At 59.1% G+C, this 57,671-nt stretch carries 54 protein-coding genes and 1 pseudogene (1 of these 55 running past the window's edge); 22 read left to right on the forward strand and 33 right to left on the reverse strand.

Features of this window, described 5'->3' with window-relative positions:
* The 4 genes and pseudogenes from AC1DTN_RS31245 to AC1DTN_RS31260 form a co-directional block, all read right to left on the reverse strand.
* A pseudogene (locus AC1DTN_RS31245) lies at positions 1-348 on the reverse strand (exopolysaccharide biosynthesis protein); the annotation flags it as partial.
* Positions 345-1,481 (reverse strand): glycosyltransferase family 4 protein, encoded by a 1,137-nt coding sequence (locus AC1DTN_RS31250; protein ID WP_442207500.1) that lies wholly within the window; start codon positions 1,479-1,481, stop codon positions 345-347. The pseudogene AC1DTN_RS31245 and the gene AC1DTN_RS31250, both read right to left, overlap by 4 nt.
* Positions 1,481-2,581, reverse strand: coding sequence for a glycosyltransferase family 4 protein (locus AC1DTN_RS31255; RefSeq protein WP_477924077.1), 1,101 nt, complete (start codon positions 2,579-2,581; stop codon positions 1,481-1,483). The genes AC1DTN_RS31250 and AC1DTN_RS31255 overlap by 1 nt, the downstream gene beginning before the upstream one ends.
* Complete coding sequence (locus tag AC1DTN_RS31260) at positions 2,578-3,528, reverse strand: glycosyltransferase family 2 protein (protein ID WP_113321740.1); 951 nt, start codon at positions 3,526-3,528, stop codon at positions 2,578-2,580. The genes AC1DTN_RS31255 and AC1DTN_RS31260 overlap by 4 nt, the downstream gene beginning before the upstream one ends.
* Before the next feature lie 532 nt (positions 3,529-4,060).
* On the opposite strand from AC1DTN_RS31260, the gene AC1DTN_RS31265 reads away from it, so the two are divergent.
* Complete coding sequence (locus tag AC1DTN_RS31265) at positions 4,061-4,240, forward strand: hypothetical protein (protein ID WP_113321739.1); 180 nt, start codon at positions 4,061-4,063, stop codon at positions 4,238-4,240.
* 13 nt (positions 4,241-4,253) lie between these two features.
* On the opposite strand, the gene AC1DTN_RS31270 is transcribed toward AC1DTN_RS31265, so the two are convergent.
* The gene (locus AC1DTN_RS31270; RefSeq protein WP_439018033.1) at positions 4,254-5,084 is read right to left on the reverse strand and encodes a phytanoyl-CoA dioxygenase family protein; all 831 of its coding nucleotides are present in this window, start codon (positions 5,082-5,084) and stop codon (positions 4,254-4,256) included.
* Between the two features lie 369 nt (positions 5,085-5,453).
* Here AC1DTN_RS31270 and AC1DTN_RS31275 point away from each other — a divergent pair, with 369 nt between their 5' ends.
* The 5 genes from AC1DTN_RS31275 to AC1DTN_RS31295 all read left to right on the forward strand — a co-directional run bounded on the left by AC1DTN_RS31275 (position 5,454) and on the right by AC1DTN_RS31295 (position 11,047).
* Complete coding sequence (locus AC1DTN_RS31275; protein WP_442207437.1) at positions 5,454-6,311, forward strand: WecB/TagA/CpsF family glycosyltransferase; 858 nt, start codon at positions 5,454-5,456, stop codon at positions 6,309-6,311.
* Positions 6,312-6,326: 15 nt separating this feature from the next.
* Positions 6,327-7,820 carry a sugar transferase gene (locus AC1DTN_RS31280; protein ID WP_442207438.1) on the forward strand — a complete coding sequence of 498 codons (1,494 nt, stop codon included), beginning with the start codon at positions 6,327-6,329 and terminating at the stop codon, positions 7,818-7,820.
* Positions 7,821-7,865: 45 nt separating this feature from the next.
* Positions 7,866-8,918 (forward strand): UDP-glucuronic acid decarboxylase family protein, encoded by a 1,053-nt coding sequence (locus AC1DTN_RS31285; protein WP_442207439.1) that lies wholly within the window; start codon positions 7,866-7,868, stop codon positions 8,916-8,918.
* 59 nt (positions 8,919-8,977) lie between these two features.
* Positions 8,978-9,982 (forward strand): glycosyltransferase family 8 protein, encoded by a 1,005-nt coding sequence (locus AC1DTN_RS31290; protein WP_442207501.1) that lies wholly within the window; start codon positions 8,978-8,980, stop codon positions 9,980-9,982.
* Positions 9,983-10,054: 72 nt separating this feature from the next.
* Positions 10,055-11,047, forward strand: a complete 993-nt coding sequence (locus tag AC1DTN_RS31295; RefSeq protein ID WP_442207440.1) for a glycosyltransferase — start codon at positions 10,055-10,057, stop codon at positions 11,045-11,047.
* Between the two features lie 276 nt (positions 11,048-11,323).
* Here the strand turns inward: AC1DTN_RS31295 and AC1DTN_RS31300 are convergent, their stop codons facing one another.
* The gene (locus AC1DTN_RS31300; RefSeq protein WP_113321733.1) at positions 11,324-12,112 is read right to left on the reverse strand and encodes a response regulator transcription factor; all 789 of its coding nucleotides are present in this window, start codon (positions 12,110-12,112) and stop codon (positions 11,324-11,326) included.
* Positions 12,113-12,666: 554 nt separating this feature from the next.
* Between AC1DTN_RS31300 and AC1DTN_RS31305 the strand changes: the two genes are divergently transcribed.
* From AC1DTN_RS31305 to AC1DTN_RS31330, 6 genes are read left to right on the forward strand one after another with little or no spacing between them, the layout of a single operon-like run.
* A complete protein-coding gene (locus AC1DTN_RS31305) occupies positions 12,667-13,173 on the forward strand; it encodes an acyltransferase (protein ID WP_113321745.1) in 507 nt (168 codons plus the stop codon).
* Positions 13,170-14,207: a Gfo/Idh/MocA family protein gene (locus AC1DTN_RS31310; RefSeq protein WP_007813020.1), complete on the forward strand. Its 1,038-nt coding sequence runs from the start codon at positions 13,170-13,172 to the stop codon at positions 14,205-14,207. The genes AC1DTN_RS31305 and AC1DTN_RS31310 overlap by 4 nt, the downstream gene beginning before the upstream one ends.
* On the forward strand, positions 14,204-15,307 hold the full coding sequence (locus AC1DTN_RS31315) for a DegT/DnrJ/EryC1/StrS family aminotransferase (RefSeq protein ID WP_113321732.1): 1,104 nt from the start codon (positions 14,204-14,206) through the stop codon (positions 15,305-15,307). Before AC1DTN_RS31310 ends, AC1DTN_RS31315 begins: the two co-directional genes overlap by 4 nt.
* Positions 15,297-16,016 carry an acyltransferase gene (locus AC1DTN_RS31320; RefSeq protein WP_442207441.1) on the forward strand — a complete coding sequence of 240 codons (720 nt, stop codon included), beginning with the start codon at positions 15,297-15,299 and terminating at the stop codon, positions 16,014-16,016. Before AC1DTN_RS31315 ends, AC1DTN_RS31320 begins: the two co-directional genes overlap by 11 nt.
* A complete protein-coding gene (locus AC1DTN_RS31325; protein ID WP_442207442.1) occupies positions 16,013-16,987 on the forward strand; it encodes an NAD-dependent epimerase/dehydratase family protein in 975 nt (324 codons plus the stop codon). Before AC1DTN_RS31320 ends, AC1DTN_RS31325 begins: the two co-directional genes overlap by 4 nt.
* Positions 16,984-18,201 carry a DegT/DnrJ/EryC1/StrS family aminotransferase gene (locus AC1DTN_RS31330; RefSeq protein ID WP_442207443.1) on the forward strand — a complete coding sequence of 406 codons (1,218 nt, stop codon included), beginning with the start codon at positions 16,984-16,986 and terminating at the stop codon, positions 18,199-18,201. The genes AC1DTN_RS31325 and AC1DTN_RS31330 overlap by 4 nt, the downstream gene beginning before the upstream one ends.
* Before the next feature lie 70 nt (positions 18,202-18,271).
* Here AC1DTN_RS31330 and AC1DTN_RS31335 read toward each other — a convergent pair whose 3' ends face one another.
* The 5 genes from AC1DTN_RS31335 to AC1DTN_RS31355 form a co-directional block, all read right to left on the reverse strand.
* Positions 18,272-19,780, reverse strand: coding sequence for an O-antigen translocase (locus tag AC1DTN_RS31335; RefSeq protein WP_442207444.1), 1,509 nt, complete (start codon positions 19,778-19,780; stop codon positions 18,272-18,274).
* A 79-nt stretch (positions 19,781-19,859) separates the two neighbouring features.
* A complete protein-coding gene (locus AC1DTN_RS31340; protein WP_442207445.1) occupies positions 19,860-21,170 on the reverse strand; it encodes a polysaccharide biosynthesis/export family protein in 1,311 nt (436 codons plus the stop codon).
* Positions 21,171-21,459: 289 nt separating this feature from the next.
* Positions 21,460-21,996, reverse strand: a complete 537-nt coding sequence (locus AC1DTN_RS31345) for an OmpA family protein (protein ID WP_442207446.1) — start codon at positions 21,994-21,996, stop codon at positions 21,460-21,462.
* Positions 21,997-22,009: 13 nt separating this feature from the next.
* Positions 22,010-22,681 carry a L,D-transpeptidase gene (locus AC1DTN_RS31350; protein ID WP_442207502.1) on the reverse strand — a complete coding sequence of 224 codons (672 nt, stop codon included), beginning with the start codon at positions 22,679-22,681 and terminating at the stop codon, positions 22,010-22,012.
* 316 nt (positions 22,682-22,997) lie between these two features.
* Positions 22,998-23,171: a hypothetical protein gene (locus tag AC1DTN_RS31355; RefSeq protein ID WP_007813042.1), complete on the reverse strand. Its 174-nt coding sequence runs from the start codon at positions 23,169-23,171 to the stop codon at positions 22,998-23,000.
* A gap of 370 nt (positions 23,172-23,541) precedes the next feature.
* On the opposite strand from AC1DTN_RS31355, the gene AC1DTN_RS31360 reads away from it, so the two are divergent.
* From AC1DTN_RS31360 to AC1DTN_RS31390, 7 genes are all read left to right on the forward strand, one after another.
* Positions 23,542-25,266, forward strand: coding sequence for a peptidoglycan D,D-transpeptidase FtsI family protein (locus AC1DTN_RS31360; RefSeq protein WP_037070581.1), 1,725 nt, complete (start codon positions 23,542-23,544; stop codon positions 25,264-25,266).
* Positions 25,267-25,432: 166 nt separating this feature from the next.
* Positions 25,433-25,924 (forward strand): TetR/AcrR family transcriptional regulator, encoded by a 492-nt coding sequence (locus tag AC1DTN_RS31365; RefSeq protein ID WP_477924082.1) that lies wholly within the window; start codon positions 25,433-25,435, stop codon positions 25,922-25,924.
* Positions 25,925-26,184: 260 nt separating this feature from the next.
* The gene (locus AC1DTN_RS31370) at positions 26,185-27,027 is read left to right on the forward strand and encodes a metallophosphoesterase family protein (protein ID WP_442207448.1); all 843 of its coding nucleotides are present in this window, start codon (positions 26,185-26,187) and stop codon (positions 27,025-27,027) included.
* A 16-nt stretch (positions 27,028-27,043) separates the two neighbouring features.
* A complete protein-coding gene (locus AC1DTN_RS31375; protein WP_442207449.1) occupies positions 27,044-28,339 on the forward strand; it encodes an ABC transporter substrate-binding protein in 1,296 nt (431 codons plus the stop codon).
* Between the two features lie 81 nt (positions 28,340-28,420).
* Entirely contained in the window at positions 28,421-29,374 is a 954-nt protein-coding gene (locus AC1DTN_RS31380; RefSeq protein ID WP_442207450.1) for a carbohydrate ABC transporter permease, read from the forward strand.
* Positions 29,364-30,224 (forward strand): carbohydrate ABC transporter permease, encoded by an 861-nt coding sequence (locus AC1DTN_RS31385; protein WP_442207451.1) that lies wholly within the window; start codon positions 29,364-29,366, stop codon positions 30,222-30,224. Before AC1DTN_RS31380 ends, AC1DTN_RS31385 begins: the two co-directional genes overlap by 11 nt.
* A 2-nt stretch (positions 30,225-30,226) precedes the next feature.
* On the forward strand, positions 30,227-30,970 hold the full coding sequence (locus AC1DTN_RS31390) for a tyrosine-protein phosphatase (RefSeq protein WP_442207452.1): 744 nt from the start codon (positions 30,227-30,229) through the stop codon (positions 30,968-30,970).
* Positions 30,971-31,022: 52 nt separating this feature from the next.
* On the opposite strand, the gene AC1DTN_RS31395 is transcribed toward AC1DTN_RS31390, so the two are convergent.
* The 21 genes from AC1DTN_RS31395 to AC1DTN_RS31495 form a co-directional block, all read right to left on the reverse strand.
* On the reverse strand, positions 31,023-32,267 hold the full coding sequence (locus tag AC1DTN_RS31395) for an amidohydrolase family protein (RefSeq protein WP_442207453.1): 1,245 nt from the start codon (positions 32,265-32,267) through the stop codon (positions 31,023-31,025).
* Positions 32,264-33,838: a gamma-glutamyltransferase family protein gene (locus AC1DTN_RS31400; RefSeq protein WP_442207454.1), complete on the reverse strand. Its 1,575-nt coding sequence runs from the start codon at positions 33,836-33,838 to the stop codon at positions 32,264-32,266. The genes AC1DTN_RS31395 and AC1DTN_RS31400 overlap by 4 nt, the downstream gene beginning before the upstream one ends.
* Positions 33,838-35,037, reverse strand: a complete 1,200-nt coding sequence (locus AC1DTN_RS31405; RefSeq protein WP_442207455.1) for an amidohydrolase family protein — start codon at positions 35,035-35,037, stop codon at positions 33,838-33,840. The genes AC1DTN_RS31400 and AC1DTN_RS31405 overlap by 1 nt, the downstream gene beginning before the upstream one ends.
* 76 nt (positions 35,038-35,113) lie before the next feature.
* Complete coding sequence (locus tag AC1DTN_RS31410; protein WP_442207456.1) at positions 35,114-36,214, reverse strand: BMP family ABC transporter substrate-binding protein; 1,101 nt, start codon at positions 36,212-36,214, stop codon at positions 35,114-35,116.
* A 41-nt stretch (positions 36,215-36,255) separates the two neighbouring features.
* The gene (locus tag AC1DTN_RS31415) at positions 36,256-37,176 is read right to left on the reverse strand and encodes an ABC transporter permease (RefSeq protein WP_442207503.1); all 921 of its coding nucleotides are present in this window, start codon (positions 37,174-37,176) and stop codon (positions 36,256-36,258) included.
* Positions 37,176-38,252: an ABC transporter permease gene (locus AC1DTN_RS31420; RefSeq protein ID WP_442207457.1), complete on the reverse strand. Its 1,077-nt coding sequence runs from the start codon at positions 38,250-38,252 to the stop codon at positions 37,176-37,178. Before AC1DTN_RS31420 ends, AC1DTN_RS31415 begins: the two co-directional genes overlap by 1 nt.
* The gene (locus tag AC1DTN_RS31425; RefSeq protein WP_442207458.1) at positions 38,242-39,789 is read right to left on the reverse strand and encodes an ABC transporter ATP-binding protein; all 1,548 of its coding nucleotides are present in this window, start codon (positions 39,787-39,789) and stop codon (positions 38,242-38,244) included. Before AC1DTN_RS31425 ends, AC1DTN_RS31420 begins: the two co-directional genes overlap by 11 nt.
* A gap of 234 nt (positions 39,790-40,023) precedes the next feature.
* A complete protein-coding gene (locus tag AC1DTN_RS31430; RefSeq protein WP_310388994.1) occupies positions 40,024-40,722 on the reverse strand; it encodes a GntR family transcriptional regulator in 699 nt (232 codons plus the stop codon).
* Positions 40,723-40,884: 162 nt separating this feature from the next.
* A complete protein-coding gene (locus AC1DTN_RS31435) occupies positions 40,885-41,631 on the reverse strand; it encodes a histidine phosphatase family protein (RefSeq protein WP_442207459.1) in 747 nt (248 codons plus the stop codon).
* Positions 41,632-41,882: 251 nt separating this feature from the next.
* Positions 41,883-42,863, reverse strand: coding sequence for an ROK family protein (locus AC1DTN_RS31440; protein WP_442207460.1), 981 nt, complete (start codon positions 42,861-42,863; stop codon positions 41,883-41,885).
* Between the two features lie 14 nt (positions 42,864-42,877).
* Entirely contained in the window at positions 42,878-43,579 is a 702-nt protein-coding gene (locus tag AC1DTN_RS31445; protein WP_477924088.1) for a ribulose-phosphate 3-epimerase, read from the reverse strand.
* Positions 43,580-43,582: 3 nt separating this feature from the next.
* Positions 43,583-44,392 carry an alpha/beta fold hydrolase gene (locus tag AC1DTN_RS31450; protein ID WP_442207462.1) on the reverse strand — a complete coding sequence of 270 codons (810 nt, stop codon included), beginning with the start codon at positions 44,390-44,392 and terminating at the stop codon, positions 43,583-43,585.
* Positions 44,389-45,231: a sugar phosphate isomerase/epimerase family protein gene (locus AC1DTN_RS31455; RefSeq protein WP_442207463.1), complete on the reverse strand. Its 843-nt coding sequence runs from the start codon at positions 45,229-45,231 to the stop codon at positions 44,389-44,391. The genes AC1DTN_RS31450 and AC1DTN_RS31455 overlap by 4 nt, the downstream gene beginning before the upstream one ends.
* Complete coding sequence (locus tag AC1DTN_RS31460; protein WP_477924091.1) at positions 45,231-46,307, reverse strand: Gfo/Idh/MocA family protein; 1,077 nt, start codon at positions 46,305-46,307, stop codon at positions 45,231-45,233. Before AC1DTN_RS31460 ends, AC1DTN_RS31455 begins: the two co-directional genes overlap by 1 nt.
* Positions 46,308-46,405: 98 nt before the next feature.
* Positions 46,406-46,840: an RbsD/FucU family protein gene (locus tag AC1DTN_RS31465; RefSeq protein ID WP_442207465.1), complete on the reverse strand. Its 435-nt coding sequence runs from the start codon at positions 46,838-46,840 to the stop codon at positions 46,406-46,408.
* Positions 46,841-46,925: 85 nt separating this feature from the next.
* Entirely contained in the window at positions 46,926-48,083 is a 1,158-nt protein-coding gene (locus tag AC1DTN_RS31470; RefSeq protein ID WP_442207466.1) for an ROK family protein, read from the reverse strand.
* A 138-nt stretch (positions 48,084-48,221) separates the two neighbouring features.
* On the reverse strand, positions 48,222-48,992 hold the full coding sequence (locus AC1DTN_RS31475; protein WP_442207467.1) for an SDR family NAD(P)-dependent oxidoreductase: 771 nt from the start codon (positions 48,990-48,992) through the stop codon (positions 48,222-48,224).
* Between the two features lie 26 nt (positions 48,993-49,018).
* Positions 49,019-49,780, reverse strand: a complete 762-nt coding sequence (locus AC1DTN_RS31480; RefSeq protein WP_442207468.1) for an ATP-binding cassette domain-containing protein — start codon at positions 49,778-49,780, stop codon at positions 49,019-49,021.
* Positions 49,777-51,015 carry a sugar ABC transporter permease gene (locus AC1DTN_RS31485; protein ID WP_442207469.1) on the reverse strand — a complete coding sequence of 413 codons (1,239 nt, stop codon included), beginning with the start codon at positions 51,013-51,015 and terminating at the stop codon, positions 49,777-49,779. Before AC1DTN_RS31485 ends, AC1DTN_RS31480 begins: the two co-directional genes overlap by 4 nt.
* Before the next feature lie 23 nt (positions 51,016-51,038).
* A complete protein-coding gene (locus AC1DTN_RS31490) occupies positions 51,039-52,076 on the reverse strand; it encodes a substrate-binding domain-containing protein (protein ID WP_477924094.1) in 1,038 nt (345 codons plus the stop codon).
* A gap of 224 nt (positions 52,077-52,300) precedes the next feature.
* The gene (locus AC1DTN_RS31495) at positions 52,301-53,146 is read right to left on the reverse strand and encodes an SDR family oxidoreductase (RefSeq protein ID WP_442207471.1); all 846 of its coding nucleotides are present in this window, start codon (positions 53,144-53,146) and stop codon (positions 52,301-52,303) included.
* A gap of 260 nt (positions 53,147-53,406) precedes the next feature.
* Between AC1DTN_RS31495 and AC1DTN_RS31500 the strand changes: the two genes are divergently transcribed.
* Positions 53,407-54,267: an AraC family transcriptional regulator gene (locus tag AC1DTN_RS31500; RefSeq protein ID WP_477924097.1), complete on the forward strand. Its 861-nt coding sequence runs from the start codon at positions 53,407-53,409 to the stop codon at positions 54,265-54,267.
* A 57-nt stretch (positions 54,268-54,324) separates the two neighbouring features.
* On the opposite strand, the gene AC1DTN_RS31505 is transcribed toward AC1DTN_RS31500, so the two are convergent.
* A complete protein-coding gene (locus tag AC1DTN_RS31505; protein ID WP_442207473.1) occupies positions 54,325-55,254 on the reverse strand; it encodes an aldo/keto reductase in 930 nt (309 codons plus the stop codon).
* Between the two features lie 226 nt (positions 55,255-55,480).
* Between AC1DTN_RS31505 and AC1DTN_RS31510 the strand changes: the two genes are divergently transcribed.
* Positions 55,481-56,539: a substrate-binding domain-containing protein gene (locus AC1DTN_RS31510; protein WP_477924099.1), complete on the forward strand. Its 1,059-nt coding sequence runs from the start codon at positions 55,481-55,483 to the stop codon at positions 56,537-56,539.
* 207 nt (positions 56,540-56,746) lie between these two features.
* Positions 56,747-57,671 carry the 5' portion of a sugar phosphate isomerase/epimerase family protein gene (locus tag AC1DTN_RS31515; RefSeq protein ID WP_113321694.1) on the forward strand. It continues 5 nt past the right edge of the window, so only the first 925 of its 930 coding nucleotides appear in the window; its start codon is at positions 56,747-56,749; its stop codon lies beyond the right edge, outside the window.

Consider the following 57,671-nt stretch of genomic DNA (forward strand, 5'->3'; position numbering starts at 1 on the left):
AATGACCCGCTCCGCCACGCTTCTGGACAGAAGCCGCTCGGTCTCGGAGGTGACGTTCAGCGGCGCATTGTTGCCGGCATCGCCGGTGCTCAGCGCGGTTGCCAGGGGCTTGTGGATCATCAGCCGTGACCCGGCGTGATAGCTCGGCTTCAACCCCGATATCAGCACGATGGAAGCCGCCATCAGCACAACCATCAGCGCCACAATCATCACCATCCGGCGACGGAGCAAACGTAATCCCGATGTCAGATCGAACTCCTCCGATTTCATCTCCGTCTGAAACCGGGGTTCATAATGCACCGCCGGGAGCGGGACGTTGCGATCTGGCGGAAAAGTTGAAATTGTCATTGTGCGCTAACCCTTGCTTGAGGTTGCGCGGAGATGGTTTCGTAGAGTTTTTCCATCGACCGCATATATGCCTTCATGCTGAAATGGTTGAGATAATGGGCACGCGCCCTGGCCGACAGGTGGCTGCGGACATCTGGATCAGTAACCAGTCTCGCAAGGGCCGCGGCCAGAGCGTCCTTGTCTCCGACAGGGACGAAGACACCGTTTTCGCCGTCGGAGATGACCTCGTCGTGCGCTCCAACGCGGGTGGTGACAACAGCAAGCCCGTGGGAAAGTCCTTCGAGCACCGCCATTGCCAGGCCTTCAGCATGCGAGGGCAAGACCAGGATATCGGCGCGGGCGCACAGCGCGCGGGCCTCGTCGGCGCCAAGCCATCCTGGCATCTCCACCAGACCTGAAAGGCCCATGTCCGCAGCCTGGCGGCGATAATCCTCTACAGGCCCATCGCCGGCCAGCACGGCGCGCCACCGAAGGTCTTTCATGATCGGATGGCTCAGGGCGAGCAGAAGTTCCGGAACGCCTTTGCGTTCGCTCAGCCGACCAAGGAAAACGATCAACGGCGGTTCGCCGGCACGAACATTGTGCGCGCCGGGATCGGGAACGCAATTGCGAGCGATCACGAGGCGGTGCTCATCTACGCCCAGAAGTGTTGCGAGTACCGTGCGATCCCGCTGGCCCAGCGCCACGACGCAGTCGGCACGCTGAAACATCCGGCGTATGAGCGATTGCTGACGCGGCGAGCGTGCAGCAAAGTCGCTGGCATAGTCGTAGTCGTGCAGGTGCAATATGTGAAAGCACCCGAGCAAATGGGCAACCTCGGTCAGGATCAGTTTTCGGGAGGTGCTGCCGCGGCCCGCAATATGGATATGGTGAATGCGTGTTGGATCGACGATTCGATCCTTTGCCATTGTCAGGATGGCGCCGAGCAGGCGCAGCGACGACGTCGCCGCCGACCATCGAGGCCCTCTTGTGTCGGTGACAGCATGTTCTGCCCCGCCTTCTTTCGCCGTGCTGGTTATATAACCGACCAGCCTGCCAATGCCGCCGCCGTTCTCGCAGCCACCCGGAACATAGTGGCGGACGCTTGCCGTGTTTCGCATCGACAGCTGATGACCATCCGTGCGCACCTTCATCAGCATGATCCGACCACCTCGCGATRAACGGCTGCGGCCCGGGCGCCGACCTGTTCGGGCGAATTCGCTCCTGTGGCCCATTCGAGTGCGCTGGCGCCGAGATTGTTTCTAAGCTCGCTATTGTCAGCCAATATCCGGATGGCTTTTGCGAGCTCTTCCGCATTGCCCGGCGGGACCACCATTCCCAATCCGTTGGGCTGAACGGTCGCTCGCAATTCGCCCACGTCAGTCACGATAACGGGTTTGCCGAACGCCGCAGCAAGGTTGAGCACGCCGCTTTGGGATGCTTCGGTGTAGGGAAGGACGACAATATCAGCGTCCAGGAAAAGCTGGGCGACCTCCTCGTCTTCGATAAAGCGGTTGCGAATGTCGTAGCGGCCGGCTTCGCCCATCAGTCGCTTGAAGACCCAGGGGTCGTCGCCGCGACCTGCGACCGTAATGTGCAGATTGGGGAGCGCATCCTTGAGCATCGCCTCGGCGCGGATCAGATATTCCAGGCCCTTGTAAGCGAAAATCCGTCCAAAGAGCAGGACGCGCAAAGTTCCGTCAGTGGTACGTCGCGCCATCTTCTGCCGCCGCGCGAGTTCCGCATAGCGATGGATAGCGGGATGCGACAGGACATGGACGCAGTCCGGGGATTTTGAATATCGATCGAGGACCATCCGCTTCAGCCCCTCGCCATGCACGACGACATGCCCCGACTGCCTCACCATCAATTCCGGAGCCCAGCCGGGCAGCGTGCGCGTATCGGAATCGCCGGGATGCACCTCCACATCATGGACGGTGGTCACGAGCGGAATCGGGCGCCAGAACGGTGCGGCAAAGTTCAGCCACAGCGTGGAGTTGCTCAAGAGATGAATGAGGTTCGGCTGCTCGTGCCGGATGAGACGCGTGAGCTGATGCAGGAACCAGGGATTGGCAAGCGAGCGGTGCCGTGGCCAGTCCAGAAGGTGAAGATCGACGGCCGGATCGAACCAGGAAGCGAGATGCGCGTAGCGCCGGCGCGGGACGCCAAGGACGACCGGCATGTGTTGGGCAACGCCGCTCGCGAAGGCAATGGTGTAGTCTTCCAGTTCAGAAACCAGCAGCAGTGCCTTCATTTGGCTGCCTCCGACAAGCCCACGTCCCGACTGGGGCGAGGAAGGTGGTAGGCGCTACGCAACGCGTCGCGCGTCCGCCGCAGCAGGTTTGGTTCTCCAGCGAAAAGCAGCCCTTCGACAGCAAGCCTGAGCCGGGTGCGCGCATTGACGCCATCCAGCTCTGCTGCCGCCATCTGATAGGGATAGTGATCCGAGAGACGGAGCCTTGCCGGCAAGTCGTGGAATGAGAGAAACCGGTTCGTCGCTTCGACACTACGCTGCCAATGCGCCATTCGCCTTTTCAGCATGGAGACATCATCGACTGGCCGGTACCAGTTGTTGCTATGAATTCGGTAGAATCCAAGTGAGTCCGGCAAGGCGGCAACGTCGCCCAGAAATGGATAGATCCCCGTGAGCCATGCATCGGCGGATATGCGGAACTGTTCGGGAATAGGCCCTGCAGCATCCCACGCGCTGCGCCGTACGGAGATGGCCGATGTCATCGGGAAGGGCCACCAGCCGGCCGATTTGGTCAACTGCGGCGACAGGTCTCCCGAACACAGGGTTCGGGGGATCGGCTTGAGGGTCGGGGAGCCATCGATCGAAGTTGGCTGAAGTCGGTGGTAGACAAGCGATACTTCGGGATGCGAGCGAAAAGCCGCTTCCGTCGCCGACAGCTTGCCCGGTGCCCACCAGTCATCGGCATCCAGAAAACAGAGGATGCCGCCGCTGCTGAACTTTACGGCCGCGTTGATCGCGGCCGCCTGTCCCGAGTTCTCCTGAAAGATCACTTTCACCCGGCTGTCATAGGCTTCCAGAACGGAACGTGACTCGTCGCTGGACCCATCATCGACGACGATTATCTCGACGTCGGCAATCTCCTGGCTCAAGACGCTGTCGATCGCATGCCCGACAAAGCGACCGTAATTGTAATTGTTGATGAGAACGCTGATGCCCTGCCGCTCCATGACACCCTCTCAAGCGGCTTGCTGCGCTGCACCGCGGTGCAGCAACATGATCATGATCGTGTCCATTGGGAGCTCCATGATGGCGACATCCAGGGCATCCCTCCGCTTGGCCGGGATATCGCATGGAACTGGAAAGGTCGCCGCCAAAAATGCCGGGACGGGTGACGCTTCCATCATGTAATGTGCAGAACTAGGACCAGAACGCGAAACCATAGGAATCCCAACCTCTAAGCGTCAACTACGAACAATCAGCCTGCGCCGGAACCATTGCCTTACGTCATCAGAAACTACTGCCCAGCCATGTCCTTTGCGCTATGCATTCCTTTCCAAGCTACCGGTGAATGGACACCCGCAACATCTGCTCTTATTGGCAATCCCCTAGACCCTGGCCGCCACCCTTTGGGGGAGGCAACCGCTGAGGGCGTAAGTGCAACCCGCTCCCTGGATAGTGGGTGTATGCTTTAGGCGTAGATACCGCCGCTACCGGGTTAGTTCCTTGCGGATGCGGTCGGATTGTTGTGAGGCGGTTTTGATGTCGCCGACCTACGTTGCCGGCGGCGACGGTATCAGGATCGCAGTCAAGCTGATCGAGCGCGCCGCACTGTTCGGCACCGCCAGCGGCTCACCGCCCGACCGGAGTAGCCCTGCGCACCATTTTCGATGGTGCGCAGTCATGGCAGGCACGATTGTGTACATTGAGATCAGTGCCTGAAGGCCGGATGTGGTTAGGCAGGCGCCCCGATAATCGGTGGAACAACGTTGTTGACAGCGAGCTGTGACAGCACGTCCGCACTGAGCGTTCCCCGAACGCCGGGATGGCGATGGCGGCCTTCCTCGGCATAGGAGTATGTCTCCGCATCTGATGGACCGAATGTCATGAAAACCGCGACGCGGTCAGGCGTTCTGCTGAGCCGTCGAATGATTGATCGCGTCACGGTGAATGCCTTCTGAACGTCCAGGCGAAGCAGTGGCCCGATCCGCTCGAAGAATTTGCGTAGGCTCCTGTCAACCAGTGTGGGCATCTGCCCGGCATGTTCGATGCGCACGTCGAAGATAATCGCATCGCCCGCCCGTACCCCAAGGCCCTTCGCTGGCAGGCTCTGGACCAAACCCTTGAGATGGGATCTCGGTCGCACCTTCAATGTGGCGTTCGAGTTCTCGTTCTGGTCCTGCAGGTAGAATGCGATCTTGTAGACCCTGAAGCTCTCGTCCGAGAAAATACTTCCATCAACGCAGCGAGGATGGTGAGGGACGTCATTATGCCACGACGATGTCGTGTTGATCATGAGATCGCATTCGCCTGTAAGAACGACATCGAGCGGTTGCGTTATTTCCTTGAGGCGATTGAGGATCGTATCGGCGGTCATAAACCTGGCGACTTCGTCCACGGCATACATGGCGTGAAGCTGGAATTTGCCGCCGTACAGATACTTGCCGCCGGACCTCAGATATTGTTTGGCAACCCGCCTTAATCTTTCCACCTGCTCAGGCGCCAGGACATCCCTGATGACGATATAGCCATCAGAGGTCAAATCGTTCTGCAGCTGGTTGGTCATGCTGGGCGCCTTTGAAGGCTCTCTGGTCGGCACCCGGAATTCGTCTATTGAATTCACCCCTGTTGAATTCACCATTGTCTCTCTCCCCGGCTTTATCGCGCTCAAACCTCCCCAGCTTTGGCCGCGCTAAAGCGACTGTCTTCTGCGGCAGCGCGAAGGTCAAACCGCTCTTTTGGGGTAACGCTTATCAAAAAGAGCAATCAGGCATACCCCGGGGACACTGCCTTACTTCGAATATTGTAATTCATTTCTATACAGAACGCAGAAATGGGAAGTCTTTCTACGTCCAATAGCTGCAGCTGCAAGTATGGAGGCAACAGGCTTGCCAGCATATTCTAGCTACAGTTTCAGTTGGCAAAAGCGTAGGTCATGAGAAATTCACCAGCAGACAGAAACCAAACTTCAGTCCTTGATCCAAAGGGTTCCCTGAAGTGGACGAATGTCCTTGGTGTTCGAGTTTCCGCAGTCAATCTCAAAAGCGCGACCGGGCTTATCGAAAAGGCGATTGAAGACGGCAGGAGAGAATATGTGTGCGTTCGCGACGCGCACGGTGTCGTGCGGTGTCAAAAAGATCCCGAGCTTCGGTCCATCCATAACCGGGCGTTCCTCGTAACCCCCGACGGCATGCCGTTGGTATGGGCACTGAAACACGCTGGTCATGTGGAAAGCGACAGGGTCTACGGACCCGATCTCATGTTGTCCGTTTTCACTGCCGGCAGCTCCAAAGGCGTGCGCCACTTCCTTTATGGCGCGACAGCCGAAACGCTCGAGCAACTGCAAGCGCGCCTTCTGGCAAAATTTCCGCAAGCACGGATCGTTGGCTCCTATGCGCCGCCGTTCCGCCAACTGTCGGTGCAGGAGGAAACAGATATTGCCGACCGGCTCAATCGGTCGGGCGCCGATATTATCTGGGTCGGGTTGAGCACTCCCAAGCAGGAGCTCTGGATGGCGCGCATGCGCGACCGTCTGGAGGCACCGATGCTCATCGGTGTCGGCGCTGCCTTCGATTTCCACGCCGGCCTCAAGCGCCAAGCTCCAAGGATCATTCAAAGAAGCGGCTTCGAATGGGTGTTTCGTCTTCTATGCGAGCCGCGACGGCTGTGGCGGCGCTATGCGCTCGTCGTGCCGACCTTCATCTCACTGACTGCCTTCCAGAGACTGGGCCTTCGGAAGTTTCCGATCGAAGACGCCGTTTCTGGATTGGGTACGTCGGGACAGAGGCCGTAGAGGAGTAAAAGCATCATGTCCTCATTTGCGCCGTCAGCGATAACATCGGGTCCGTCGAAGACATCCGCCACAAATGACATGACGTCGCGGGCAATTCCGGCAGGTTCCGTGCCACCGATAGCAGCCAGGACCGCCGATCCCCTGGGGCAGTCCGAGCTGAATATGCCGATTGCGCTGCGGCGCCGGCTTCCTCGGCTTGCAACGTCGTCATTCCTGGTTGCCGGCGACATTGCAAGCTATCTGGTTGCCTATTTTACTCTCCTGTCCTTTCTTCCCAGTGGTTCGGAGAGCACGGTTTTGGAGCGTGCTTTCACCCTGGCAGCGCTGGCTGCGATCGTTCTTTATGCATCGGCCGGCCTCTATCCCGGATATCGGCTGCACGACCACGAACATCTGCGGCGGCGCACGATGGCTGCCGTCAAGGTGGCTGTCCTGGCGGCATTCGGAGCAATCATCCTACCGGAAGGGGAACGGCTGCTGCTTGCCATCATTGGCTTCCTCGGCCTCGGGCTGGTCGTTCAGCCATTCATGCATTGGTTCGCACGAGGCCTGTGCTGGAGACTTGGAATCTGGGGGGAGCGCGCGGTGATCATAGGGGGCCGCAATCTTCTCCCCACGCTCATGGCGCATTTCAAGGACCATTGGCAGTATGGCATCAGGCCGGAGCCCTTTTCCCCTGAGACGTCGGAAGCATCGCCCGATGGCGGGCCATCCATTGCCCTAATTGCGGGTGACGCGGGCTCGCTTGTACCCGATCTGGCGGCGATGCGCGGGAAGTTCGCCGAAGTCATTCTCCTGTCCGATACGCCGAGCCTCAAGATCAGCGGCTTGCGACCTGCGGATGTCGGCGGAGAGATCGGTATTCGCCTCACCACCGGTGGGAGTTCGGTCAACACGGACCTGGTTCGCCGGATCCTCGATCTCGCAATCGCCATCCCTGCCGCAATCGTGGTTGCGCCCTTCATCGCGGTTGCGGCCGCCGCAATCTACGCCATCGATCCCGGACCCGTCTTCTTCCGACATGCCAGGGAAGGTCTGTCCGGCAAGCCGGTGCACGTCCTGAAACTGAGGACGATGTACAGAGACGCGGAACAGCGCCTCGAGGCATTGTTCCGAGAGAACCCCGCCATGCGGGCCGAGTGGTTGGCCCACTTCAAGCTCAAGGACGATCCGCGCGTCCTGCCGGTTATCGGACATCTCCTGCGCACTTCAAGCTTCGACGAGCTCCCGCAATTGGCGAACATCATTGCAGGCGAGATGGCCATCGTCGGACCGCGTCCGTTTCCGGAATATCACCTCCTGGCCATGGACGGTGAATTTCGAAACAAACGCCGTTCAGTAACGCCGGGGCTCACGGGCCTTTGGCAGATATCCGAACGAAGCAATGCTGATATCGAGCTGCAGCAGCAACTCGACGAGTTCTACATCGACAACCGGTCCCTGTGGTTCGACTGCCAAATTCTTCTCAGCACAATCCCTGCGGTCTTCAAGCGCAGGGGAGCCTACTAACCATCCTCGTTTCTGCGGGGCAACCATCAACAACGGAGCACACCAATGCACGGACAAAAGCGAATTATGGTAACCGGCGGCACCGGCTTTCTGGGGTCATTCCTGTGCGAAAGGCTCTTGCGCGAAGGCAATGATGTCCTCGCCGTAGATAATTACTACACCGGCTCGCGCGACAACGTGCTGCATCTTCTCGACGACCCACGCTTCGAGATCCTTCGCCACGACATTACCTTCCCGCTTTATGTGGAGGTCGATGAGATCTACAATCTCGCCTGTCCGGCATCTCCGGTCCATTATCAGTTTGATCCCGTTCAGACGGTCAAAACCAATGTACACGGGGCCATCAATATGCTTGGCCTTGCCAAACGCACCAAGGCGAAGATCTTTCAGGCCTCGACGAGCGAAGTCTATGGTGATCCGGCAGTCCATCCTCAGCCCGAGGAATATCGAGGCAGCGTCAATCCCATAGGGCCGCGGGCATGTTATGACGAAGGCAAGCGGTGTGCCGAAACATTGTTCTTCGACTACCATCGTCAGTATGGCGTGGAAATCCGGGTGGCGCGGATCTTCAATACCTACGGGCCGCGCATGCAGACCAATGACGGCCGTGTTGTCTCCAATTTCATTGTTCAGGCGCTTCAAAACGAACCGATCACCATCTTCGGCAACGGCACGCAAACGCGTTCGTTCTGCTACGTGGACGATCTGATCGAGGGTTTCATCCGCCTGATGGGCGCGCCGGCCGGTGTCACAGGCCCGATCAATCTCGGCAATCCGGGAGAATTCCAGGTCCGGGAACTGGCCGAAATGGTCATCGAAATGACAGGATCGAAATCAAGCATCGTTTACAAGCCTCTGCCGGTCGACGATCCGACGCAGCGCAAGCCGGACATCAGCCGCGCAAAGCAGGACCTGGGCTGGCAGCCGACGGTGAATCTGCGTGAGGGGCTTGAGAAGACGATCACCTATTTCGAGTGGAAGCTTTCTGGCGGAACCAGGAGCATGCCTGGCGTCCGGCCCCCGCAACCGGCTTACACCCATCTGCCCACCCCGGCCGTCGGCCTTCCTGTTCAGGAAGCCGTGTCGATCGGGACGTGAACAGCAACGTCGATCATAARGCGAAGCTCGTTTTCTTTCGATGGGATGGTGCCGGAAACATGAATGTGCATAGCATACCAACAGGAGCCGCCCCTGTGGGCGCAAAACAGCGGTTAGGGCCTATCGTCTTTGCAGTCGATGCGGCCTACGCCGTTCCCTTGGCGACCGCCCTTAGATCGGTCGCCGAGAACAACGGAAGCGCATGGCCCCTGGATATCCATGTCATTCATGAAGGAATAGGCGAAGAAACCAAGCGACGGATCTTTGATTCTCTGCCCGCAAACTCTGCCGTCATCCAGTGGCATCCCATCGGTACCTTATCCTTCGCGAGCGGATTTTCCACTCGCCCCGGCGTCTCGAAGATGACCTTCGCAAGGATACTTCTGCCGCAGTTCCTCCCGGAGACTTGCAACCGGGCTCTGTATCTGGATGGTGACATCCTCGTGCTGACGGCGCTCGAACAGTTGTGGAATATCGATCTGGGCGAGGCAGTGATCGGGGCCGTACCGGATTACTGGCTGGACAATGTGGTGAGCAGCGGCCGGGGTGCTACAGGCGGCGCTCGAGTCGAGCGCTACTTCAACGCCGGCATTCTTCTTATCGACCTTGCAAGATGGCGAACCGAGCGAATATCGGAACGGTCTTTGGACTATCTCGATCGCTTTCCGACCACTGAATATTCAGATCAGGACGCTCTCAACGTCGCCTGCGACGGAAAGTGGAAAGTCCTGGACCGCGCCTGGAATTTTCAGTTCGAGCCTACGCAGGCGCTTGCTCGTATCACTCTCGAGCATAAGCCCGCGATCGTTCATTTCGTGACCAATGTGAAGCCCTGGAAATCAGGAAGCTTGAGCCCGAATGTCGCATTTTACGATACGTTTCGATCCCGGACCCGTTTTGCGCTCACGCGTCGGGAGCGCGTTCAGAGCGGCTTGAAGCGTGCAGGCTCCCGGCTGCTTGCCCGATCCGCCTTCTTGAGAGCTGCATGGTCCTGCACGAAATCGGCGATACGGGCGCACGCTTCAACGTTGGCGCGAGTGAAACGGCGAGTGAAGAACACATAAGAGCGAAAGCAAGCCGAATTCAGGGTGTCATGAAATGGCCCGAACGAAACGATTGCCTGCGGAGGAATAAGTTTGCAACGTGTTGATGTCGTAATTCCCTGCTACAACTACGCTCATTTCCTGCAGGAATGTGTTGAAAGCGTTCTTTCGCAAGCCAATGTCGATGTGCGCGTCCTAATTCTGGATGACGCCTCGCCAGACAACACGCCGGAGGTCGGAATGGCCTTGGCATCCCGGGACAAACGGGTGGCCTATAGGCGGCACACGGTAAACAAGCGCCACATTGCCACCTACAATGAGGGGATCGAGTGGGCCGGCGGCGACTTATTCCTGCTTCTTTCCGCAGATGATTATCTTTTGCCGGGCGCGCTGGGCCGCGCCGCGGAGCTTATGCACAATCATCCGGATGTAGGTTTCACGTTCGGGAACGCGCTCATCGCTGAGTCAGATGGCATCATAACCAAGCGGGTCGATCCTCTCGGAGACAATAATGTGCCTGCCATGCAGGTCTTGTCCGGTCCGCAGTTCATGCGGTTGAGCGGAGCAAGCAACCTAGTTCCGACTCCGACGGCCGTCGTGAGAACGACACTGCAAAAACAGGTCGGCGGCTACCATAAGGAGCTGCCGCATGCCGGTGATATGGAGATGTGGCTGCGGCTCGCATCACATGCCGGAGTGGGTTACATCAACGAAGACCAAGCAGTATATCGCAGACATGCTTCGAATATGTCGCTGCAATACTATGGACAAAGTATTCTTCCCGATCTCCGGCAGAGAAAACAGGCTTTCGATATTCTGTTTCGTCAGGGCGCAGATAGCCTCAAGAAAGACGAGAAACTAAGACGCTTTCTTGCCAAGGATCTCGGGAAAGAGGCGCTTCGACTGGCCGGCATGGCGTTCAATAATTTCGATGTTGCTACAGCCGTGGCTATTCAGCGCTTCGCTCTGGAGGTTTCCCCCGAAGTGCGAAATTCTTTGCCCTGGATCAAGTTGGTCTGCAAGCAAACCATCGGGCCCAAATACTGGTGTGCCTTGAATTCTATTGGGCGACGAGTTGCAGGATGAGTGGTTCATCTGGTTCATCCGCAGGGCACGGAAACAATAGCCGATGGTTGAGCGCTTGATCGCTGCTCATGCCAAGACGGGGATGTACGGCAGAATCGGAGATCTTCGACAGTTTCGAACGCGCTATGGCGACGTCAGATATTCGGGTAAGCGACAACGGGTCCGAGGTGCCGCGGCTTAAACAGAACCCCGGTGGCCTTTTGGTCTGCGCCACCGGGATAAGCTAGAGCAAGAACGTGCTTGCGGCATGTGAAAAGCTTTGATCGGACGACGGCGTCAGCACAGCGTCTTATTTGCGCTGAAGCCGGAAATACCACCCTGAAACAGATCATTTAGCTTGAACACAACTTCCGTTCTGTTCGTTGCTTTGACCTTTTTCATGATATTGCGAACATGTACCTTGACGGTGCTTTCTCGCAGATTGAGCTCATAGGCGATGATCTTGTTCGCCTTTCCGCGCCGAAGTGCCTCTACGACTTCGGCTTGACGATCCGTGAAGATCCCGGCCAGCGGACGAGCGGTGGTGTTGCTGGACTCCAGCAGGTGACGCATAGCGAATAGCGTGCTTGCAGGCACAAAAACGCCGCCCGCTACCGACAGCGCGATCAGCTCCATGCAGACGCTGATGCTGACCGAAGCGGGTATGTAGCCCTTGGCCCCGTATTCGATCGCCCTCACGATTTGGCCGAAATCGTCGCTGTCAGCCAATATGATGACTGGTATCGCCCCGAATTCCGCAGCAAGGCTCCTGATCTGCCCAGAAACAGAGGGCTCATCGATCTTCTTGCCGCCAATGTTCAGGAGGATTGCCGAAAGCGGCGGATATTCGTCGCATTTCTGCTTCCACTCCTCGACGCTTCCGAATGCCAGTATAAGTAAATCCGTCTTGTAGGCGGCCATGCACTGCGCGAGGCATTGCCGATCAAGTTCACGGTTGTCGAGGATAACCAAAGAGTGCTTTGGCCTCGACTGTAAGCTCAAACCAGTAGAACTATTCTCTACCTTAAGTGGAAGAGCTACATTTTCCTGCCTAAGGTCTAAATTTGGTACAAGCGCTGAATTCACTGCTTCATCCTCCCCAGCCGAGTTTCTCTACGCCTCAACAACAACCGAACACTCAAGCCCTTCAGATATGAGGGTTTGGCAGCACTAAAGTAGGAACTAAATACCACAGTTCCTTTTATCTTAAACTAGCTAATATAGGCTAAAGGAGCAGATTAGTTCCATCGTAAGGTGTAAAGAGGACGTAATTCTTGGTATAAACTCATGCGATACTAGGTCATTCGCGGAGGGGTTGATTACGTTGCTCCTCGGTTACGGACGAACTGCTAAACGCATGAAAATAATGCTCACCCCCGGCGCATGATCCGGGCCGGTCCGCGCTTGCTCCATCACCAATGTTGATCGTTGGCTATGAACTTTGGCGTACATCGTCATAGGTAGATACGTCTTTAGGTGAATAAGCTTAGACGTTTTGTTTCTTTACTCCGATGGCGAAAACAATTCTCTTTGAATGGAAAGAAATATTTATTTTTTCGAAATGAAACCTTGGGCGCAATCATATGGTTGACGGTTTCATTTAGAAATCCGGTTTGTAGAAGAGTAAGGGGTGCATGCGTATGATTGCATCAAACGTAAAGCTGGATGATAGCTGCGTCATCCATCATCGAGATCTTGTGAATCTCTATGGCTGCACGATCGGCGCGGGAACGCGCGTCGGCACTTTCGTCGAAATCCAGAAAAACGTCCTCGTCGGAAAAGACTGCAAAATCTCCAGCCATTCCTTCATCTGCGAAGGCGTGACGCTGGAAGACGGCGTTTTTATCGGCCACGGGGTGATGTTCACCAATGACACGTACCCGCGCGCCGTCAATGCGGATGGCAGTCTGCAGACCGAAGCAGACTGGGTTGTCATCCCCACGCTGGTCAAGCGCCACGCGTCAATCGGCAGCAATGCGACCATTCTGCCTGGCGTAACCATCGGAGAAGCCGCGCAGGTCGGCGCCGGGGCAGTTGTAACAAAAGATGTGCCTGCGGGCGCCATTGTCGCCGGTGTTCCGGCCAGGATTACCGGTCGCGTTCATGACCGGGCAGCTGACATGCAAGCGTTGGGAGGAATGCGATGATCGGTATTGCTGTTGTTGGATATGGGTATTGGGGCCCGAACCTGGTTCGCAACATCTCGGAAGCGGCCGGTGCGCAACTCATTTCAGTCTGTGATCTCAATGTCGAACGGTTGGCGGCTGTCAAAAGCCGCTACCCCGCAGTGACGATTACTGATGATTTTGAGGAAGTCCTGCGCGATCCGAGAGTGGATGCCATCGCTATCGCGACGCCGGTCTTCACCCATTTCAAGCTCGCAATGCAGGCTATGATGGCCGGAAAGCATGTCTTCGTCGAAAAGCCGATGGCTTCGACGACGGAGGAAGCCTCGCGGATGGTCGAAGAGGCCACACGCCGACGCCTCGTGCTGGCGGTCGATCATACCTTCGTCCACACAGGTGCCGTTCGCAAGATGCGCGAACTGGTCGAGAGCGGCTTGGGCGACATGTATTATTACGACTCGGTTCGGGTCAATCTGGGGCTTTTCCAGCATGATGTCAGCGTCATCTGGGATCTCGCGGTGCACGATCTCTCCATCCTGGACCATGTCGTACAGGAAAGGCCGGTGGCTGTTTCAGCGACAGGCATGAGCCATGTACTCGGCGAGCCGGAGAACATCGCCTATCTGACGCTCTTCTTCGAAAGCAAGCTCATCGCTCACATCCACGTCAATTGGCTGGCACCCGTCAAGGTGCGCCGCACGCTGATCGGCGGCAGCAACAAGATGGTCGTCTACGACGATCTGGAGCCCAGCGAAAAAATCAAAGTCTACGACAAGGGCATCACGCTGAACCCGAATTCTCAGGCCTATGGCGAGAAGGTGCATCAGATGATGGTCGGCTACCGCAGTGGTGACATGTGGGCGCCCAAGCTCGACATGACCGAGGCATTGAAACGCGAACTGGATCAGTTCGTTGAGTGCATCGAGCAGAATTCGCGGCCCATCACGGACGGCCATGCCGGCCTGCGCGTCGTTCGCATTCTTGAAGCCGCAAGTCGGTCGCTCGCTCAGCGCGGCCGTATCATCGAGCTCGAAGAGGCGAGGCGCATTGCATGATCCCCTTTCTGGACCTGAAAGCACAATATCAATCCATCAAGAGCGAAATCGACGCCGCCGTGCTCGGCGTCCTGGCCTCGGGACAATACATACTGGGCGAGGAGGTCATCCGTCTTGAGCAGGAATTCGCAGATTATTGCAACGTCAAGCATGCGATCGCAGTCAATACCGGGACGAGTGCTTTGCATCTGTCCCTTCTTGCGGCGGGTGTCGGCCCTGGCGATGAAGTCATCACCGTGCCATTCACCTTTGTCGCGACGGTGTCGGCGATCTGCTACACAGGTGCACGACCTGTCTTCGTCGATGTTGAGCCCGTAACGCTCACAATGGATGCGGCCCAGCTCGAGACGAAGATTACGTCCCGGACCAAAGCCATTATTCCCGTCCACCTCTACGGCCAGATGGCCGATATGGACGCGATCAAGGCGATCGCCGACCATTACCGGATACCGGTCATCGAGGATGCCTGCCAGGCACATGGAGCTTGCTACAAGGGCGCGCGCGCCGGCAGCATCGGCACATCCGGCTGCTTCAGCTTCTATCCGGGCAAAAACCTTGGCGCCTGCGGCGAGGGAGGTATCGTCGTAACGAACAACGACGATCACGCCAAGACGATGCGCATGCTGCGTGACTGGGGTCAGGAGCAGCGCTATCACCATCTGTTGAAGGGCTTCAATTATCGCATGGATGCCATTCAAGGCGCTATCCTGCGTATCAAGCTCCGGCATCTCGAAGCCTGGACCGAGGCGCGTCGAACGCATGGTCGCCGCTACTCCTCGCTGCTTGCGGGATCGGCGCATTTAAAGACGCCTGTCGAGGTCGCGGAGCGGCGCCACGTCTACCACGTTTATGCCATCAGAAGCCGTGATCGCGATGCGCTTCAGCGCGTGCTCGCTGCAGAAGGCATTCAGTCCGGGCTGCACTATCCGATCCCCGTTCATCTGCAGAAGGCCCATACCGACCTTGGTTACCAAGCCGGTGATTTCCCGGTCTCGGAAGCCGCGGCACGAGAAGTCCTCTCGCTGCCGATCTATCCCGAGATGCCCGCGTGGCACGTCGATCAGGTGGCCGCTGCGCTGGAGTACGCCTATGTCAGCTAGTTGTGCAGGCGAGACCAGGGTCGTGCAGGCGGTCCATGGCCGCCACGAAAGGCCGGCGGACCCTGCCTACCAGGCTGGGTTAGCCGAAGAACTCAGGCAATCATACGGGCGCGCTGGCCTGATCGAGCTCTACGGTCGCTTCGCCAGCGGTGACGGTGTCGTCGACACCCTGATGCGGAAAGCCATCTGGCAAGCGATTGCGCGCAGCTGCGGCACTGGATTGCAGGTCGCAGGCGGTGCCGGTTTCAAACATCCGGAGACCTTCGAAATCGGCAATGGCGTGTTCATCGGTGCCCAGGCCTATATCCAGGGGCGCTTCGACGGCACTTGCGTGATCGGCGACAATGTCTGGATCGGCCCGATGGCCTATTTCGACGCACGCGATCTGGTGATTGAGGATTGTGTCGGCTGGGGGCCTGGCGCCAAGGTGCTTGGTTCGACCCATACGGCACTGCCGGTGGATGTGCCAATCATCCGCACGGATCTCGAAATCAAGCCGGTCCGCATCGGCGCATGGGCCGATATCGGTACGAATGCCACAATTCTTCCCGGCGTCAGCATCGGGAAGGGGGCAATCGTCGGAGCAGGCGCGGTTGTCGTCTCGGATGTCGAACCGTTTTCAGTTGTCGCCGGTGTGCCGGCGAAGTTCATTCGCTGGCGCACGGAAGCCGATCCTGTGCTGGATATATCGCGTGGAGGAAGATCGTGAGAAATCAACGGGTGCTCATTACCGGAGGAGCCGGCCTGATCGGGTCGCATATTGCCGATCTCGTCGCATTGGAAAAACCGCGCGAGATCATCATCCTCGACAATTTCGTGCGCGGGCGCCGGGACAATCTCAGCACGGCAATAGCCGGCGGGTCCGTTAATATCATCGAGGGAGATATCCGCGACAGAGCGCTGCTTGCGAAAACCTTCGAAGGCGTTGACATCGTCTTCCATCAGGCGGCCATCCGCATCACGCAATGCGCGGAAGATCCGCGGCTCGCCTTCGATGTGTTGGCCGAGGGCACGTTCAATGTCCTTGAAGCTGCCGTCAAGGCAGGTATTTCGAAGGTCGTTGCTGCTTCTTCTGCCTCTGTGCTGGGGCTTGCCGAGAGCTTTCCGACCACCGAAGCGCATCATCCCTATAATAACAGGACGATCTACGGCGCGGCCAAGACATTCAATGAGGGGCTGCTTCGCAGCTTCGCTGACATGTACGGCCTGCGTTATGTGGCGCTTCGCTATTTCAACGTCTACGGGCCGCGAATGGACGTTTACGGCGCCTATACCGAAGTGCTGATCCGCTGGATGGAGCGTCTGGCCGCCGGAATGCCGCCGGTTGTCCATGGAGACGGTAGTCAGACGATGGACTTCGTCGATGCACGCGACATCGCCCGGGCAAACCTGCTGGCTGCGAAGAGCGATGTCACGGATGAGGTGTTCAATGTCGCGAGCGGCAGGGAAATAAGCCTCCTAGAACTCGCGCAGATGCTGAGCAGCATCATGGGTGTCTCACTCGAACCGGAGCACAAAGAAGCTCGTGCGGTCAATGGCGTGACCCGTCGTCTTGCCGATATCAGCAAGGCCGAGAAACTCTTGGGATTCAAAGCGGAAATATCGATGGAACAAGGGCTTCGCGACCTTGTGGCCTGGTGGCAGCTGAAGACTGCTGCAGCAGGAGGTCAAGCTGCATGAGCCCGTCACCATCGACAATTCCGGTTGCCAAGCCCGTTCTTGGGGAGGAGGAGGCCGAGGCTGCGCGCCGCGTTATTCTGTCAGGATGGGTGACGCAGGGGCCGGAAGTCGCAGCTTTCGAGAGCGAATTTGCCGCCTTTGTCGGTGCGGCGCATGCCTGCGCCGTTTCCAACTGCACGACTGCGCTGCATCTCGCCCTGAAGGCCGTCGGTGTCAGTGCCGGCGATGAAGTCATCACGGTCAGCCATTCGTTCATCGCAACCGCGAATGCCATTCGGTATTGCGATGGGGTGCCTGTTTTTGTCGACATCGAGGCGGATGGTTACAATATCGACGCCAGTCTGATTGAAGCGGCGATCACACCCCGCACCAAAGCAATTCTCTGCGTGCATCAGCTCGGCATGCCTTGCGATCTCCGACCGATCGTGGAGATCGGCAAGCGCCTTCAGATACCGGTTATCGAGGATGCAGCCTGCGCGACGGGAAGCGAAATCCTCTGGGACGGACGCTGGGAAAAGATCGGCAAAGCGCATGGCGACATTGCCTGCTTTTCCTTCCATCCCCGGAAGGTCGTCACGACAGGTGACGGCGGCATGTTGACTACGGCCAATCCCGAATATGACCGAAAATTCCGGCTATGGCGTCAGCATGGCATGAGCGTTACCGATACTGTTCGTCACGGCTCGAAACAGGTGATCTTCGAGGACTATGACGAACTGGGCTACAACTACCGTATGACCGATCTTCAGGCCGCCGTCGGACGCGAGCAGTTGCGGCGGCTGCCGGGACTGATCGCACAGCGGAGGCTGCTTGCCGAGCAGTATCGTGAGCACCTGTCCGTGATATCAGCAGGGTTGTCGCCGGTGGAGCCACGTTGGGCTCGCAGCAACTGGCAGAGCTTCTGTGTGAGATTGCCTGAAACCGTCGATCAACGGGCGGTCATGCAAGCCCTCCTCGATCAGGGGATCTCGACGCGGCGCGGCGTGATGAACATTCATCTGGAGAGAGCCTATTCCGACCGGAGCTCGCATCGCGTTGCCACAAGCCTGATGCGAAGCGTATCAGCGCAAAAGCAAACGATTATCCTGCCGCTTTATGCTCAGATGACGGAGCTCGACATCGCACGTGTTGTCGAGGCAGTTCGCGGAGCGCTTGCTGAAGCCGTGACCGGTCATGCGAGTGTGCAACGCGATCTGGACGTCGCTCTCGCCTGACAGCGTTTTTGCGTGACGTAATATTTGCATGACGAACAATGCGCGTATCACCCGATGCGCGCATTGTTCGTCATGCAGACTTCGCAATCCATCCCCGGATGATTGCTGGCACGGATTCTGGCGGAAGCAGATCAACCAGCATGCGCAGCGAATAGAGCCCGGTGAGAGCCACAGCGACGGAGCCAATCGCCGTCGCCGGCCATAGCGGCAGGACCGAGAACGACAGGAAGACCAATCCCGAGACAGGCAGGAAAAGCAAAGCGTGCCTGCGATTGCCGGTGGACCAGCGAAAACCGGTAACCTTCCGCACGATCACGTAGATCAGAATGCTATGCCAGACATAGAGGCCGAAAAACGCCATGCCGGCTCCTGGCGTGCCGAGCAGCGATACGAAGAACCAGGCGAGCCCCACATGAACGACTGCGGCCGCCACCTCCGTCCAGAAGAAAATCGCCTGGGTACGCTTCGCCACGACAATGAAGCCCATCGGCCAGGAGATGATCCGGAGCATCATTCCAAGGCAAATCCAGCGCAAAAGATCCACGGCCCCGTGAAACTCCGCAGAATAGAACAAGCTCATCATGAGCGGCGCCAAGGTCAGCGTGGCGAGCAGACCGGGGCCGGCCAGCAACATGCTGATTTCGGCCTGTTCATTGACCAGCCGATTGCATTCGGCATCGTTGTCCGCTGCTGCGGTCAACCGTGGATAGAAATCCGTTCCCATAGCCTGCAGGATGAAGCCGGCGTAGAGGCCGCCAAGGCCCCAGGCTGCCTGATACAATCCCGCCGCCATGACGCCACCCTCCTTCAGCACGATGAGGCGGATGGCATAGGCTGCACCGAAGGTCAGAAGCCCGCTTGCCATGAAGACGAAGCCGAGCCTGAGCAGCGCCGACACTTCCCGGCCGAACTGGCGCGCGGGCATTGGCGAGGGATGCGGGTAGATCCGCCGGCTGTACCACCAGGTCGGAAGGATTGAGGCAGCCGCGATCACCACGAGAGACGGTGCGATCGCCTGCATGCCGAACAAATAGATCAGCGGGATGCTGACCGCCGTGCCGAAAAGCCCGGCAAGCACGTTGATGCGGGCAAGATCTGCAATGCCCCGCAGGCCCTGGATCAATGCAGTCTGCCCTGCAGAGACCAGTCGACAGAAGATTGCCAGCGACAGCAATGCGATGCCACCGGCATGCTGGTAGTCGCCGAAAGTGAAATTCGAGACCGGGAATGCCAGCGCGGCGAGAAGGAGCGCACCAAGCAATGCGAGCACCAACGATATGCGTCTGAGCACTGTCGCCGATCGCGCGATCCTTTCTGCGTTATCGGTGCCCGCAGCCTCGGCAATCTGGCGCACGCCACTGCTTCCCACGCCAAGCCCGGCAATCGCCTGCGCGATATCGAGGATTGACCCGTAAAGGCCCATGAGCCCTACGCCTTCCGGCCCGAGGAGAACAGCCATGGCTTTGTTTCTGATAATGCTGAGTGCGACGTTCACGAGCGAAGAGCCGCCCATCAACATCGTCGACTTGAGGATCTGGGTGTAAGTCTGGCTGCTGGGTGGGGTCATGCGCAAAGTCATCAGATGCCCCAGCCGTTTATCCCGTGATGACGCTCAACCGCCCGCCGAAAGCGCGGCTGCGGCACATGCTTTTCGCGCTTCACCGGCTCACCTGACTGATATGCGCCTCTGTCTGAACAGGCAGCGCAGTGGCGTCGTCGGACGGCGCATCCGCGATGCGGGGCTGTATTACCTTGACCACGTCACCCGGCGCCAGTTCCGTCGTTTCGGAGGCCTGGAACTGATTGACTTGTCCGTTGTCCCGCCGGCTCACGGTGAATGTCAGCGGAAGTTCTTCACCGCTGTCACTCACGTTGCTGCCGTTGGAGAGCTCTTCAAGAAGCAGCTGTTGTGTCGTGTCGCGCTTCAATCTGAGCTGATCGAGGTTGGCCTTTTCCGCCTGCACCTCGGAAGCGACTTCGCTCCGGCGTGTGTCGGAAAGTCCCTCGAGATTGCGTGTCGTCTCGTTGATCGCCTGGCGACCCCGCATGATAGCCGTGACGAGGTCGAGCCGGTCGGAGCGATAGGTGGTGAGCAACCGTTCCAGATCCATCTGGCGTGAGGTGATCGTGAGGCCCTTCTCGACCAGCGTCTTGACGCTGGTCAACTGCTCCTCGACCGACTGGATATTGTCATCCGAACCCTTCAGCTTCTCTTCCAGCGTATCGATTTCCGCCTTCAAGAGATTGCGCAATTCGACAAGCGCCGTCGACTGCCTGTCCAGCGCGCTTGCGCGCGCCTGAAATATGACCCTCTCCTCGTCATGGATACTGGCGGCATATTGCTGGTCGACGGCGGGCGGCTGGTCGAAGCTTATCTCCTTTGCTCCGGCCATCTCCGCTTGCAGCCGCGCGAGCTTTGCGGAGCTGCGCAGCAGCGAATGGTCGATTTCCCGCAAGTCGCCGGCAAGCGTGATCGTTTGCGATCGTTGCCGTGCTCCCGGCCGCAGTGGGCCGCCGCTCATGGCCAGCGATTGCAGGACGCTAAGGCCGGAGCGAAACTTGTATTCCCCCGGCGTGGTTACGTCTCCCACGACATAGATGGACGGATAGTCGAGAATGTCGATGGTGACCGCAGGTGTCTGGGCCAAACCCATCTTTTCCTGCAGGCGCTTGGCAATCTCATTGGTTAGGCCGGCATTGTCCAGATTTCCAACGGACAGCGATCCCAGAAAGGGCAGGGAGACTGCGCCTTCATTCGAAATCGTATATTCGCCGCCGATCGCATCCCATCGCTCGAACTGACCCTTGGACGGCATCCATTGGACGACCGTCAGACGGATTTTCGTTTGCGGAGCAAAGGGCGTGTCGTCGGCGTAAGCTGGCGACACAGCGCCGGCGAGAAAGACGAGTGCGCTGACGGCAAACGTCGCACGATAGAACATGTGAGGAACGCGGTACGAAAACTTCATTTACATGTCCAGCCTGCAAAGCATCCTAATCGGATACAGGTTCAATGCCTTAGACGCTGCGCGCACGCCGAACACCGGGTCCGAGGCCGCAACATCAGTGTGCAGCCTGGCGAAGCCTTGAGGAAGATGAAGGCCGGATGCTTGGCTTCATCACTTTTGATGAGACGGGGTAGTGTGCTTCAACCCAAATCGAGCGGGCGCACATATCTCCGGCTCACGAACGGCCGTTGGAAGCGGAGAGGTCAGGCGCGCCCCCCACGGATTGAGGTCATAAGCAAGGAAATTGCAGTCAGATCGCATCCCGCTCCGTGCGCAGATTGGCGACGACGCGCCTGTTCTGCACCTTGCACGAACGCTGTGTGCAGTCGCGAACTTCCCGATCCGCACCGTAACCCTTGGCCCACATGCGGTTGGCGTCGACGCCCTTCGAGACGAGATAGGCCATGACGGCATCGGCGCGCTGCTGCGACAGGTTCTTCATTTTCGACTCCGAACCGGAATCATCGGCAAATCCCTGCAGCTTGATCAGCCAGGCCGGGTTCCTGTTCAGCCAGGCAGCCTGGTTGTCCAGCGTTGTCATGGAGACGGTATCGAGTTTGGCGGAATCTTGCGTGAAGTAGATCCGTCGGCCGACACTGAGGATGAAATCCTCTTCACTGCCAGCCTTGACGTTCTCGAAACCGGGTGCGGGATCGTTGGTCTGGCCGGTCATCGGTGCTGTCGCAGGTTCCTCCACGGAGGCGATATCGGTGGTGGTGCAGGCCGTGAGCGCCAGAAGCATGGCCGAGACGGCAAGGCGCCTCGCATATGCGGTCAAAACAGACATCAAGCTGATTTCCTCATTCGACCGGGGTGGCCTGGCTGACCTCGGCGGCGGGCGCCTGGTCGGCAATATGCGGCAGAACCTGCACCGCGGTGCCGATCGGGCAACGCTGGTAAAGATCAATGGCGTCTTCGTTGAACATTCGGATGCAGCCACTGGAGGCATCCTTGCCGATGCTCCACGGTTCCAACGTGCCGTGGAAGCGATAGCCGGTATCGACGCCGTCACGCAGCAGGTACATGGCACGGGGCCCGAGTGGATTCTTCGGCGAGCCTCCCGCCACGAATTCGGGCAGTTCGGGATGACGCTTGCGCATCTCCAGAGGCGGTGTCCAGCGCGGCCAAAGCGATTTGTTGTCGATCGTGGCGCGGCCAAACCATTTGAAGCCCTCGCGGCCGACGCCGACGCCGTAGCGAATGGCTGTCTTGTTCTCCATGATCAAATAGAGAAAATGATGCCGCGTATCGACAACAACGGTGCCGATCGGCTCGCTGCTGAAATATTTGACAACCTGGCGGTGCCATTGCTTGTCGATCTTGGCGAAGTTGGTCGCTCGGAACGTGACGCCATTGTCGACTGCGGTGCCGGCAAAATAGGAAGCTGCCTGGGCAAAGGCCGGTTTCCCTACCGCGCCGGTGCCAAGTAACGCCAATCCACCAAGCAGAATATCCCTGCGAGTCCACACCATCGGCCGTATCCCCCTCAAAGCCAAGCTGCGCGGTGCCAGTAAATCAGATTTTTCATTTGTCACAACACAAAACTCTTCTCATCCCCTAAAGACTGAGGTCGAGTTGCTAATGTCCGGGGTCTGCGTTGCTCTGATCGTTACTCGGCGAGATCGGCGCTATACCCACCTGCATAACATCGCCAGGAGGCGGCCACGAACTGTGCGGCCTTGCGAAGTTGGATCGCGGTTCCGTGCGGGGAGCCGCTGATCAGACGGTATTTGGCTGGCCTGCCGGTTGTTCATCTCCGCGTTTCGGGAGGACTGAGGCTGTCGATCGCTACCAAGCTGTCCGTGCGGTGCTGAGCGCGAACGTATGGGAAGAAGTGACAAGGGCCACGTGAGCCTTGAGCGAAACGGCACAGTTTCCGGGATAGGAGAGGTTGTGCTGGATCAGATGTTTAAGCAACTCATCGGCGTTGCGCTTTTCAGTTAGCGGAAATGTCACAGTCATATGCGTTCCTCCGAGGAGCAAATTGACCCTTCGGAGGGATTTAGGCCCGAATTCTTTTTGCGCTGCAACAAGAAAATTTTAACCGTAAAATTAAAATCGATTAGCTTTCTGGGTGGTTATTTTAAAATCGTTTTAAATCCTCCAGTGATTTTTGGCGCGGGCGTACAGAGCGGCTGCGACAAAATGCACGCAGCCGGATAAGACCTTGTTAACCATCCAGGTCTCAGATGGGCAGAAGTTTAAACGTTCTACCAGAGCCGTGGGAATGTGTTCCGCCGCGTAGGGCTTTAAATCCGCACATGCCTCCCCTCGAGAGTCGATGCCGACGGGTGGGTTATGCGCAAGTGCGTTCTGTTCTCGGTGTGTGGCAATGTCGATCATTCATAGTATCAGCGTAAGAAGCGGTCGGCTGGTAAAGCTCACCTTCGAATCTGCCCCCTTCACGCGAGCCGCTCGCAAGACCGCCGGAACGGCCCGGCAAGCCAGAAGCCGTATTGTCACCCTCGCAGGCGTCCTCGGCATCGTCTACGTCGGAATGTTCGGCAAGCTGATCTATTATGGCCTTGCCGTCGACACGACGACATCAAGCATTCCGCCAAATCCGATCATGGCCTCACGGCCGGATATCCTCGACCGCAACGGCGAACTCCTGGCGACCGATATCCGCACGGTTTCGATGTTTGCCGAGCCGAGCCATATGGTCGATGTCGATGAAGCGGTCGAGAAGCTCACACAGCTTTTCCCGGAACTCGACCGGAAAACGCTCTATCAGAAACTGTCGGACAAGCGTTCGCAGTTCACATGGCTGCGTCGCCAGCTGACGCCGAAGCAGCAAAGCGAGGTTCTGGCTCTCGGCCTCCCCGCCATCGGCTTCCGCCCCGAAGTGAAGCGCTTCTATCCTGGAGGGCGCACGGCGGCCCACATTCTCGGCTATGTCGATATCGACAACAAGGGCATGGCCGGCATGGAAAAATATCTCGACATGCAGGGGCTCTCTGATCTGGAATCCACCGGGCTTGCGGTGCGCGAAAATCTGGAGCCGGTGAAGCTGTCGATCGACATCCGGGCGCAGAATGTCGTTCATGACGTGGTCACCGACGCTATCACCACCTACAAGGGCAAGGCCGCCGGTGCCGTCATCCTCGATATCCATACGGGCGAGGTTCTGGCCATGGCTTCCGCCCCCGATTTCGACCCGAACGACCCGCAGGCGACCGGCAGCGAAGGCTGGCTGAACCGCATGTCGAACGGCACTTTCGAAATGGGCTCGACCTTCAAGACCTTCTCGATGGCATTGGCGCTCGACAGCGGCACGGTCAAACTCTCAGACAGTTTCGATGCCACCGGCCCGCTGCACTACGGCGGCTTCATCATCCATGACGACCATGACGTGCCGCGCCGCTGGCTGACGATTCCGGAAATCTTCCGCTATTCCTCCAATATCGGTACGGCGAGGATGATGGATCTGGTCGGCATGGATCGCCAGAAGGATTATCTGACCCGCTTTGGCCTCTTGACGAAGATGCAGACCGAACTGCCGGAGGTGAAAACGCCGACGCAGCCGAAAGTATGGAAGAAGATCAACTCGATCACGATCTCCTTCGGCCATGGTGTCGCGACCACGCCATTGCAGACAGCGGTTGCCGGTGCCGCTCTCGTCGATGGCGGTGAGCTCATAGAGCCGACTTTCCTGCCGCGCTCGGCCGAGGAGGCAGCGAAAACCGAGCAGCAGATCGTCAAGAAAAGCACAAGCGACACGATCCGCGCACTCTTCAAGCTCAATGGCGAACAAGGCTCCGGACGCACGGCCGACGTGCCTGGTTTCCATGTCGGCGGCAAGACGGGCACGGCGAACAAGGTCGTGAACGGCCATTATTCGCACACGCTGAGCTTCAACGCCTATCTCGCGGCCTTCCCGATCGATGCACCGAAATATGTCGTGCTGTCCTTCATCGACGAACCGCTGACCGGCCAGCACGGGCTCACCTTCGCGACGAATACGGCAGCACCCATGGTGCATGACATCATTAGCCGCGCCGCGCCCATTCTGGGCGTCGAACCGGATTTCGGGCAGAACCTGCTGGCCTCATATTGAGGGCTGGCGGGCGCGGTTTGAAATCTTCTGTGACGGTTTTTTCTGCTGAGCAGTGCAATTATTGACCGAATAGTTGCCGGCAATGAAGTTCATCGAACTTTCATTGCGTTGCGTCATCCAGGCTACATACTTGCGGCCTAGGTCATTGGGCGAAGGTGCGCGCCTCATGTCCAGTCGAACGAACGTCACTGCAAAACGCCTCATGGATGCCTGCGAGCTGCTGCTTTGCGAGGCGCATGCCCTCGAAGAACTGACGGCGCGCCGGATCGCGATCCAGGCGCAGGCGACGCCTTCGGCGATCGTCTATCATTTCGGATCCCAGGAAGAACTGATCACCGCCGTTGCAGAGCGCGTCTATCGCCGTCTGAACGCCGAGCGCCTGGGCCTGCTGCAGAAAGCCGTCGATCGGCGGGCGCCCAATCCCCCCGATATCGAGGAGGTGATCGCAGCTCTTGTCGGTCCGTCGATCCACTGGGCGACCGATCCCACATCGAGCTATCCAGTGCTGTCGCACTTCACCTCGATGGCACACAGTCACCGTGACGGCGCGCCGCATTACCGTCGCATCATCGACGACGTCGCGCATCACAGGGCCTTCATTCCGCAATTGAAGCGGATCGCGCCTGGCTCGATGACGTCGATATCGGCTGGCGGCTGAACTGTGCGCTCGGCATCCGGTCGCAGGTCACCCGCAGCAGGCAGCGCACGGAACTTCTCACCAATCGTCAGATGGATCTCGACAATCCGGATCTCGTCATCGCGCGCATGGTTGAGGTGATTGCGCCGATGTTCCGTCGGGCTTCCTGATCTTCGCGGATGAAGTCCAAACGTCTTTCKAACAGCATTCGAAATCCGTCACGCCTGCGAAACACGCCCCCTCTATCGGTTTTCATCAGAGAACCGTTAGGGAGCCTTCCGATGCGCCGCGAGACCACTTTCATTCATCTGACTGACCTGCACATCGGCACCGCCGATGACGATCATCTTTACAGCGATACGACCGAGACGCTCAACCAAGTGCTCGATCTGGTCGCCACAGTCACGCCTAAGCCGCAATTCGTGATCGCCAGTGGCGACCTCACCAACCGCGGTGATGCGGAGAGCTTCCGCCGACTGAAGGAGATCATGGATGCACGCATCGACGTGCCGGTGATCTATGCGCTCGGCAATCACGACACCCGTCCCGGTTTTTACGAGGGTATGGGCGTTGCGACCGAAGATCCGGATGCCCCCTACGATCACGATGTCGTCGTCGATGGCATCCACATCGTCACGATCGACTCCTCGACGCCGGGACTGATCGGCGGCACGATCGATCCGGAACAGTTCGACTGGTTGGCCTCGACACTGGATACGCATCCCGATCTGCCGAAGCTGATCGTCGTCCATCATCCGCCGGCTCTAGGTGAAGAACCCGATACAACCCACTGGCGGACCATTCATTTTCCGCAGTCGGAACGCTTCAGATCGCTGCTCAAGGGTCGCAATATCATCGGCATCCTCAGCGGCCACATCCATCATGACCGCGTGTCCGTCTGGCACGGCATCCCTGTCATTGTCGGCACCGGCCAGCATGCAGCGACCGACATTCTGCGAACCGACATTTTGCGCATGGTGCGCGGCGCCTCCTTCGGCATCGGCACCATCCGTCCGTCCGGCCTGACCATGGCCTTCGTGCCGCTGCCATCCGACCGCGCCGAACTCAACACCTATCCACTCGAAATGCTGTTGGCGCGGGCTGTGCCCGTCGCGGCCGAATAAATTCCAGGAGATGTCCATGTTGCGCAGAACCATGTCGCAGTTCACGGCAGCACTCGCCGCCGTTTCGCTCTTACCATTGGGCGCATTCGCCGAAATGCCTGCATCCGTCGACAAGCGGGTGACGATCAGCTTCTACAACTACAATCTCGCCTCGGCGAGCGCCGGGGCCGATGCCACCAAGGAACTGATTGCCGGTTTCGAAAAGAAATTCCCCAACATCAAGGTCGAGACCGTCGCCGTCCCGTCCAATGAGATCATGTCGCGCGTGCAGGCCGATATCGTCGCCGGCAAGCAGCCGGACGTGGCGCAATTGGTGTTCCGCGATTTGATCTACATCGCCAGCGACCTCGGCGCCAACGCGCTGGAAGACATGGTCGATGCAAACGAACTAAAGGATCAGTTCGCCGGCATGATCCCGCAGGGCCTCGAACTCGGCAAGGTCGATGGCAAGACCTATGGCCTTGCCTATACGTTCTCGACGCCGATCCTGTTTTACAATGCCGACCTCTTCAAGCAGGCGGGCCTCGATCCGGACAAGCCCCCGAGGACCTGGGACGATATCAACGTTGCCGGCAAGGCCATCAAGGAGAAGACCGGCAAGAGCGGCTTCTTCCCCGGCGCTTACGGCCCGACCGACGGCACCTTCGTCTATCAGTCGATCGTCATGTCGAATGGCGGCAAGGTGCGCGACGGCGACAAGCTGACCTTTGCCGACAAGGACGCGGCGGACGCCGTGAAGATGCTGCGCAACATGGTCGACAGCGGCGCGCATGCCAAGATCGATCCGGCGAGCGCATCCGATACGTTTGCCGCCGGCAACATGGGCATGTTCCTCTATACGAGCGCACTACTGTCCAGCGTCAAGAAGTCGGCCCAGGGCAAGTTCGAGCTGCGGCTCGCACCGATGCCCTCCTTTGGCGACAAGCCGACGGCGCCGACCAATTCCGGCAGTGCACTCTTCGTCTTCAGCAAGGACCCCGACAAGCAGCGCGCCTCCTATGAGCTCCTCAAATATCTGACGAGCAAGGAAGCCTACACGATCATCACCAGCAAGATCGGCTACCTGCCGCTGCGCCTCGATATCGTCAACGACCCGAACTATCTCGGCCCTTGGCTCAAGGAAAATCCGATGTTTCGGGCCAACATCAAACAGCTCGACCGTCTGACCGCCAATATCGCCTTTCCCGGACCGAATTATCGCCAGGTCGAAAAGATGATGATGGACGGTGTTCGCGAAGCTGTCTTCGGAAGCGGCGACCCGGTCGAAGTGCTGAAGAGTGCGCAGGAGCAGGGTCAGGACCTGATGCCATAAGCCCATCTTGATCTTCACGAGGAAGGTGAGGGGCGGCGACGAGGGCCGCCCTTTGCCGACAGTCGATCGGAGCTTTCGCCAATGACAGATATCCAGGCAGAAGTGGCCGGCCCCGCCACAGCGAAAATGGCTTCGGTGCGGTCGGAAATGACCCGCGAACGGTTTACCATTGCGCCTTGGCTCTATCTGGCGCCTGCGCTCATCCTGCTGATGGTCTGGACCTACATCCCGCTTGCCGAGACATTCCGCCTGTCTTTCTATCAGTGGAACATGCTGCCGACGTCGCCGCAACGCTTTGTCGGACTGACCAATTACCAGCGGTTGCTGGCGCTGCCGGAAATGCGCAACGCTCTCTGGAACACGCTCTATTACACGATCGGCTTGTTTCCGATGTCGGTAATCATTCCGCTTTTCGTGGCGATCTGGACGCAGGATCTCGGCGGCCGCGCCCGGACGATCTACAGGTCGCTGATCTTCGTGCCGATGATCATTGCTCCAGTCGTAGCCGCCATCCTGTGGCGCTGGCTGCTGAACGAAGACCAGGGGCTTATAACGCTCGCTCTCGAGGGTCTTGGCCTCGGCCGCATCGGCTTCCTGACCGATCCCGCCTATGCCCTGCCGACGTTGACCTGGATCACCGGTTGGAAGTTGATCGGCTTTTCGACGCTGCTCTTTTCCGCCGCCAATGCGGGTATCAACCCGTCCTATATCGAGGCGGCGCGCATCGACGGTGCCAGCCGTTGGCGCATCATCCGCGATATCAGGCTGCCGCTGCTCTCGCCGACGATCCTGCTTCTGTCGATGATGACGGTGCTTTTCGGCGCGCAGTGGAGCTTTGCCTATATCAATGTGCTGACCAATGGCGGCCCGCTGAAGTCCACGACCAACATCTTCTACCTGCTCTGGGAATACGGCTTCCAGACGCTTTCAGCTGGCTGGAGCTCGGCCGCCGGTATGATCGCTTTTGCCGGCTTCGCGGTGCTTGCTGCGCTGTGCATGTGGTTGACGAAGAGGTTTGCCTTCTATGACAACTGACAGACTCGACGATCATAGGCCGAGCCGATCGGCTCCGTCCCGCGGATTGGTGCGCAAACTCGGCGTGCACGCCATCATGGTGCTCCTTTCCTTCGTTTCGATCTTTCCGATCTACTGGATGATCGTCACATCGTTGCGACCGGAGAACGAGATCTTCTCCACTGCACTCTGGCCGTCCCGTCCGACCTTCGACAATTACCTCTTCGTGTTAACGCGCGTGCCGATGCTGCAGATGCTCTTCAACACGGCGATCGTAGCAGCCGCGACTGCCTTGCTGCAGGTCGTGACCGGCATGTTTGCCGCCTACGCGCTGGTGCGCTGGCGAATGCGGCTATCGTCTGTCGTCCATGGTCTGATTGCGCTCTCCTGGCTCGTGCCTTTCCAGGTCACGATGATCCCGAATTATGTGCTCGCCTCCAGGCTAGGGCTGCTCGACACATTGACGGGCCTCGTCGTGCCGAATGCCGCCCACGCTTTTGCGATCCTGCTTCTCTATCATGCCATGCGGGCCTTCCCGACCGAAGTGCTGGAGGCTGCCCGCATGGATGGGGCACGAAGCCTGCGCATCCTCTGGCAGATCGTCACGCCCAACATGGGCGCGCCCATTGCCTCCTTGTCGATCATCGCCTTCATTTCCGCCTGGAACGAATATTTTTGGCCGCTGCTCCTGTCGCGAAAGCCCGAGAATTCGGTCGTGCAGATAGGCCTGCAGATGTTCATGACCCAGGAGGGCAACCTCTGGGGGCCGCTGATGGCGGCGGCGGCACTCGCCAGTCTGCCGATCCTGCTGATCTATCTCGTGCTCCAGCGCCACGTCATCGAATCCTTCATGAAATCCGGAATCCGCTGATCATGCAAAATTATGAGAGACTTATCGCGCTGGAAGGCGCCCATAACGTGCGCGACCTTGGCGGCTATCCGGCTGGCAATGACAGGCAGACGCGCTGGCGCTCGGTCCTGCGCGGCGACGCCCTGCATGCGCTGAGCGAAGCCGACATCGAGGCGCTGATCGCCCATGGGGTCACGACGGTGATCGACCTGCGCAATTCTCAGGAACTCGCACGTGAAGCCAATCCGTTCTTGAATGATCCGCGCGTTTACTACGAAAACGTCTCGTTGTTTTCGGCCCTAGCGCCGGTCGAATTGATGGCAGCGGAAGCGACCGATTTCGACATGGGCGACCGTTACTGTCACGCCCTCGACAATTGCCAGCCGGCGATCGCCAGGGTGCTGACGGCGATCGCACACGCACCCGATGGGATCGTTCTCTTCCATTGCACGGCCGGCAAGGATCGCACCGGCATCATCGCCGCTTTGATGCTGGCGCACGCCGGCGTCGATGAAGCAACGATTATCGAGGACTATGCGCTGACCGGCTCGATATTCGCGCCCTTGCTTACCGACTTCCGGGCACGGGCAATCGCACGCGGCGTACCTTCTGATCTTGCAGACCTGATACTCGCCTCGGCACCGCAGAGCATGGCCCGGGCACTCGGGTACCTTGCCGGGCATTATGGCCGCGTTGGTTCCTATCTCGCGCAGATAGGCTTGGGCGAAGCGGAAATCACCAACCTCAGGCAGCGGCTGTGCGATTGAGGCTTGCTCTGACGCGTTGAGCTAGAGGGCAGCCTGCGTAAATCGAGCGTCGTCAGCCCGGCCGATAGAGGCGCGGTCTGCCATTATCGAAACTCCTGCGTCCGCCCTTCCAGCCGGCAATGACGCGGGCGATCTCGCGTACCGCCGCACGCGGGCCAGGAGTATCGAGCAGCACGATCGTCGCCTCGGCGCCCACTTGCAACCGTCTCATGCCGCCGAGCTGGCGTGCCGCCACTTCTGTCACCATGTCGAAAACCAGCGCCATGTCCTCATCCCGCGAGAGCTGGGCGACATTGGCAAAAAGATTGGCCATTCGGATCAGCGAGGCATCGCCATAGGGGGTGAAGAGATTGAGCACGTTGTTCGTTGCAATGGAGGTGGTGACACCACGGCCTGCCAGCAGATGGGCGGGCGCAACGCCGCGGGGCACCAGCCGGTCATGGCTGCGCCCGTTCAGGAACAGATCGGTGGACGGCAGAACGGAAAGTGCAATGCCGGCTTCAGCCAGCCTGTCGGCGATGGCGACGACCTCTGCTTGTGACATGGCAGAGAGATTGGTGACGTGGCCGATCGCCACGCGACCCTGCCAACCGTGACGAAGCGTGGCCTCGATCACTGCCGGCAGATCGGTTCGGTGAGGATCGAGGCTGAAATCGAGATGGAAATCGACCGGCAAGTCATGTTTTTGTGCCAGCGCGAAGATCATTTCGATATGCCTGTTGGGATCGGGGTCCGTATAGGGACAGCCGCCGACCAGATCCGCACCATTGGAAAGGGCGTCATCGAGCATGCCTGATGTCTCGGGCTCGTTCGTCAGCCCGTCCTGGGCGAAGGCGCAGATCTCGATATCAACTGCGAAGGCATAATCCGCGCGAATGCGCTTGATTGCCTCGAACGAGCGGAAGCCAGCGCGGGGATCGATCTCGACAAAGGTCCGCATCCGCGTGGTACCGTGCGAAATCGCCTTCTCGACGACGCGTGCGGCCCGGGCATAGACATCCTCTCCCTCAAAGCCCGCCTTGGCCCTGGCCGTTTCCCGCACCGCCTCGGCAAGCGTGCCTTCGCAAATCGTGCAGCGGTCAAGAATGCAGGCCTTGTCCAGGTGGATGTGCGTGTCCACAAATCCACCGAAGGCGAAAGCGCCCTCGCCATCGACGCTTTCTATGGCCTCGCACCGTATATCGGATCCGATGTCAGCGATCAGACCCTTTCGCACGGCTATGTCGACGAGAGCGTCATTTTCTTCAATGCGGATGTTGCGGATAACGAGATCGAACAATTGGTTGGTGATCGTCACAGCGAGATCGCGCCTCCGTCGCTGCGCGGATCGTGGGCGCCGTCAATCATCCCATCTTGCCCGATGCGGATCACGCCGGCCTGGCCGCCGAGCGGGCTGAAGCTGTCGATCGTCGATATCTCATGGCCCATGGCGGCGAGCGCGGCGACAATTTCCGTGCCAGCATTCTCCTCGATCTTCAGGCTATCCCGGCTATCGGAGAAGGTGCGACCGAGCAGAAAGCGCGGGCGGGATAGCGCGGCGGCTGGATCGAGCCCATGGTCGATCAGCAGGCTGAGGAGCAGCGACAGAGTCTGTGGCTGTCCATCGGCTCCTTGGGTACCGTAGACGAGATGCGGGCGACCGTTCTTGAGAGCGAGCCCGGGATTGAGCGTGTAGAACGGTCGCTTGCCGGGACTGGCGACATTGGGGCTGGCGGGGTCGGTGCTGAAGGCCGTCCCCCTGTTCTGCCAGAGGATACCGGTATCGCTGACCACGACGCCACTGCCCCAGTCGAAGTAGAGGCTTTGCAGCAGCGATGCGCAGCGCCCCTTGCTATCGACAGCGGCAAGCAGGGCCGTGTCACCATGCCGATAGGGCTGCGGCCATGCTAATGCGCGGCTGGGATCGATTGCCGCCGCCTTTGCTGCGAGCCGCACCGGATCGAGCAGCGCCGAGGAAACATCGGCCGAATAGCGGGGATCGGCGATCGCATGCCGGTCGAGGAAGGCTTGTTTCACCGCTTCGACAAGCCTGTGGTAGAACGCCGCGCTGTCGGGAGAAAAGTTTGCCATGGCCAGATGATTGAGCACGCCCATGATACCGAGCGTCGTTATTCCCTGGGTTGGGGGAGGCGGTGCGAGCAGGGTTGTGTCGCGATAAGTCTGCCGGAGCGGAGGCGCGAGATCGGTTCGCGTTGCAGCGAGATCGGCGGCCGAAAGCGGCGAGCCGGCTTCTGCAAGCCCGGTGGCGATCCGTCGGGCAAGCGCGCCCTCATAGAATTCACGGGTGCCATGGCGGGCAATGGCGGCAAGTGTCTTGCCAAGTTCCGGCTGCCGCTGAATGCCTGTTGATCGGAACAGCTTCGTGAAGCCCGGCCAGCTACCGAGTTCACTGCGGCGGAATTCGTACCAGAAGGCATGCGAGCGGCTGACCTCGAAGCCGTCGTCCGCCAGGGCGATCGCGTCATCAAGCAGGCCTGGTAAGCTCTCCGACCCTGCCCATTCGGCTACGGAATGGGCAAGCACTTTCTCCCAGCTATCGACGAGGCAGGCGCTCGTCAGTGTGGAGCGGGCACCGCGAAGTGGGATGTCTCCATCCGGAATGACGCCCGCCGCCTGACCAATACCTAGGAAGGTTTGTGCCTTGCCCGTCTCATCCGCAATCAGCCAGACGCCATCGCCGCCGAGCCCGCAGAAATGCGGGTAGGTGACCGAAAGAGCTGCGCCGGCGGCAACCAGCGCTTCAATGGCATTTCCTCCGCGCCGCAGCACCTTCGCGCCTGCCTCGCTGGCAAGCCAATGCGGCGTCACAATCATGGCGCCGCGGGACGACGTGTCAGCTCGACTATTCTGAGTGACTGGATTGGACATCAGCGTATCACGGAGCCGTTCTCGGCGACGAGGCGGCCTTCCTTGAAGACCCGGCGTGGCTTTGGAATGGCGACGACGGCCTCCGGCACATGCTCGGCTGCAAGGGTGACGAAATCGGCCTTTGCGCCGATACCAATGCCGTAGCCCTCCAGCCGCAGCGCCTTGGCGCCGCCTGATGTCACCACGTCGAAGGCGGCGCTGAGTTCCGCATCGGTGTAGAAGCCGGAGCGGTAGGCGATAATCTCTGCGCGGCGCAGCATGTCGCCATCCCCGAAGGGCCACCAGGAATCGCGGATATTATCGCTGCCGCTGAAGACGGTGACGCCGGCAGCGCGCAGCAGTGCGACAGGAGGGAAATTGTGGTTGCCGGGCGCATTGGTCATGATCGAGACGCCGCTCTTGGCGATCAGGGTAGCGATCTTCTTGGCGGCGTCGGGCGCGAGATCGCCAAGACCGTAGGCATGGCTGACGGCGACATGCCCCTGCATACCAAGGGCGGTTGTGCGAGCACAGATCTCCTCGATCGTCATCGCGCCAAGCGTGCTTGCGTCGTGAAGATGGATGTCGACATCGACGCCGCGCTTTTCGGCAATGCCGAAGACCACGTCGAGATGACCCTTGATGTCGCGGTCGAAGGAGAGCGGATCGAGCCCGCCGACGAGATCGGCACCCATTGCGATCGCCTCATCCATCAATTCCGGCGTACCCGGGCTCTTCAGGATACCGCTTTGCGGGAAGGCGACGAGCTGAATGTCGATGATGTCAGCGTATTCCTCGCGTACTTTCAGGATGGTTTCGAGCGACTTGAGCCCGACCGACCCATCGACCATCACGTGGCTGCGCATCTGCAAGGCGCCGTTCGAAATGCAGAGATCGAGCTGGTTGCGGGCACGCTCGTCCATGGGCGCTGCGGCAGCCATATTCTCAGCCTGAAAGGCGACGCGCTCATGCACGTCGAAACCATTGGTGCACGGTTTGTGCGGGATCCATTTGTCTCCGTAGAAGCTCGTGTCGAGGTGGATATGACCCTCGACGAAGCTCGGCACGAGGAGCGCTCCGCCAATATCGACGACATCTTTCGCGCCTTCGCTGGAGCTTGCCGGCTCTATCGCCGCGATCCGGCCGTCCCGCACCATGATGTTTTTCAGCGTACCGTCGGCAAGCTTTGCGTTGGTGAAGACTGTTTCCACTGCACTCACTGATGGTTCCTTTCCCTTCCATTATCGGCCAGACCCCGCCCGATGCAGGGTCCGGCTATTCTCCAGCGATGGAGGATCAGTTCTGCGGCAGCGTACCTTGTACGCCTTCAATGAGCCATGTCATGCCCTTGATGTCATTCTCGGCCAGTTCCTGGCCGGCGGCGACTTTTGCCTTGCCGTTCTGGTCCTTGATCTCGCCTGCAAAGACTTTCAGCTTGCCGGCGACGATGGCGTCCTCGGCCGCTTTCATTTCCTTGGCGACGGATTCCGGCAGGTCCGGGCTGCTCGTCGTCATCTTGACATAGCCGCCTTCGCCAAGGCCGAGCCAGGTGCTTTCCGGCTTCCAGTTGCCCTCCATCACCGCCTTGGCGGCGTTGATATGGGCCGAGCTCCAGTCGAGTTCGTAGGAGACGAGCTGCTTCTTCTTCACATAGCGCGAGAAGTCACCGGTATTGCCGATCGACCAGACGCCTTTCTCCTCCGCGGCAAGGCCCTGAACGGGCGTGTTGGGGCTGCCCGAGAGAACGTCAGCCCCTTGGGCAACGAGCGCTGCGACGGCATCCTTTTCCTTGGCCGGATCGACCCATGCATTGGCCCACACGACTTTGACCACAACGTCAGGGTTGACGCTGCGCGCACCAAGCAGGAAGGCATTGATGCTGTAGATGACCTGCGGCACGGGGAAGGCGCCGACCCAGCCGAGAATGTTGGACTTCGTCATGCGGCCTGCGGCAATGCCGGTGACATAGGCGCCTTCATATTCGCGCGCTTCGAAGACGCCGAGATTGGTACCTGCGGCAATGCCGGCGCAGCATTCGAAATGCGAGTTTGGCAGGGTCGGTGCGAGCTTCTTCAGCGAAGCATATTGCGAGAACGTGGTGCCGAAGATCAGCTTGTGGCCCTGGGACGAAAGCTGCCGGAAGAGCCGCTCGCAATCCTGGATCTGGGCGATGTTTTCAAGCGCGGTCACTTTCACCTTGCCCGGAAAGGCATTCTCCAGGGCATGCCATGCATTGGCCTGGAAATATTCCCAGCCGCTATCGGAGATCGGCCCCATATGGATGACGCCGACCTTCAGCACTTCATCGGCGGCAAGAAGCGGCCGGACACCGGTTGCGGCGAGCAGCGAGCCGGCGGCGGCCGTCTTCAGGAAATCACGTCTGGATTGGAATTTCATCTTCAGTTCCTCTCTGTTTTTGTTGGCATGTGGCGTGAGGTTCAGCCTCCGGCGACGAAGGGCTGTCCAAGGGAAGCGGGGACGTTGAGGCGCATCAGCGTCGCGTTGCGCGAGATCAGCACCAGCACCGCGATGGTCACGAGATAGGGGAGGGCGGACATCAGCTCCGATGGCAGCCCGATCCCGGCGCTCTGGGCAAAGAGCTGCGCAATGGTCGCGCCGCCGAAGAGATAGGCGCCGAGAAAGCAGCGGCCCGGCCGCCATGTGGCAAAGACCACCAATGCCACAGCGATCCAGCCGCGCCCGGCGATCAGCCCCTCGGTCCAGAGCGAGGTATAGACGATTGAGATATAGGCGCCCGCGACTCCTGCCATCGCACCGCCGAAGAGCGTGCAGAGATAGCGGATCGGTACGACAGGGTAGCCGATGGCATGGGCCGAGGAGGGCGATTCTCCGACGGCGCGAACGATGAGGCCGAAGCGGGTGCGATAGAGGAAGAACCAAACGCCGGCAAACAGCGCCCATGAAAGCCAGACCAGCGGGTGCAACTGGCCGAGCACGGCGCCGAGCAGCGGAATTCTGCCTGCGAAAGCCGAGAGCCTCGATGGCTCCATGACGATCGCCATGCCGACATAGCTCTTGCCGATGAAGGAACCGAAGCTGGTGCCGAAAATGGTCATCGCCAATCCGACGGCCACCTGATGCGCGCGGAAGCTGACGACCAGCACCGAGAACATCAGCGCCAAAAGCATGGACGCCAGCATGGCGGCGAGAACGGCGAGCCAGAGTTCGCCTGTCGCCTGCATGGTGATGAAAGCGATGACCGCACCGACCACCATCATACCTTCGACACCCATATTGAGCACACCGGAGCGCTCAGTGACCAGTTCGCCAAGGGCTGCATAGACGAGCGGCGTACCGGCAATCAGCGTGGCAATGAAAATGGGAAGAAGCTGGCTCATCATGCCGTGACGCCCTTTCTGCCGGAGGTCCTGAAACGGATGCGGTGGTGGACGAGGACATCTGCCGTCAGCAGGAAGAAGAGCAGCGTGCTCTGCAGCAGACCGGTGATCGAGGAGGGCATGCCGAGCGACATCTGTGCGAGATCGCCACCGAGATAGAGCAGCGCCATCAAGAGCCCCGACAACAGGATGCCGAGCGGGTTCAGCCGGCCGAGATAGGCGACGATGATCGCCGTATACCCATAGCCGGGCGAGGCATTGGGAAAGATCTGCGCCAACGGCCCGGCGATCTCGCCGACACCGGCGATGCCGGCAACCGCACCACTGACCAGCATTCCGATCCATACCGCCCGCGTGACGCTGAAACCGGCGTAGCGCGCGGCTCCCGCTGACAGGCCGGTGACTTTCAGCTGGAAGCCGATGAAACTGCGTTTCATAAAGATCCAGCCAAGGACGACCGCGATTAGAGCGAAGATGATGCTGGCATTCATCCGCGTGCCTTCTATGAGGATCGGAAAGAGGGCGGCCGGTGCGAGTGGCTCGGATTGCGGGAAATTGAAGCCGGCCGGGTCGCGCCATGCACCGAAGATCAGCCAGGTGAGCCAAAGGCCGGCGACATAGTTCAGCATCAGGCTTGTGAGGATTTCAGACGCGTTGAAGCGGACACGCAGGAAGGCAGGGATTGCCGCCCAGAGCATGCCGCCAATGGCACCTGATATCACCATGGCCGGCAGCACCCAGACGCCACCATCCGAGCCGAAATGTAAGGCGACATAGCCGCCGAAGATCACACCGACGGTCAGTTGTCCCTCCGCACCGACATTCCAGATGCCGGCACGGAAGCCGATGGCAAGACCGATGCCGATCAGCACAAGAGGGGCAGCCTTGATTAACAGTTCGCCGAAACCATAGAGATCGCCGAGCGGGGCGGTGAGAAAGGTAACGAGCGCCCCTGATGGTTCCAGGCCAGCGGAGGCGAAAATGATCATCGCGACGATTGCCGTCAGAGCGAGCGAGATCGCCGGCGACAGGAACACCATCAACGCGGAGGGTTTCGGGCGCGGTTCAAAGCGCATCGGCCATCTCCCTTTCCATTTTGCTGCCTGACATGGCGAGGCCGATATCGTTGCGATCTGTCTCGGCGCGAGGCCGTGCTTCGGTCAGCCGGCCGCCGGCAATCACGGCAATGCGGTCGGCAATGTCGAACAGTTCATCCAGTTCTTCCGATATGACGACTATGGCGGCACCGCGCTCGCGCAGGTCGAGCAAAGCCTGACGGATAACGAGGGCCGCGCCGACATCGACGCCCCAGGTCGGCTGCGAGACAATGAGCACGCCGGGCTCCTGCAGGATTTCGCGACCGATGATGAATTTCTGCAGGTTGCCGCCTGACAGGCTGCCGGCAGGCGCTGTCGGTCCCGGGCAGCGAACGTCAAAGGCCTTGATGCAGCGCTCGGCAAAGCCAAGAACGCGGTCGAAATGAATGAGGCCGGCCCTGACGGCGCCGCCGCTATTGGCGGTGAGAAGCACGTTCTCTGATAGTGGCAGCGAGGGAACTGAACCCTGCCTCAGACGGTCCTCGGGCACCGAGCAGAGGCCGAGCTTGCGCCTCCCCGCCGGATCGAGATGGCCGGCCGGCGCGCCGTCGATGGTAATGGCATCGTTTCTCGCCAGGCGGGTTTCACCCGAGAAAGCCGCGAGCAGTTCCTGTTGCCCGTTTCCGGAAACCCCGGCAATGCCGAGGATTTCTCCACCCCGCACTGAAAGGTTGATGCCGGACAGCGCGGTGCCGAAAGGATCTGCTGTCGGCAGATCAAGGCCGTTGACGGTGAACCGGCTTTCACCGGCGACGCTATGCGAACGATGGCGGTACTCTGCAAGGTCTGAGCCGATCATCATCCGCGCCATCGAGGCCGGGCTCTCCTGTGAAGGATCGCAGACGCCGGTGACACGCCCGCCACGCAGGATTGTCGCCTTGTGGCAGAGATCCCTGATCTCATTGAGCTTGTGGCTGATATAGAGAATGCTGCAGCCTTCGGCAGCGATCTGCCGGAGCGTCACGAACAGCTTTTCGACCGCCTGCGGCGTCAAGACGGAGGTTGGTTCGTCGAGGATCAGCAGGCGCGGATCCTGCAGGAGCGCGCGGATTATCTCGACACGCTGCCGCTCTCCGACGGACATCGTGTAAATATGTCTGTCCGGCTCGACCGGCAAACCGTAGCGGGTCGCGACATCTGCAATTTTCGCGGACAATGTCTCGATCTTCTGCTTGCCCGGCAGGGCAAGGGCGATGTTCTCGGCGACGGTCAACGTATCGAAGAGCGCAAAGTGCTGAAACACCATGCCGATGCCGAGTTTCTGCGCATCGGCGGGCGAGGCGACGCTCACCTCCCTGCCATCCCACAGCATGTCGCCGGTATCAGGGCGGACCATGCCGTAGATGATTTTCATCAGCGTCGACTTGCCGGCACCATTCTCGCCGACGATCGCATGGATTTCACCGGGGTTGACGCTGAGGTCGATCCCATCATTAGCGATGACGCCCGGATAGGCTTTCCGGATGCCTCGCAACTCCAGACGATATTCCGGCGATGATGACACGGTATGCGACATGAGCGAAATCCAGGCTACATGATACTGAAAATCACGTATGCAATATAGATGCCAGAATGTATCGCAAATCGCAGCCTAAAGCCTGTGAGAGGCTAAGCACGCGAATTCGTTTAGAGAAAAATAGCGATAGGCCGCCTTGTCGGGAAGCGCGACTATAAATCTAGAATGCGTAGAAAGCAGATCACGTCTACATAATAGTCAGAATCTTGTATACGTGATTGAAAAACCGGCAGTTCACCCGGCTGCGCGAGTGGAAAATCGCGACAGGATCGACCCGATATCGGGTTCTGCTGCAAGATCGTCTTCGATCAGGGCGCGGCTTTCAACTGATGATAGGTGTTCGTCCATCAGATGTTCCGCCGCAGCCAAGTCGCCCTTTTTCAAAGCGTTGATGAGGCCGGAATGCTCGCTGATCGCGCATTCGCTCGAATGGGGCCGGCTATACATGGCAAGGATGAGCGAGCAGCGGGAGACGAGTTCAGAGAGGTAGCGCTCGAGCAGAGCATTGCCGGACAATTCAGCAAGCTTCAGGTGAAATTCGCCCGCAAGACGGGTCGACAGGCGCACATCTCCCTTGGCATGAGCGGCTTCCTCTTCCTGCACATGTTCCCGCAACAGTTTTTCGATGGCGGGGTTCCAGCGCTTGATGACGGCCTTCATCATCTCGCGCTCAAGCGCACGGCGGATGGCAAAAGCATCACGCGCCTCATCGAGGCTCGGTTGGGCCACAGTGGCCGTGCGCTTGTGGTAGGTGTCGACCAGCCCCTGGGCCTGCAACTTGGCCAACACCGTGCGGACCAGAGTGCGGCTCATCGAAAAATGCCGACCGATCTCGTCTTCGGGGAGCTTGGTACCGGCTTTCAACGCCTGCTCGATGATGGCCTGCCGAAGTGTGCGATGGGCGATATCCACCCGGTCGGAATTGGATGACATGATTTCAAGGCTCGTTTGGTTCTGCATACATTACAGCGCCGTCAGGGATACAACAAGGCGATACTTGTGATGCGAACCCGTCGATGCCGCGCTGAAATATTCTGGATCAGATGATAGAAAGTTACCCTCGTATGAAGGCTTAAATCTCGCTGCCGATAGAGACTAGATATTGGTCTTCGGTGCGACCGTCAGCTCCGAACCGTAGGCGCCGCGCATTTCGGTCGCCTCGGCCGGATCACGGTCGTCGGCCTTGTGCAGAAGCGTCGAGCGATAGCCTTCCACACGCGTGCCGTGGATCAGAGTCACATCGGCATTGCCCGGATTATCGGAGCGCTCGAACCATTCGACGCTGTGATGCAGGAAATTCATCTCGAAAGCACGGTTGGTGACGCCGTGGCCGACGATGATTACGGTGTCGTTGCCGCTGCCGATGTCATGCATAACAGTTTGCAGAAACAGCCGCACCCGCTGGGCAACGTCCGCGCGGCTCTCCCCATCAGGCGGGCGGGCATAGAACTTGCCGCTACTGTTGCGAAGGCGCGCCCATTTCTCAAATTCTTCCGGAAATTTGCGCCGCTGCTCGGCCCGGTCGTAGATCTCGGTAAACAAGCCGAAATCCTGTTCCCGCAGCAGATAGTCCTCATGCACATCGCCGATAGCGCCAGTAGGCGAGGCCTCGATGATCGCGTCTTTCGTCTGGCGCGTCCGCAGATATGGCGAATGCCAGATGGCCGCCTTTCTGGTAACACCAGGTAGCGCTGCCAGATAGGAAGCGATGCTGCGTCCCGCTTCCAGCGCCTGCCGGTAACCCCATTCCGTCAGCGGAACATTGTGATCGCCGAACTGCCGGTAGGCGCTCTCGCTGATGTTGCCGAGAGATTCGCCGTGTCGAACGAGAAAGATGTGCATGGCTGCCTGTATATGCTGAGGATGAGGCATCATGACGGGCGTGAGGGCGGTGTGCAATGGCCGCGAAGCGTTGGACTGCGTAGTCGCCCCCCCAAAACGCCAGCCCAATGGGCGGCCGCGCGCTAATCGAATACGCCGGCCTGGAATTTAAGCATTCGGACGGTGGGATCGACCGCGAGGAGGTCCGCCGGGCGATGCTCGGCTGATCTCACCGACCGGATCTGCGAAAAGGTTCCATGCCTGAGCTTCTGTCAGCGGTTTGCAACGAGTGACCGGCCTTCGAAACGGATACCTTCGGCAAGAAAGGCGAGGGCCGCAGCTCCGATCAGGCCGGAATTCTGTCCGAGAGCCGCACGCAAGACCTTCACATCCTTGAAGCCCGGCATCGCCCACTGAGTGATACATCCCTGAATCCCGGGTTGAAGCCGCTCGAATTCATTTGAGAGACCGCCGCCCATCACCAGCATGTCGGGCGAGAATATATGGATGAGGCTCGTGAAGCCGCGCCCAAGTATCTCTGCCTCCTCATCGATAAGCCTGTTGGCGAGCGCATCGCCGGCTCTTGCAGCCGCGAAAACATCGCGACTGTGAATATCCTCACCCGGTCGACCGAGCGTCGTGTCGCTGCACTCGGCGGCGCGGGCGCGGGCGCGCCGCATGAACGCCGTGCCTGAACCATAGGCTTCGAAGCACCCCCGGTTTCCGCAGGGGCAGAGTTCACCGTCAGGAACCACCGACATATGCCCGATATGAGCGGCCATGCCCTTGCGACCACGCAACACGCGCCCGTCGGCGATAACGCCGCCACCTATGCCTGTGCTGACGGTTATGTAAATCAGATTGTCTACGCCCTTGCCTGCGCCAAACGTCCATTCACCGATCGCTGCTGCGATACCGTCATGTTCGAGGCTGACCGGGAAGGGGAAGCGTTTCTGGAGTTCGGCTCGCAAGGGGAAGTCGACAAAACCGGAAAGCGTCGGGATGCTTGTTGCGATGCCGGAGACAGTATCGATGGGGCCGGGAGCAGAAACTCCGATACCGACGACATCGGACGGTTTTACTGTCGCCAGCAGTTCATCCGAAAGCGTCCGGATCTGCGAAAGGATGCGATCGGGGCCGCCATTGGCGTCTGTCAGCTCTTCGCGCCTGGCGACGAGGCTTCCTCTTTCGTCGACAAGTGCGGCCCTGACCTGCGTCCCGCCCAAATCTATCCCGATGGCAATCTGCTGCATTTCTGAACCATGCGTTAGAGGGCACGAAGCCACGTCATCCGCTCTTCAAGGGACGGCGCGTTGAAAGCGAGGGAGCCAAGCACGACAGTCTCCGCGCCTGACCGGCGCAGGATCGGAACCGTATGTTCCCTGATGCCGCCATCGGCGGCAAGCACGATACGCCGGGGTGCCCTAACCTTTGCGATCAGCCCTTTTGCTTCGGCAAGACGGGTGCCTGCATTTTCGTTCAGTCCCTGTCCTTTTACGCCTATGGCTGTGCCCAGCAGTGTCACGAAGCYCAGACGCGGGAGGTAGGCCTCTATCGTCTTGACCGGCGTCTCGACCTTGAGGACCATACCGGCTGCGACCCCGCGCTGTTCGAGACGATCGAGCGCTTCAACCGCGACGCTTTCATTCTCGCCATGAATACTGATCAGGTCGGCTCCCGCATCGGCAAACTGGTCAATCTGCGAAAGAAGAATGCTGTCGGCGGCCATCAGATGAACGTGAATGGGCCGCGCGGAAACTCTCTTGAATCCGGCAACGAGGTCGGGGAAGAACAACATCGCGGGCGCGAAATGACCGTCGGCAACGTCAATATGGAGGATATCAACATAGGGATCGACGCGCGCAAGATCGTCGGCAAGGCGCACGAGGTCGGCTGACCAGACGGAGAATTCGGCGATCAGGCGATCTCGCGGGAGATCCTCGATCCAGTTCTTTGAGACTGAAGACATCGACTAAAGCTCCTTCAGGAAATTGCGCATGGCTTCGTGGAAGTCAGACACATACCGGGCCCGGTTTTCAGCCTTCGGTGTAATCTCTGCGAAATGTGCGCCGGGGATGAGCTCGCCAATGGCGCGTGCGTAGGAAAGTGGATGGATGAGATCCCTTTCATGACCGATGACAAGTGTCGGAATCTGGAGAGCGCGAACCTCCTCTTCCGTCACTCCAGGCCCGTCGTTTGATATGGCGGTCAGCAGTGCTGCAGTGACCTCGATTGGCTGACGTGCGAAGAAGCCCATCAGGGAGGTCAGATTGTCCGGAGCCTCGCCGGCGAGACGCTGCCCTGTTTCACCGGCGATGAAGGCAGCCTTTGCGGCTTCCGGGTCGAGTCTTTTTAGCAGGCGTCCGACTTCAGCGTTCGGCGCCATATTCGCCGGCGCGCGGGCAGTTACCCAGGCAGGCCTGGCGACGACCAGAGCTTTGACGAGGTCCGGACGTTTGACGGCGAGACGCAGCGAAATCGCCGCGCCCATCGAAATCCCGCCAACCACCACAGGGCACCCGAGCTCCTGCTCGATGAAATCACTGATATCATCGGTGAACGTGGCGATTGACAGCTTACCAGGATCACTGGCCTGCGATGAGCCATGGCCGCGGGACTCGATCGTGATGCGCTGAAAGCCGCTCCCGGATGGAAAGGCTTCGCGGGTCTGGCCGGCATCGCCGCACAATCCGTGCTGGAAGATAACCGCAGGACCATAGTCTGTCGTGTCGACGTTGAGCTTTGTGCCGTCCTTTGTCGTGAAGGTCCTGATGTCGGTCATCTCTGGGCTCCGACACCATTCTTGAGCTTCGCTGTGAGGAAAGCCTCAACACCTTCAGCTTCATTGGCCGAAAGCCCGTGGGTGATCAGGCTGCCGCCAAAGCCGATCGACGTCAGGCTGCGCAGATAATGGCCATAATCGAGCACGCCCTTGCCGGCGGTCGCAAACCGACCGTCTCTCGTGCGGTCCTTAGCATGCGCCATGACGATCCGATCAGCGAGCAGATCGATCGCCGAGGAGATGATCATACGCTGCTCACCGAGTGTCTCGACCTCGAAGAGGTTGGCTGGATCCATGACGATCTTGATGCGCGGGCTCTTGAGCTCGTCGATCAGCCGGCGGGCCTTGGTGGCCGAATTGACAACGTTGGCGAGCTCCGGCTCGATGCCGAGATCGACATTGTAGCGGTCGGCAATCTCGATGGCCGTCTCCATTGCGCCAAGCAGATCGCGCCATGCCTCGGGCGAGTTATTGTCGGGGTGCTCCTTCCACTGGTCGATTGGATCGCGTGTGCCCGTGCACAATGTGATGAGACCAGTGGACATCGTGGCGCAATGTTGGGCCAGCACCGCCAGTCTACGATGACCGTCCTCGCGGGTAGAAAGGTCGGGATGGATCATGTTGTAGGTGCCGGAAATAGCGACGATCTCAACGCCGGTCTTTTCGGCCGCCTCCGCAACCGACCGGGCTTCAGCCGCCGTAATCTCATCCGGCATGGAGGGGAGGCCCGAACACGCCATGTTATACTGCGCGCAGGTGTAGCCGGCTTTAGCGACGGATTTCAGAACGGTAGCGGGATCCGTTCCTTCGAAGGTCTTGGCGAAGATGCCGAGCTTCATCACACGCCGCCCTCGACATCGGCGAGTGGGACGGTCTTTCCGCTTTCGACGGACCGGGCAATGGCAACCATGGCCTGGACGGAAGCCAGGCCATCATCGATGTCGGCGCCTTCCATGGGTGTGCTGTCCAGAATGGTGCGCGCAAAACCCTCGACCTGGCGGCGATAGAAGTGGCCATCCGCCCCCAGCACGCGATGGGTGGCGCCATCGGCTTCGCGGAAAATATCGACTTCGCTCGTCTTGTAGTACCAGGGATTATAGGTCTTTCCGAGAATGCTGCCGTTCTTGCCGTAGATCTGGAAGCCCTCGTGCCAGTCCATGCGGACCTGCACGGTCAGATCGAGGTGACCGAGCGTGCCCGAGGCGAATTCGACGTCGACGAACCAGCACCAGATACCCGCACGCTCCGAAAGCCGCGCGTTGACCGAAACGATATCGCCGGCAAAATAGCGCGCGGTGTCGATCAGATGGCAACCATGCGCGAGCATGTAATAGCGCCTGAGATCAGCCTTCGGATTTTCCGATGGCTTCTTCGCCTTGGCGCTGGAAACGATGAGCGGCTGAACGGCGTCCGTCATCGGATACCGGTATGTACTGTCGCAATACCAAGCCTTTAGACCAATTACCTCACCCATTTCATTAACGATGAAGGACTTTGCCGCTTGCAGGCCGGCGTCGAAGCGTTTCATGTGACCGACCTGGAAGACCTTGCCGGATTTCTCGACGGCTGCCTTCAACGGCAGGCACTCTTCGACGGTTATGCCAACCGGCTTCTCGCAGAGCACATGCTTACCGGCCTCCAGCGCGCGGAGCGAGGCGGGTACGTGGAAGGCGTCGGCCGTGGCGATGATGACCGCATCGAGATTCGGATCGGCGAGCATCTTGTCGTACTTGCTGTAGGTCCTTTCAGCGCCATGCGTGATCGCCATGCGCTCGCGCAGATCGTCGGCGACATCGCAGATGGCATAAAGATCAGCATTGACCGCCTTTGTGCAGCTTTCAAAATGCGCCGCCTGGGCGATCTGCCCGGCGCCGAGGACGCCCACGCGAAGGCGCCGTTCCTGTTTTGCTGGCATCTGACGTTTCCTTATTTCTGCAATTAGAGAGCAACACCGGTTGGCGTCGAAGATAACAGCTTTCGAGAGATCGGCTGCATGACGATACCGACGGCCCATCACTGCGGCGGAATGACGCCCTTGCGCAGGATGATACTGCCGTAGAAGCGTCGCTCACCGGTCACAACGACCGTATGGGCGGCACGCACGCGATCCTTAAAGTCGTCTGGTTCGACAGCGGTCAATTCTACCGGCTTGCCCTGGGTCTTCTGAAGGTTCTCGCTGTAATCTTCGAAGACCGGCAGGATCTTGGTCGGGTCGTTTTCGGCGATCATGCGCCACGCCACCTCGGGCTCCTGTTCCTCCAGAGGGAAGATGCCAAGAATGGCTTCAAGCGCATGCGGACCCGATACGCCGTCGAGGCGGATGAGCCTGTCGTCACCGGCGTCGCATGGGAAATTTGCATCGACGACGGCGATGTCGTGGCGATGACCCATCGCGCGAAGTGCGTAAAGCAGTTCGGGGGACAGGATCGGATCAATGAGCTTCAGCATGGGGTTCCTCCGTTTGGTGGTTTATTTGCGTTTGTATTATACAAATACAAATTTGCTGTCAAAGGGATTTGAGGCCAAAACCGAATTACACTGATGGCAGTTCGGGAATGTCGAAAAGGCTTTCGCGCAACAGCGCGGCAGCGCCGATCGCAGCACCGTCGCCACCGAAGCGGGCGACCGATATCGGCGGCACCTGGAAGCCGTGAACGAGGTTGTCAACAAGCAATTGCTCGACGCGGGCGGAGACCTTTGGATAGAGAACGGCGAGGGGGCCGCCAAGCACGATCGTCTTCGGATCGAGGATATGGATCAGGTTGAGGACGCCGGTAGCGAGCGCAAGCGCCCATTCGGCAAGTGCGTCTTCAAACGCCGGAGAACTGTCGCGCGTAGCGAGTTTCGCCAATCCCTCGGGGATGGGAATGTCCTGGTCGATGAAGGGCAGAAATTTCTGATAGCCGGCAAGAATTTCAAATGTATGGGTCGCGGCCATTCCAGGTTGGCTGCCCATCACCATGTGACCGACTTCACCACCCAGACCGTGAGCGCCCTCTACGACGCGGCCCTGCCGCAGGTGCGCGCTGCCGATACCCTGTGCAAGGAGGAGCAGAAGAACATCCCCGAGATCACCTTCGGCAGCATCCGCCGCGACGGCACTCGCAAGGGCAACGGCGTCATTGCAGATATGGACCTTCAACGAAGGCTGCATTGCCTCCGACAGGGCGGCAACAACGTCCACGTCCTGCCAGTTCAGCCAGGGCGCCGAGATGATCTTGCCGTCGCGCACGATGCCAGGAACGGAAATACAGACACCTCGCACCCGGGACGCGCGCACCTTGGATATCTCGATAAGCTCCTTGGGCAGGCACGCCAGCAGATCGATCACGCGTTCCGGTGCGTGATAACGGTCCGCGATCGACACGATCCTTTTGGCGATCACACGCATCGAAAAGTCGATTAGAACCGCGTTGATTTCCGCCGAGGAAATGTCGAGGCCGATGAAATAGGCGCCACCCGGATTGAGCGACACCAGCGCGCCGGGTCGGCCCGCACCACTCGCCTCCGCGCTCTCGTTGAGATCGATGACGAGTTTTTCGGCGAGAAGTTGCTTGATGGAGTTGCCGACCGTCGCCCGCGTCACGTTCAATTCGCGCGCAATATCGGCACGCGACAAGGCAGCGTCCCTGCGCAGGACGCGCAGGCAACGCACCGCATTCATGTGTCGTAAGACACTGTTCGTCGTCAATATTCCTCCCAGGGACACCATGTGCCGATCAGGAGCTATTGGGGAATGCCAGCAGGCCTTTCGAATCGGTGCAGGCAATAATCCCTGACGAAGTACCAGATGCCCGTCCGCAAGCAAAGATTGGCATCAAGCACAGTGTCACGCGACCGACCATCCCCCGTCGACCAGCAGGTTGGCGCCCGTGACAAGAGCTGCGGCCGGCGAGGCGAGGTAGACGACTGCGCCGACGACGTCGTCGGTATCGCCAATCCGTCCCAACGGAATATGGCCAACAGTGCGATCATAGAAATCCTGATCGGCAAGCACCGGTCGCGTGGAATCCGTCCAGATGAAGGTTGGCGACACGGTATTGACCGTGATGCCATGCTGCGCCCACTCGGCGGCAAGGCAGCGTGTCAAATGGTTGATGGCGGCCTTGCTCATGCAATAGATCGCCTCTCCGCGCAGCGTTACAGTTCCGGCCTGTGAGCTGATATTGATGATGCGGCCGCTCTTTTTCTCGATCATGTGGCGGGCAACCGCCTGGGTGACGAGGAATGTGCCTTTGATATTGACGTTCAGAATCTGGTCGACATCTTTTTCCTCGACGAGTTCCGCAAGATTGCCGGGCGCAACGCCGACATTGTTGACCAGAATGTCTATTTTGCCGAACGCCTGAATAGACTGGGCAACCGCTTCGGAAATCTGTCGGCTATCGGAAATATCCATGGTGACCGCAAAGACTCTGCGGCCGGTCGTTTCCAGCTCGGCAACGAGATCCGCAGCCGCCTCAACGTTGCGAACGCCAACGATCACGTCGGCGCCTGCGGCCGCGCAGGCCAGTGCACATGCCCGTCCAATACCGCGGGCGGCACCGGTGACGAGCACGACCTTACCTTCGAGGCTGAAATTTGGTGCTTTTACGGTCATTTGTTCGATCCACTTCGCTTTCTACATCACGCCGTTGCGGCGGCAAATCGCGCCGGCTTGCGGCCGAGGATTATCATTTCAAGGGCATCGTCCTGGGTCAGGTCGCGTGTCGGGTAAGAGCCGACAACCTTTCCCGCCTTCATCACGATGATCCGATCAGACAGCGCGAAGACATCGTGCATGTCATGGCTGATTAGGAAAATGCCCAGGCCCTGCTTTTTGAGCTCTTGAATCAGAAGGCCGACGTTTTTCGTCTCCTCCGGTCCAAGGGCTGCGGTCGGTTCGTCCATGATCAGGATTCGAGCGTTGAAATGCAACGCTCGGGCAATTGTCACAGCCTGGCGCTGACCACCCGACATCGATCGCACCGAAGCATTCAGTGAGGGAATTCTCAGTCGCATCCGCTCAATCGTCTGGCGGGCTCCATGCTCCATCGCTTCGGTATCGAGAAATCCGAAGCGATCGGTCTGTTCGCGGCCGAGGAAGAGATTGGAGACTGCATCAAGATTGTCAGCCAGCGCAAGCGTCTGATGGATCGTCTCGATGCCAAGCTCCTGGGCATCGTGAGGTGAGTGAATTTCGACCTTCTTGCCATCGATACGGATTTCACCACTGTCGGTGGGAAAGACCCCGGACAGCATCTTGATGAAGGTCGACTTGCCAGCGCCATTGTGGCCGAGCAGGGCGACGACCTCACCAGGCATCAGCGACACGCTGACATTTTCCACTGCGTGAACGCCGCCAAAGGCCTTGCTAACGTTATGCGCTTCGAGCAATGGGATTGTCATGATGGCCTCCTTTCGCGCCACATCGTATCGATCCAGACGGCGAGAACGAGGACGCCGGCAAGGACCATGCTCTGCAAGGGGCTGGCAATGCCGAGCAACACCATCGCGCTCTGAAGGCTCTGCATGATCAGCGCGCCCACGCATCCGCCGAGGATCGTCCCGGCACCGCCTGCAAGCGACGTGCCGCCAATGACAGCTGCGGCAATCACATAGAGCTCCATCATCGTGCCTGCACCGCTGGCGGCGGCGTTCAGCCGGGCCGTGAGGACAATCGAGGCGAGCCCTGACAGGAACCCCATCAGGACAAAAACCTTGAGAACGACGTGTTGCGTGTTGATGCCGGTCAGGCGGGCACTCTGCGGATCGCCACCGACGGCAAATACGTGACGTCCAAACCTGTGTCTCCTGGCAAGAACGGTCATGAGCGCCGTGACCGCAATGAGGATGAGAACCGGGAAGGCGAGACCCATCGCTTCATCCGTTCCCGGTCGCTTGTAGCTGTTCATGACTGCAGCCAAGCCGAACGCGCAGAGGCACCAGAGCGCGGCAGAGATCAGATCGAATGCCTGCAGCGGGTTCTGGATGCCGAGCTTCTTCTTGCGTTGATATTTACGCATCAGGCTGAAGGCGATGTAGGCCGCTACGGCACCAGCAGCTGTCCAGCTGAGCGGCCCGCCGAGCACGCCGTTCTGTCCGCCGCCGAGGACCTGAAACGTATCGCTGAGAGGCGCGATCGTCGTCCCGTCGTTGAGTTCATAGGCGGCGTTTCGAAGGAAGAGCAGACCACCCAATGTCACTACAAAGGAGGGGATACGCGCGTAGGCGACGAGCGCTCCTTGGATCAGCCCGATCACCATTCCGCCCGCCAGCATGACGAGGCTCGCGAGCCACCAGGCATGCATGCTTCCGGGAAGCCACGTGCTCTGGACGAGGCCGCCAAGCACACCCAGAAAGCCGACTTGCGAGCCGACCGACAGGTCAATGTGGCGTGTCACGATCACCAGGATCATGCCTGACGCCATGATGGCAACGACGGACACCTGGAGCGACAGGTTGAAGAGATTGCGGGGCGACAGGAAAACCCCGCCGGTGAGAGCGTTGGCGCAGAGCCAGATCAAGGCAAGGACTATGACCATCGCCAGAAGGCGCGTGTCCCGACCGCCACCCCCGGCCGCTTGTAGCAGCCGAGGGAGGAGCCTTGTGGAGTTGAGTGCAGTCTGAAGGACAGGTGTCATGGCGGAACTCCTGCTGGGGCTGCTTATTCGCAGGCCTTGGGCGGATTCTTGGTCACGCTGTTGCAAAGAACATCCTTGGAGATCCAGCCGGACTTGACGACGAGGTCGAGATTGTCCCGCGTGATCGCCACGGGATCGAGGATGATCGAGGGCTGGGAGGCGCCAGACTCCGTCTTGACGGCCTTGACGCCGGTCACGGCGTCGATCTTGGCACCTTGGATGATTTCGACGGCTGCTTTTGCTGCGACATCACCAAGCGCGTTCGCATCCTTCCAGACGGTCATAGTCTGCTCACCCTTGGCAATACGGTTGAGTACGTTCTTGTCGTCATCTTGGCCGGAAATGCCGACCTTGCCCAAGAGATCCTGGCTGGAAAGTGCGGCGGCCACGCCATTCGCGATGCTGTCGTTCATGGCGAGCACCGCATCGACCTTGTTGTCGTTTGCCGTCAGCACCTGCTCCATCAGCGCCTCGGCGACATCGGGCTTCCACTGTTCGACATTTTGTTGGGCGACGATCTTTATGTCGCCCTTGTCTACGGCCGCCTGGATCGCCTGCATCTGGCCGCTCTTGAAGACCTGCTGGATGGTCTGGGCCGGATCGCCGTCCATGGCAACCCAGTTGCCCTTCGGTACGGCCTTCAAGAGCGCTTCGCCCATCACCCGGCCGACCGCCACGTTATCGAAGCTTGCATAGAGAACGTCACCCGTATCGATCGGTGCATCATAGGCGATGACGGCGATGTTACTGCGTTTCGCCTCGTCAATAGCAGGAATGATTGCCTTGGCGTCCTGCGCAACGATGATCAGAACCTTCACGCCGCGGGCAATCAGGCTTTCGATGTCGGCGGCCTGCTTTTGCGGATCGCCCTGGGCGTCGATGCCAACATAGGATACTCCCGCCTTGTCGAAGACCGTCTTCATGGCGGCTTCGTCGATTTTCCAGCGTTCGTCCTGGAAGTAGCGCCAGCTGACGCCAACCGTATCCTGCGCGGCGGCAGCGCCCGCCATAAGTGCGACTGCCGAAATGGCACCTGCGAGCATCTTCGTGAACTTCGACATGAATTCCTCCCTCTTGAAAATTGTGGCACGTCCAACCGCGTTGGCCGGCCCAAAGCGCAGCCTCCCGCCGCGCTATTTATATTTGTTTAAAGCAAATACATATTGAAGTCAATCCGACCGATCGGACTGCCTCTCCGGAGCGCGATGACGAGCTGCAAGCAATTTGTTCGGAGGAGAGGGAGGGCGGACGCGGGTTATCCCGCGCCCGTCTTGTTGATCTCAGATCAGGCCGCATCCGTCGCCTTGCCTACATCAGGGGCGAACATATCGCGCATCCTGGCGCGATAGTGGTCTTCCGAGGTGGACCAGCGAAGCTCGGCAAGCATCTTGCTGTCGGCGCCGGCCAGATAGCGAAGCCGGGTGCCTTCGTCGGTCGCAGCGAGATAGGCGGCTTCGGCAACTTCCGTTTCGGTGCAATATGCGGTCGGGTAATTTGCCATCTTTTCGAAGTAGGCCTGCGCGAAAGCGCCGTAATCGGCAGGGATCAGACCCTGCATGCGCTCACCGCCATTGGCGGTGAAACGGGTGGTCGGTGCGTAGCCCGGCTCGACCAGCCGCGCCTTGATATTGAACTGCTCCAGTTCATAGGACAGTGAGTCCGTGTAACCCTCGACCGCGAACTTGCTGGCCGCATAGACCGCAACGAGCGGCATAACGCCGATTGTCACGCTCGAGGTGACGTTGATAATGGTGCCATGGCCTTGGTTTCGCATCTGCGGGATGATCGCACGGCAGACACTGAAAACCCCGAAGGTATTTGTATCGAAAACTTCGCGGATCGTATTGTCGGGCGTCGCCTCGACGGCGGATGCCATGCCGATCCCGGCATTGTTGATCAGCACGTCGATCGAGCCGAACAACGCCACGCTGTCGAAAAGCGCCTTCTCGATCGTCTCGGGCTTTGTGATGTCGAGAGGCAGCACCTTCAGCCTGTCGGATGGAGAAGGAAACACCGTAGGATTCGGACGGCGCATTGTCGCAACGACATTCCATCCGCGTTGAAGAAAGAGTTCCGCCGTCGCCTTGCCGTAACCGGACGATGTACCCGTGATCAGGACTGTCTTTGTCATTTGCATCTCCGTTCATTGATGTCTGGAGATTATGTTTGATTGGCGGGACTATGAATAATTTAAGGTCCATAAAGCATTATGGATCGTCCACCATTTCACCGGAAAGCAGTGCCAATTTCGCTCATCGAGCATGCAGCTCTATCCTGCCGGCAAAGTGCGATCCATAATGAAGGGCATAGGATATATTACGGATCGTACCATTGGACGCTTTGACGGATGTGATTCAGCTGCTGAGGCCCAAGACAGTCCTGATGGGCAGCATGGCAGCTTTCGGGGGCTGGGGCATTAAGGTTCCGCCCCAACCGGGGCCCATGCTCTATTTCGTGATGGAGGGAAGCGCCCTGTTTCGCGCCGGCGAAGGCGAAACCACCGGTTTGAGCGCCGGTGACTTCGTCCTGTCAGGCAATCCGATCGCGGATTCATTCTTCAGCAGACCCGGCGAGAAGATTGTTCTTTCCGACGACGACTTCAAAGCCCGACATCTGGCCGATGGCGAGATTATAATCGGCAATGTCGGCGAAGGAAGTGCCACCAGGATCGTCGGTGGCTGCATCCTGTGCGACCCGACCAACGCCGACCTCTTGTCCGAGCTCTTGCCCCGGCTTGTGCATGTCAAGGTGGGAGAGGGGATCGGCGCCCGGCTTGGTGGCCTGATTTCCTATATCCGCGACGAAGCGGAAAACGCGCGCGTCGGTAGCGATCTCATCCTGTCCAGATTGCTCGAAGTGCTGTTGATTGAAACCCTTCGCAGGGAGGCTTCCAGGCTGCTTCACCCTGGCATGCTGCGAGGGCTTTCGGATCCCCAACTTGCCCGGGCGATCGGTGACATTCATTCGGATGTACGGCGTGGCTGGACAATCGCTGACTTGGCGCAACGGGCCGGAATGTCGCGCTCGGCCTTTGCGCGGAGATTCTCGGAAGCGGTGGGGCTCGCGCCCGTTGAATATCTTTTGCGCTGGCGAATGGCCGTCGCCAAGGACGCTTTGCGTTACTCCCGCTGCAGTCTGGAGGAGATTGCCGAGAAGGTCGGCTATCGTTCCGCCAGTGCGTTCAGCACCGCATTCAGCCAGAGGGTCGGTTGCCCGCCGAGCGAATATGCGAAGATGTCGCTTGCGACATGAGCCACGGCGCTTCGTATTGGCCGCCCGATTGACAGGCGGCCGCATCTTCGGGGCAGGTTAGGGCAGAGTATGTCCTGCAGCTCGGAACAGCCGATACCATTCCTCGCGGGTCAGTGAGACAGAAGAACCGGCCGCGGCTTCGACGACACGTTCCGGCTTCGTAGTGCCGAGGACGACCTGGATCTTTGCCGGATGACGGGTGATCCAGGCGACGGCAATACCCGTCGGCGTGACGCCATAGGCCTTCGCGAGTTCGTCGATGGCGTCGTTCAGATCGGCGAAATTTTCACGGTCGCCGAGGAAGACACCGTCGAAGAAGCCCTTCTGGAACGGCGACCAGGCCTGCAGCATCATGCCGTTGATGCGGGAATAATCGAGCAGGCCGTTGTCGCGATCGATCGATTGATCAAGCCCGGCCATATTGGCGGCAACGCCCGATGCGATCAGCGGCGCATGGGTGATGCTGAGCTGCACCTGATTGACGATGAGCGGTTGCGTGACCGCGGTCTTGAGTAGTTCGACCTGGCCAGGCGTATGGTTGGAAACGCCGAAATGGCGGACCTTGCCGGCAGATTTGAGCGTGTCGAAGGCTGCTGCGACTTCCTCGGGTTCGACAAGCGTGTCTGGGCGATGCAGCAGAAGGACGTCCATATAGTCAGTCTTCAACGCTGCGAGCGACTGATCCACCGAGGCCAGAATATGCTCGGCAGAGAAATCGAAGAATCCCTTGCGAATGCCGACCTTGCTCTGGATGATAAGCCTCTCGCGTTCGGCGGCGGTGAGTGAAATCGCCTCGCCGAAACGAGCCTCGCAGCGATGCGGAGCACCGCCATAAATGTCCGCATGGTCGATAAAGGTCACGCCGGCATCGCGTGCGCCGCCGACCAGCTGCTGGATTTCGCCATTGCTCATATTGGCGATCCGCATCATTCCGAGGATGATGCTCGACACGTCGAGGTCGGTCTGCGGAAGCCTATAGAATTTCATGATGAATACCTCAGGGGTTGCGAAATAACTAAATGGTTATCCGCTTATTACGGGAACGGCGGCCGCGTGGCTAGCCGGAGCTGTTGCTGTCAACGACCGATGGCGTCGAGAATTCGCAGATGTCGGCTTCGGATTCCGCCGCTCCCTTTGGACGAAACTCCCATGATAGGCTAGAGATCGCCGTGGTCCAGCAAGGACATCGGCTGTCAAATTGGAGGAAATCTGCGTGGCGGATCAAGCAAAACTGGCGGCATCCCGCCGGGCTGCACAACGGGTGACCCTGCGCACTGTGGCGAAGTCGCTCGGCCTTTCCGTCACGACCGTCAGCCGCGCCTTGAAGGATGGCCCCGAGGTCAACCGGGAGACGATCGACCTTGTCAAAAAAGCCGCGTCCGATCTCGGTTACCGACCGAACCTCGGCGGCATCAATCTGAGAACAGGCAAGACACATGCCGTCGGCGTCATCATGCCGTTCCATCGGGAGGGCGAGATGAATATCGTGGTAGCCTCACTGATCGAGGGCTTCTGCGGCGCAATGAAACAACATGGCTACCGCACGACGGTCGCCCCACAGTTTCAGGCTGACGACCCGCTGACAACCGTCCGGGATCTTGTCGAGGAGGGGACCGTCGATGGTCTCATCCTTACTCATACGAGGCCTCAGGACGATCGGGTGAAATATCTGCTGGAAGTCGGCATGCCCTTCGTCACCTTCGGCCGCACCGAGCTGCTCAGCAAACATCCGAGCATCGATATCGACCACGAGGAGATCGGCGCGGCTGCGGCGGCGCGACTGCTCGATGCCGGACACAAGGCGCCGCTGCTGGTCGCGCCCTCCAGCCAGTTCACTTACAGCCTGCAATTCATCAAGGGCTGGACAGCTGAGTTCAACCGTAGGAACCTGACTGTTCCTGACGAGCGGATGTTCTTCACCGCAACCACGCCTGATAGCGGCAAGAAGATTGCCGTGGATGCGCTTGTCAAATATCCCCAGGTCACGAGCGCCTTCGTGGCAAGCGACGAGGCAGCCCTCGGCTTCGTTTCCGCTCTGGCCGATCTTGGGCGAAMGGTCGGCGAGGATTTTTCCATCGTGACCTATTCCGGCAGTCGTCTCCACGATTTCTACAATCCGCCGCTCAGTACCTATTATTTTCCAAATTTCATCATCGGACAGCGTCTGAGCGATCTCCTCTACAGGTCGATGCAGGGCGAGCCGGCATCCGGCCTGAGCGAGATTGTCCGCGCCAGTTTTGTCGAACGCCGCAGTGAATTCAGCCTGCGCTAAAAATCCCTCAGAAATATTGCGCGAGTCAAGTCATTCGTAACGTTACGAATTCGTCTTTTCCTACCGCAATGCGGCAAAAGTTCGTTGAGGGAGACGTTGACAGTATAAGCTTTGCCATGCATTCGTAACGTTACGAATTGACTTTTGGGCGGGTTGGAGCGCTCCAAAGGGAAGACAAAGACGCTACGACAATGATGGGAGGACGGCGTGGGTGCTCAAGCACTTTTTTTCGGTTCGCCAATTTGGACGTTCAACTGGAATCCGCCTTATGCGGCGCCTCTGCGCCGGCTGGCGGCCACCGGTTGCAAGGGTTTCGAGCTCACTGCATGGTCGGTCGACATGCTCGGCTATTACACCGACGAGACGATCCGCGAACTCAAGTCGATCGCTGATGGTGAAGGGCTGACGCTGACCAACTTCTTCTACAATCTGCCGTTTTCGCGTGATGATAACGCACCGGTCTCTCGCGTAGACCTAGATGCTTATAAACGCGGCGTCGAGCTGGCGGCAAAGATCGGCACGCCGATCATGACAAGCATGACGCCTTATCCTTTCCAATCGGATATCAGGCCGATCCTGCAGCGGCCGACGGCCCAGGAATGGTCGGCTGTCGTGAAGCCCGAATGGGATTGGGCGGAGGAATATGAGGTCGTCGTCGAAGGTTTCGCGGCAGCCTGCGCCATTGCCGCTGATGCCGGGCTGCGTGTCGCCATCGAGCCGCATCCCTATCGCTGGGTTAGCTCAGGTCAGGGAATGCTGCGGTTGATCGAGCGCACGGGCGCTCCCAATCTGGGGCTCAATTTCGATCCAAGCCATCTCTTTCCTGCCGGTGACATGCCACATTACGTGGTGCTGTCGCTTGGAGACCGGATCTACAACACGCATTTCTCCGACAATGAAGGGCACACCAATGCCCACTGGCGCCCCGGCCGTGGCAAGATCGACTGGAAGGCGATTTTCGCGGCCTTGCGAACGATCGGCTATTCCGGACCGATCACTCTGGAGCTCGAGGATGCACCGGGCGCATCGCACTGGACCCATTTCCGGGAAGCCACGCCGGAATTCGATTCCGAAATGAAACGCGGCATCCGCTACCTGCGCGACTGCGCTGCCGAACTCGACATCATCATCG

The organism is Rhizobium sp. 01T444 (assembly GCF_056398305.1).

Coding starts and splice junctions, on each gene's coding strand:
- AC1DTN_RS31440 (WP_442207460.1), bottom strand. CDS start 42,863: ATGCAGCAGATTGCCATCGGGATAGATTTGGGCGGGACGCAGGTCAGG.
- AC1DTN_RS31285 (WP_442207439.1), top strand. CDS start 7,866: ATGCACGGACAAAAGCGAATTATGGTAACCGGCGGCACCGGCTTTCTG.
- AC1DTN_RS31305 (WP_113321745.1), top strand. CDS start 12,667: ATGATTGCATCAAACGTAAAGCTGGATGATAGCTGCGTCATCCATCAT.
- AC1DTN_RS31280 (WP_442207438.1), top strand. CDS start 6,327: ATGTCCTCATTTGCGCCGTCAGCGATAACATCGGGTCCGTCGAAGACA.
- AC1DTN_RS31425 (WP_442207458.1), bottom strand. CDS start 39,789: ATGTCGCATACCGTGTCATCATCGCCGGAATATCGTCTGGAGTTGCGA.
- AC1DTN_RS31475 (WP_442207467.1), bottom strand. CDS start 48,992: ATGACCGTAAAAGCACCAAATTTCAGCCTCGAAGGTAAGGTCGTGCTC.
- AC1DTN_RS31460 (WP_477924091.1), bottom strand. CDS start 46,307: ATGCCAGCAAAACAGGAACGGCGCCTTCGCGTGGGCGTCCTCGGCGCC.
- AC1DTN_RS31415 (WP_442207503.1), bottom strand. CDS start 37,176: ATGAGCCAGCTTCTTCCCATTTTCATTGCCACGCTGATTGCCGGTACG.
- AC1DTN_RS31485 (WP_442207469.1), bottom strand. CDS start 51,015: ATGACACCTGTCCTTCAGACTGCACTCAACTCCACAAGGCTCCTCCCT.
- AC1DTN_RS31435 (WP_442207459.1), bottom strand. CDS start 41,631: ATGCACATCTTTCTCGTTCGACACGGCGAATCTCTCGGCAACATCAGC.
- AC1DTN_RS31500 (WP_477924097.1), top strand. CDS start 53,407: ATGGCAGCTTTCGGGGGCTGGGGCATTAAGGTTCCGCCCCAACCGGGG.
- AC1DTN_RS31370 (WP_442207448.1), top strand. CDS start 26,185: ATGCGCCGCGAGACCACTTTCATTCATCTGACTGACCTGCACATCGGC.
- AC1DTN_RS31490 (WP_477924094.1), bottom strand. CDS start 52,076: ATGTCGAAGTTCACGAAGATGCTCGCAGGTGCCATTTCGGCAGTCGCA.
- AC1DTN_RS31450 (WP_442207462.1), bottom strand. CDS start 44,392: ATGACCGACATCAGGACCTTCACGACAAAGGACGGCACAAAGCTCAAC.
- AC1DTN_RS31505 (WP_442207473.1), bottom strand. CDS start 55,254: ATGAAATTCTATAGGCTTCCGCAGACCGACCTCGACGTGTCGAGCATC.
- AC1DTN_RS31400 (WP_442207454.1), bottom strand. CDS start 33,838: ATGTCCAATCCAGTCACTCAGAATAGTCGAGCTGACACGTCGTCCCGC.
- AC1DTN_RS31430 (WP_310388994.1), bottom strand. CDS start 40,722: ATGTCATCCAATTCCGACCGGGTGGATATCGCCCATCGCACACTTCGG.
- AC1DTN_RS31480 (WP_442207468.1), bottom strand. CDS start 49,780: ATGACAATCCCATTGCTCGAAGCGCATAACGTTAGCAAGGCCTTTGGC.
- AC1DTN_RS31345 (WP_442207446.1), bottom strand. CDS start 21,996: ATGTCTGTTTTGACCGCATATGCGAGGCGCCTTGCCGTCTCGGCCATG.
- AC1DTN_RS31360 (WP_037070581.1), top strand. CDS start 23,542: ATGTCGATCATTCATAGTATCAGCGTAAGAAGCGGTCGGCTGGTAAAG.
- AC1DTN_RS31320 (WP_442207441.1), top strand. CDS start 15,297: ATGTCAGCTAGTTGTGCAGGCGAGACCAGGGTCGTGCAGGCGGTCCAT.
- AC1DTN_RS31310 (WP_007813020.1), top strand. CDS start 13,170: ATGATCGGTATTGCTGTTGTTGGATATGGGTATTGGGGCCCGAACCTG.
- AC1DTN_RS31420 (WP_442207457.1), bottom strand. CDS start 38,252: ATGCGCTTTGAACCGCGCCCGAAACCCTCCGCGTTGATGGTGTTCCTG.
- AC1DTN_RS31330 (WP_442207443.1), top strand. CDS start 16,984: ATGAGCCCGTCACCATCGACAATTCCGGTTGCCAAGCCCGTTCTTGGG.
- AC1DTN_RS31495 (WP_442207471.1), bottom strand. CDS start 53,146: ATGACAAAGACAGTCCTGATCACGGGTACATCGTCCGGTTACGGCAAG.
- AC1DTN_RS31265 (WP_113321739.1), top strand. CDS start 4,061: ATGTCGCCGACCTACGTTGCCGGCGGCGACGGTATCAGGATCGCAGTC.
- AC1DTN_RS31355 (WP_007813042.1), bottom strand. CDS start 23,171: ATGACTGTGACATTTCCGCTAACTGAAAAGCGCAACGCCGATGAGTTG.
- AC1DTN_RS31375 (WP_442207449.1), top strand. CDS start 27,044: ATGTTGCGCAGAACCATGTCGCAGTTCACGGCAGCACTCGCCGCCGTT.
- AC1DTN_RS31390 (WP_442207452.1), top strand. CDS start 30,227: ATGCAAAATTATGAGAGACTTATCGCGCTGGAAGGCGCCCATAACGTG.
- AC1DTN_RS31455 (WP_442207463.1), bottom strand. CDS start 45,231: ATGAAGCTCGGCATCTTCGCCAAGACCTTCGAAGGAACGGATCCCGCT.
- AC1DTN_RS31365 (WP_477924082.1), top strand. CDS start 25,433: ATGTCCAGTCGAACGAACGTCACTGCAAAACGCCTCATGGATGCCTGC.
- AC1DTN_RS31335 (WP_442207444.1), bottom strand. CDS start 19,780: ATGACTTTGCGCATGACCCCACCCAGCAGCCAGACTTACACCCAGATC.
- AC1DTN_RS31290 (WP_442207501.1), top strand. CDS start 8,978: ATGAATGTGCATAGCATACCAACAGGAGCCGCCCCTGTGGGCGCAAAA.
- AC1DTN_RS31465 (WP_442207465.1), bottom strand. CDS start 46,840: ATGCTGAAGCTCATTGATCCGATCCTGTCCCCCGAACTGCTTTACGCA.
- AC1DTN_RS31275 (WP_442207437.1), top strand. CDS start 5,454: ATGAGAAATTCACCAGCAGACAGAAACCAAACTTCAGTCCTTGATCCA.
- AC1DTN_RS31270 (WP_439018033.1), bottom strand. CDS start 5,084: ATGACCAACCAGCTGCAGAACGATTTGACCTCTGATGGCTATATCGTC.
- AC1DTN_RS31380 (WP_442207450.1), top strand. CDS start 28,421: ATGACAGATATCCAGGCAGAAGTGGCCGGCCCCGCCACAGCGAAAATG.
- AC1DTN_RS31350 (WP_442207502.1), bottom strand. CDS start 22,681: ATGGTGTGGACTCGCAGGGATATTCTGCTTGGTGGATTGGCGTTACTT.
- AC1DTN_RS31410 (WP_442207456.1), bottom strand. CDS start 36,214: ATGAAATTCCAATCCAGACGTGATTTCCTGAAGACGGCCGCCGCCGGC.
- AC1DTN_RS31340 (WP_442207445.1), bottom strand. CDS start 21,170: ATGAAGTTTTCGTACCGCGTTCCTCACATGTTCTATCGTGCGACGTTT.
- AC1DTN_RS31250 (WP_442207500.1), bottom strand. CDS start 1,481: ATGAAGGTGCGCACGGATGGTCATCAGCTGTCGATGCGAAACACGGCA.
- AC1DTN_RS31260 (WP_113321740.1), bottom strand. CDS start 3,528: ATGGAGCGGCAGGGCATCAGCGTTCTCATCAACAATTACAATTACGGT.
- AC1DTN_RS31385 (WP_442207451.1), top strand. CDS start 29,364: ATGACAACTGACAGACTCGACGATCATAGGCCGAGCCGATCGGCTCCG.
- AC1DTN_RS31315 (WP_113321732.1), top strand. CDS start 14,204: ATGATCCCCTTTCTGGACCTGAAAGCACAATATCAATCCATCAAGAGC.